The organism is Glaciecola sp. MF2-115 (assembly GCF_047250385.1).
Lineage (GTDB): Bacteria > Pseudomonadota > Gammaproteobacteria > Enterobacterales > Alteromonadaceae > Glaciecola.
Genome location: NZ_JBLBVM010000042.1, coordinates 1 through 57,671 on the forward strand (window position 1 = coordinate 1; position 57,671 = coordinate 57,671).

Consider the following 57,671-nt stretch of genomic DNA (forward strand, 5'->3'; position numbering starts at 1 on the left):
AATCTCCTGCTTTGGCTTACCGCTTTATTATACTAAATACCATGGTGAACTTGGATCGGCTGCTAAGACTGTTTGATCATAAGAACAGCCTACTTAGTTCAAAAGGTGATCAAAACGGAGTTTTCACACAGGCTGGGCTCATTGCTGTCTGTCAAGCTTGATGAAGCTCTGTTCATCCTGATTGTCAGGGAGAATAATGACTAGCATTCATTGTTAATTTAAACTCTATTTTCCACGAGCGTAAATGTAGTGTCTGCCTCACCGTTTAATAGCACTGAACAGTCTCCCCAAGATTCTGGAATAGTCCATGTGTTGTTCGGTTTGAACTTATACACTGTCGTTTCAAGGTCGCAGCGAAGTTGTAGCTCATCGATATCACCTTTCACCTCAATGATGGAGAAAGTATTGTAAGTCAGCTTGTGATACCAAAAGTAGTTGTCTCGAATATAACCGGGTCTTGCGAGAGCCGCACCATCTTCCAGTAAACTTGTGACTTGCACCGCCACGACTTGCAGATCAGCAACTAAGGCTTCATCGGTCGAAGTATCCTTTGCTTTCTCAAACACTCTCAATGCACTTTTATATTGCTTAGTGTTGATATATAACTTAAACATACGCTCGAAAGCATAAGAACGGCGCTTTTCTTCCTGCCAATCGTTGCTCAAGAATGAATATGCATATCTAAACGAACGGGCTTCCAACAAGCTATCACCAATGGCAGCAGCATAGTCAGCCTCCAACATAGAGAAGTAAAAAGACTCATTGCGATTACGCTGCCCTTTCTGGTCAATTTCAGCAATTAGCTCTTTAACTTTTAGCAGGTCACCTTCATCAAGTGCTTTTTGCGCTTCGGTCAGGCGTTTTTTGAAACTTCGAGTTACTCCATTATTCCTATTGTCATCCAAACGAAAATCGAGTTGTATCCGATAATTCCCAGAATCAACTGGCTCTCCATTGCTGGTCGCTGGTACATACTTCCAACGCTTTAAAGCGATTTTACCTTCAAGTTCAAAGGCTCTTAAGCCGCTAGAATCTACCAGTTCAATGTCTTTTACACTTCCTTCACTGTCTACCGAAAAACTATAGGAAGCCCAACCTTCGTAGCCTTTGCGAGCGGCAGAGATTGGATATTTAGGTGGTACCTTGGTTTTTACTTCTGCTTCTTTATAAGAACTGAGTTGTTTTGAGAGCTCAGTACTCTTGATATTTACGGCCTGAGTAAGCGCATCTGTACCTGATTCTTGAGCGTTTAATAGGGTGGGTGACAGGAAAATAAAGGAACCGCAGACCAAAACTTTTTTATTGCTTCGCAAAGTACCGCGTGAAAGTCGTGTATTATTGGGCATATTACCATCCTTGATATTATTAATTTTGTAGCGTAAATCAGGGGTGCTTGTATAGATTTATAATATAATCAATACAATACAACGTTAAGAGTATAAGGAGAAATAACGCTATATGCTACCCATGTAACAGCTGTTTTTTTGACCAGGCTAGTTTGATTAAATGTCGAATTGTTGAAGTTTTGTGTGACGTGTTAGTCTTCAACATCATGCGCAGATAGGTCATTGCTATAGCAGTTTTCCCGTAAAGGTCCGCTTCCAAGAACAACAACTCAAAACTTCGAAATAACCGATTCTCTCTCTAAGGAGACCACCGCCTACGCGGTGGTGACGGGCAAGGGACTATGGAGACCACCGCCTACGCGGTGGTGATGGGCAAGGGACTAAGGAGACCACCGCCTGCGCGGTGGTGACGGGTAAGGGACTAAGGAGACCATTGCCTGCACGGTGGCGACGGGCAAGAGTCTGCCTAAAGAGACCACTCCAACCCAAAAATCACTCAACCGTAACCGACTTCGCCAAATTCCTAGGCTGATCAACATCCGTACCTTTGATTACTGCCACATAGTACGACAATAACTGTAAAGGTAAGGTATACACGATTGGTGCTATTGGTGCTTCACAATGCGGAACGTTGATAACGCGCATGGTTTCGTCACTTGCAAACTGAGCGTCTTTATCAGCAAACACATACATAATGCCACCGCGAGCACGCACTTCTTCAACATTCGATTTAAGCTTTTCAAGCAACTCGTTGTTTGGTGCAACTACAATTACTGGCATCTCATCGTCTATCAAAGCTAATGGACCATGCTTCAACTCGCCAGAGGCATAGGCTTCAGCGTGAATATAAGAAATTTCTTTTAGCTTCAATGCACCTTCCATTGCAATGGGGTATTGATCGCCGCGACCTAAGAATAAGCTGTGATTTTTATCTGCAAATTCTTCTGCTAAGTCTTCAATGCCTTTCGTTAGCGTTAATGTTTCTTCTAACTTACTTGGCAGGCTATGCAGGCCGTCGATAATGGCTTTTTTGTCTTCTGCAGAAATGCCGTTGTACTTACCTAATGCTAGGGTCAACATTAAGAAACCGGTTAACTGCGTAGTGAAAGCTTTGGTTGAAGCCACACCAATTTCAGCGCCAGCTAATGTCATGAACGCCATGTCTGATTCACGCACCAGTGATGAACCAGGCACGTTACAGATGGTTAAACTTGATTTGTAACCGTTCGCTTTAGCTAAACGAAGTGCCGCAAGCGTGTCAGCAGTCTCGCCCGACTGTGAAATGGTCACCAACAAACTGTTTGGATGAACGACTGATTTACGGTATCTAAATTCTGACGCAATTTCGACATTGCACGAAACGTTGGCATATTGCTCCAACCAATAACGTGCAGTCATGCCTGAATGGTAACTTGTTCCACATGCGATAATTTGCACGTGTTTTATGTCTTTAAGAATATCTTCTGAACCTGCGCCAAAGATGCCTTCCACAAGATCATGTTCACCTAAGCGATCTTGCAAAGTATTGCGCACAACACTTGGCTGTTCGTGAATTTCTTTAAGCATGTAGTGGCGGTAGCCGCCTTTATCGCCAGCGTCATGTTCTAATTCAGAATCAAACACTTCACGCTCAACTGCATCGCCATTGAGATCGTAAATAGAAACGGTAGTACGCGTAATTTCTGCGACATCGCCTTCTTCAAGGAAAATAAAGCGACGTGTAACGGGTAAAAGCGCCATTTGGTCTGAAGCGATGAAGTTTTCGCCTATACCTAAGCCAATCACTAAAGGGCTACCAGAGCGCGCTACAACAACGCGACTAGCATCTTCTTTGTCCATAATAACGGTGCCATAAGCGCCGTGGAATTGTTTAACGGAATCTTGTACTGCTTGCAGTAAGTCTTTCCCTTTTTTCACTTCTTCGTGAACGGTGTGTGCAATGGTTTCTGTATCTGTATCAGAACCGAACACATAACCTTTGGCTTGAAGATCTGCTCGAAGTACTTCGTAGTTTTCAATAATACCATTATGTACCACGGCAATTCTTTCATCTGAAAAGTGTGGATGAGCATTTTTTTGATTTACGCCGCCGTGCGTTGCCCAACGAGTATGTGCAATACCAGTAGATCCTAAAATCGGGTTTTCCACAAGGGCATCACTTAATGCCTTAACTTTACCCACTTGACGCTCGCGTCTTAAATTACCTTCGCCATCAAGTAAAGCAACACCCGCTGAATCATACCCGCGGTATTCAAGTCTGCGTAAACCTTCTAATAATATTTCTACTACGTTACGTTCGGCGATTGCGCCAACAATTCCACACATATTAATTTCCTAATTTGCCGTACACTAATACTCACTAGCTCTTTACGCTGGGGTAAGTTGTGTCATTTTTAATAATAAAGTTAATCAGTTACTTGAGCGCACATTACCGTTACGCCATGTTGTTCAATTTGTTTCTTGGCGTCTTTATCGAGGCCATCATCGGTCACTAATATGGATATTTGCGACCAAGGCAATTCCACATTAGGTATTTTTCTTTCTAATTTTTCTGACTCAGCCAACACAATCACTTGCTTCGACACCTCAGCCATTGTGCGACTCAATGAAGTCAGTTCATTGAATGTCGTTGAACCACGAGCAATATCTAAACCCGCCGCTCCTAAAAATGCTTGGTCAAAATTATAGGCCCGAAGCATGTTTTCTGCCATTTGACCTTGGAAAGAATGTGACTGTGCATCCCAAGTACCGCCAGTCATCAATACTTGAGGTTCATTCTCGCCTTCTAATAGGATGTTGGCGACGTTCAGAGAATTGGTCATTACCACTAAGCCAAGCTTCTTAGGCAAATGCGGCAGTAATGCTGACGTCGTGCTACCACCATCAATAATAATTCGATTGTGGTCTTGGATGAGCGTTGCAGCCAAAGCTGAAATGGCTAACTTTCGACTCGAAAGTTTTTCGCTTGATAATTCGGATGAATCCTTAGGAAGAAGAACGGCACCACCAAACTTGCGCAGAAGTAGCCCGCTGTTTTCAAGTTCAGCTAAGTCTTTGCGAATAGTGACTTCTGACGTTGAAAAGCGTTTAGAAAGCTTATCTACAGCCACTTCACCATGCTCATTCAGTGCTTCAATGATCGCACGACGGCGCTGTTGAGTGTTTCTTTTCTGCAAAATCGAAAGCCCTAAGTTTCAAATCGAAACACATTATATGTTTTTAGTTTCGTTTTGCAAGTTTACGATTATAAATCGTGCAAATTAACGAGACTATTATTCGTTCAAAGATAGCTTAGTTTGCGAAATGAAAGGTACGACATGCTGCAATCAAGTATTACAGCAGATACGAAAAGCCCCCAATAAGATTTTGATATTGAGGGCTTTTATCATGTTGATGAAAACATGAGGGCTTAAGCTTGGACTTTAGCTTGGACTTTAGCTAGCTTTGGCTAGTTAGTCTCAATGCTATTTTTTCTTTGGTCTTTCCCAACCTGCGATAACACGTTGCTTTCCTCTAGCGATAGCTAGCTCTTCCGCATTCACGTCTTTGGTGACCACTGAGCCAGCGCCAATCGTCGCATTCTCACCGATACTAACAGGGGCAACTAGCGAGCTATTGCTGCCAACAAACACGCCATCACCAATAATGGTTTTGAATTTGTTCACACCGTCATAGTTACAAGTGATCGTGCCTGCACCAACGTTAACGCCTTTACCAATTTGAGCATCGCCAACATAGGTAAGGTGATTTACTTTCGAGCCTTCACCAATAACCGATTTCTTCACTTCACAGAAATTGCCGACTTTTGCGCCATTATGTAATTCAGCGCCTGGACGCAATCTTGCGTATGGACCAACATTACAATTTTCAGCAACAACTGAATCTTCGACCAACGAGAACGCCTCAATTCGGCTACCTTTGCCAATTTTACAATTCTTTAAAACACAGTTAGGACCAATAACAACGTTGTCCGCTATTTCAACATCACCCTCAAAAATGGCGTTGATATCAATACTCACATCTTGCCCAACAGTCAGATTGCCGCGCACATCAATACGACGAGGATCAGCTAAACTCACACCTGCTGTCATCAAGGCTTCAGCATTACGGAATTGATAAGCAGATTCTAAAGACGACAATTGAACCCGGTTATTTACGCCCTCTACTTCACGCTCCCAAACTGGATGCGCAGCACGAATGCTTTTGCCTTCTTTGGCTGCCATTTCAATCACATCAGTCAGGTAATATTCACCTTGAGCATTGTCGTTTGATAAATCGCCCAACCAACGCTTCAAGTCTTTGCCAGACATCAACATCATGCCAGTGTTAATTTCAGTAATTTCACGTTGTGCATCGGTGGCATCTTTGTGTTCGACAATCGCTGTTATGTTGTCGCCGTCACGAATGATTCGCCCCATGCCAGTCGGATCATCTAAATGCACTGTTAATAAGGCCAAGTCGGCTTGCGCTTTTGCATCGACTAAGCGGCGCAGAGTCTCGCTGCTGATAAGAGGCGCATCACCCACAAGGATCATGACATCGTCGTTATCTTGAATATGATCTGCAGCCTGTTGAACTGCATGGCCTGTGCCTAGTTGTTCTGCTTGTAAACACCAATTTACTTTGTGATGTCCAAGCGCTTTTTCGAGTAAGTCAGCTCCATGTCCATAGACCAAGTTAATGCTGCCACAATCGAGCTGTTTCGCCGCATCAATAATATGTTCGACCATCGGTTTACCAGCAATTGGGTGCAATACTTTGGGTAACGATGATTTCATTCTTGTTCCCTTGCCCGCAGCAAGGATGATAACGCTCAGTGACATAGATTTTTCCTTTCTAATTTGTTGCGTAGTGTAACTAACTGAAAACCGCTTGTCAGTAGACTTTGCTCATTAATTACCCTATCATTGCAAGCAAATAACAGGATGTTGAATAACGCTATAATAATGAATATTTTTCGAACACTTCACCGCAGTATCTTAGTTTTGTTTGCTATTGTGGTTGTCTCAATTGTCACGCTAATTCATTTCAGTATGACTAAAATAGTTGCCGAACAAAGTCGCTCTCATCAAGCGTCTCTCTCGCCAGCTGTCAAACTCGTTGTCGATCAAGTAATTGAACCCCTACATATTGCTGAAACGCTAAGTAAATCCAAAGAGCTAAACGAAATCATGCAATTGTCGTCCGCGAATGATGGCAGGTTTGATGAATCACAGATATTTGCCACACTCAGTCGCTTAGAACAAGAGTTTCAAATGGGCTTCTTCGTTGCTTTAGAAAAGCAGCGCATGCAATACAATTCCGATGGAACAACAATTCGATTACTTGAAGATGAAGTAAACTGGTACTTTAAGTATCGTGATACTCCAGAGAAATCGGTTGGCGATATCGGTAAATGGGAAGACACTCATTTCTACATTGATATAAAAATATATGACCGAAACGGAGACTTTATCGGCTTCTTTGGTGTCGCAAAAAGTTTAGCTGAGTTCATTAAAGTCTTTGAAACACATAAAGCCACCTATGGGCATGATTTCATTTTTGTTGACCCTACCGGCACGATAATGCTGAGTTCCGATCCTGCGCTGAATGCTAGCAAGTCGAACTTTAATAACCTGAAAGATCTCGCTTGGTATCAAAGCGCCACAAAGGAAGTTGGACTTGATGCAGATGAGGCTTTATCAGCTCAAGCACCTGTCGCGGAAATTAATAACCAGTTAGTCAATATCAATGAACAAGACATTCTAATTGCTCAGGTCAACCTTGATCTGTTCAATTGGACAATGTTGCTTATGTCACCACTAAACGAGCAACAAACTGAAATTAGTAGTGCTTTCATGTTTTCTGCTATTACCGTACTCGTGGTCATATTTCTTCTGTTCTTAATCATTTATAACTTGCTCTACTATTTCCGCAAAGACATGCAACATGAAGGTATCGTTTTACCCTATTGTAAAATGCAGTCGGATGAGAAAATTAAGTATATCGTCGATACTGGAGCCTATAGAAACGATGCGTTTTTAGTACTTGTTCAGTTGAACGACTTTTATAAAAGGCCAGTTTCCGAGAAAAACCTTCCCCTATTGGCAAGCTTAGGAACAAAAATATCCGAATATTTATTAGAGTCCGTTGGGAAATTCACGACAGACGGTGAGTTTGGAAAGGTGAATGAAAGTCAGTGGTTGATTTTAGTGCAAGGAACAAATTCAGACGATGCCACTCAATTTATGGAAAATATTCGTCATGGTTTAGCCACCATCCAGACAGATTGTAGAAAGCATCAGGCGCTTCTTAAATTTTCTATGTGCAAAGTGAAACTAGGTGAGCAAGATAGTTTTGTATCTGCCATTATGCGTTTGAAACCTGCATTAGACAATTTGACTACATCCGATATCGAGCGCAAGGTCGTCGACTTTTAAGAGTGTTTAAAGCGAGCTATACGCTCGCTTTAAATCGTCGACGCTTTAAAATGCCCGTAGTTATCATCAAACCAACAATGATCATACTTCCACCGACAATGGCATAGGTTGATAACACTTCGCCTAGTACGATCATTCCCCACAAAATTCCGAACAACGGCACTAAGTAACCAACCGTCATTGCGTATGATGCCCCCACTTTGGAAATGAGGTCAAAGTACATAATGTAAGCCACGCCAGTACAAACCACTGCGAGCACTAATGCGGCACCCCAAGTCGCAGCATCAGGGTTCACACTTGGCCATGTATATAGCGCGAATGGAAATAACAACAAAGATGCGAACACCTGACTGCCTGCTGCAATCGCAAATGGCTTTACGCCACTTAGGTGTTTTTTCATGAAGCAAGCGGCTATGCCGTAACAGCAAGTTGCCCCTAATGCCGTTAGCACTGGCAGCAGCGTGACCGGGCTAACGGAATGGGTATCTTGACTAATGACCACCACACCTAAAAAGCCCAAAAAGATACCGATAACGCCATGAACACCAATACGCTCTTGCAAATAGAAATAAGCAATCAGAGCTCCAAACATCGGCGCGGTAGCATTTAATATTGAGGTTAAGCCCGCATCTAGATGCAAGCTAGTGTATGAAAACAGTGAGAATGGAATAGCCGTATTAATTGCTCCTACAAACAGAAGCTTCAGCCAATTTGCCGATAGATCCGCCCATTGACGAGTAAAATAAACTACCGGCAGCAAACATACCGCCGCCAAGAAAGTTCTTACTTCAACCAGTGCGAATACGCCAAAGGCAGGCACAGCCTGTTTCATCAGCATGAAAGATGCGCCCCAAATTGCCCCCAAAAATAGTAATTCAATTAAGTGAGAAGTTTTCAATATCGTCCTTTGCTTCAAGCGCTAATAAATAAGTTTTACGTGGTAAACCACCTGCGTAGCCAGTAAGTTTTCCTGTGCTTCCAATAATACGATGGCAAGGAATAACAATTGGAATTGGGTTTTTTCCATTCGCTGCTCCAACCGCTCTACATGCTTTTCTGTTCCCAAGCGCGATAGCAATATCTAAGTAACTAGCGGTTTCTCCGTATGGGATCTTAGTAAGTGCTTTCCATACGTTTTGCTGAAAATCAGTGCCATCTGGCTGTAGAGGCAAATCGAAGCTATCTCGCTGCCGTGCAATGTATTCCGATAATTGCTTCGCTGCAAGTTTTGATATCTTATTTTCGTTGGGGCTTGGATGTGTATCAGTAAAATCAATAGCTTTCACTGCTTCATCCGTTGCAAATACTGTAAGAAACCCATGCTCCGTGGCAACAACACTTTTAAACAAATGTTGATACTGCGGATAACGCGTCGATTCTATATTCATACTAGTCGTCCTTTTTCACGATAAATAACATCCTAAGTTCTCATGCTCATAACTTATATAATGGCATTGGTTTAAGTCCATTAGATAAATTCCATAAGCTCAGTGTTAAGTAGCTTCGCCAAGGTGCGGCGAGTTCATCGTTTATGTGTATTTGTTCATCTGCTAATTTCTTCACTTGGTTTTTCACTACCAAATCTGTCGCTAAAAAAATGTCTGGCGAATCGCTGTTGCGCATATTCACATAATTGACTGTCCAAGCACCAATCCCTTTAATTTGTAACCACTCCTCTACCGACACATTTGGATTCGATAACATGAATTGTGCAAAGGCCTTAAGCGTTGCTTTGCGGGCATTTGGCATTTTTAGAAACGATAGATCGGCTTCTGCCACTTGCTTGGGCCTTACAAATGGGCTGAGTAGTAGTTCGTTGTTTAGTAGGTCGTTGTTTAGTGGTCCATTCTTTAATGGTTCATTTTCCAGAGGTTCACCGCTAAGCGTCTCTTGCAATAAATTCAGCTGTCCAATCGCTGCTTTCACTGTCACTTGCTGACCGACTATTGCTCGACACCCGGCCTCAAACCGATCGACAATCCCTGGCAGTCGCAAACCGTTCAAGATATGGGAGGACGGCATGCCCGCTTCTTGTAGTGATTCATAAATTGCTAAAGGCTCACAATTCAAATCCAGCATTTTTTGAACCGACGCTATACTGTCTTTTAATAAGTTTAAATTACTGAGTATAAAAGTAACTTCAAATCGATGCTTCTCTGCTTGATGCCTTGCTTGAAAGAAAACTGTATCGCCACCTAAACGAAGCACTTTGCTGATACTGTCTTCTTCCACCTTTTCATTCGATTGAATTTCTCGTAGTTTGAAAAAGTCACGAATGTGCTGCCATTGATAAGGTGGTCGATACGATAAATAGACTTTCACACTGCTGCCCTCAATCGCTGTCGTCGTTTTATTTGCACGGCGAATCTGACTGGGTGTTAGCCCTGTATTCAACTTCATGTGGTGTTGTAATGGTTTTGCCGCACTGAAGCCACAAGCTTGCGCCACATGCTCTATAGGAAGGTTTGATTCATGCAGTAATTGCTTGGCGAAAAGTAGACGGCAGAGTAACTGGTAGCGTTTCGGTGAAACCTGTAAATGCTGCTCGAATAATTTCGTAAAATAACGCGTGCTGATACCCAGCTTCTCGGCAATTTCAGCGATACTCAATGAAAGGTTGGCACCGAGTAGCTTTATGCCACGCTCTACTGTCGTTTCAACACCCTTCCATGCACATGAGCCTGGCGCACTATCAGGTCGGCACATTAAACAAGGTCGAAAGCCTTCACTCATCGCTTTCACTGCACTCTCATAATAAGTGACGTTCTTCTCTATAGGCATGCGTGCTTTGCAAATTGGGCGACAAAATATTCCGGTGCTTTTTACGCCGACAAAAAATAAACCATCGAAACGAGGATCTCGAGTGGCTCTAGCTTTTTGAACGGTTGAAAGCGATAAGTTTAGCATTGTGTTGATGGCCTGTAATAATAAGAATGAAGCGTTTTACATTAAATAATCTGATCGTAGTTTAAACCTTATTTAAATATAAACACGTTGTTTTCGGAACAAGTCATTAGATGTGAGAAGCTAAAAGTTCAAAAACTGAACTTTAGTTGAATTGTCGTGGCCATTTAGCAGATAATAGCCATTCAATAATAAGAAAAGTGGTCTATTTTGCAATTCATGAAAGCGCCAGTTTGCGCAGCTGTTTTACTTTTTCTTGTCAGTCCTATGCTTCTAGCTGAAACATGGGTTGATGACTTTACGAAAGAAATCAAAGCGGCGGCAAAGAAGAAAAATGTTCCGGGGCTCGCCTTTATAAGGGTGGCACCCAATCAAGAAACTCGTTTTGAATTCTTTGGTAAAACAGAAAAGTCTGGCACAGCAATCGACAAAGAGACTGTTTTTCGTTTAGCTTCGGTATCGAAAACCTTTACAGCCGTTTTTATGGCCCAGCAAGTACGTGATAAAAAGCTAACATGGCAGAATTCACTGCAAGAACTTGTACCTGATTACAAATTCGATAACTTCAGCGATACTCCTATTTTATTGCAACACCTTATTGGGCAATCGACGGGTTTTATTCCCAATGCTTATGACAATTTAATTGAGGCAAATTACAAGCTGCCACGTGTTCTAAAACACCTAGAGAAACTCGATTCATTATGTAAGCCCGGTATTTGTTATACGTATCAGAATACTTTTTTTGGTGTTCTTGAAGAATACTACCGCCTGCAAAAAACGACCTTCGCGAAAGAAATCACCGATAATATTATTACCCCCTTGAATATGCCAACTGCCAGTGTTGGAAGAAAAGCACTGATGGCATCTAAGAAGTGGGCCAAACCTCATGCCGCAATCGATAAAGACAAATGGGTAAGCGTTCGCGTCAAAGATAACTATTACAAGTATTCCCCTGCGGCTGGTGTGAATGCAAGCGCCGCTGATATGGAAATTTGGTTAAAAGCGATGCTCTTAGAATACCCTGAAGTGATTGATCAGAGCATGCTCGATACACTGACTGAAACACGAGTAAAAACTAAACGAGAGTTGTATCGCAGAGAGTGGCGTAAGCAGCTTAAAGATGCCCATTATGGCCTAGGTTGGCGCATATACAATATCGATGATATTGAGATTATTTACCATGGTGGATGGGTGCAAGGTTATCGTGCTGATGTGGCATTTTCGCCGGAACTAGGTGTCGGTTACGCACTTTTAATGAACGCAGAGTCTAATCTGATAAATGAAATAACTGCAAAGTTTTGGAAGAAGCAAATTGAAGCTTATCAGGTGGCTCAATTAGCTACATTGAAATAACAAAAAAGTGCCTTCTGAAATGAAATAAGCCCCGAAAGTTAGATAATACCTTCGGGGCTTTTTTATGATTAAATCGAAATACTCTCACCTCTTTAAAAGAAGATTAGCAAAGCTTCGACTACGAAGATTTAACTAAGCCGCACTCATTGAGCAATTCCGGCTGAGCAGCTCCAACTAAGCAGTTTCAACTAAGAAGTTTTAAGGTAAGTATAACCTTTCAAACAACTCTCATAGAAATCGGTCCATTTCACGCCTTCACGAGGCTTTATTTGACCATTAGCTACTTCTTTATCTATCTGACGTTTTACATCAATTGCCATTGCACTTGGATGGTATTGCATAATCGAAAGAACATCTTGTACTGACGAACCGGCAACAAACTCTTCAATGTAAAAATCCTCTGGATCATCATCATCACTGAAAATATGCACTTCATTTACTCGTCCAAACAAGTTGTGCATATCACCCATTACATCTTGGTAAGCACCTGTTAGAAACAAACCTAAGTGTGCTTTCTGTCCTGGCTCAAGTGAGCGAATAGGAAAGATGTTTTGTAGCTGGCGGTCAACGATGAACTGGTCAATCTTGCCATCACTGTCACAGGTAATATCAACTAACGAACAGTTAATATCAGGCTCTTTATCCATTCCCGTTAGTGGCACAACAGGTAATAATTGATCAATTGCCCATGTATCTGCCGCAGATTGGAAAATCGAGAAATTACATAAGTATTGCGACGACAAGCTAAAGTCCAGATGCTGTAGACCTTCTGGTACAAACTCTTCATCACGATAGGCAACTTGCAAACGACGCATAATTTCCCAATACAGAGTTTCGATTTTGCCTAATTCTTCTAAAGACACGACGCGTAATTTGAAAGCGCTAACAGCCTTCTCTTTCCATTCCGAGGCGTCATTGTATACTTCCTGAAGGTTAACCTCAGGACTCCAATATTCAATAATTTCACGCATATTCTTCAATAGTACGTGTTCATTCTCTACTTTTGAAGTATCAAGCGAAGCGCCATCAGCTTTGATTTCACCAACAATCTCTGTCACGACGCAGCTATGATGCGCAGTAATCGCGCGGCCACTTTCTGTTACTAAATTTGGGTGTGGTACGCCTTCAAGATCACAAACTTCTCGCATGCCGTAAACAACGTCAGCGACATACTCATTCAAGCTATAGTTGCGTGAGGAATCATTAGTCGACTTACTGCCGTCATAATCGATACCCAAACCACCGCCAACGTCCACGTATTCTAATGCGAAGCCCATTTTATGCAGTTCAGCATAAATACGCGCGCCTTCGTTCACCGCATCTTTAATTGCGCGAATATCTGTTAACTGAGAGCCGATATGGAAATGCAGTAATTTTAATGTGTGCCCCATGTCTTCTTTCTCAAGAAGCCTAGCTGCATTAATAATTTCAGGGATAGTAAGTCCAAACTTAGCTCTATCTCCACTGGAACCCTGCCACTTACCTTTACCTAGAGCGCTCATTTTAGAACGTAAGCCGATTATAGGTTCAATGTTAAGTTCTTTAGAAATCTTAATAAGCAAAGTTAGTTCTGAGAATTTCTCAATAACCACCACTACTTTTCTACCTAGCTTTCTGCCAAGTAGGGATAAACGAATAAACTCTTCATCTTTGTAACCATTCAAAATGGTCAAGGAATTTGGATTTGTGTTGTATGCAAGCACCGCTAAAAGTTCAGATTTTGAGCCTGCTTCAAGCCCATAGTCATAGGGTGCCCCAGCATCGACAATTTCTTCAACCACTTCGCGCATTTGGTTTACTTTAATTGGATACACACCATTATACTGACCTTGGTACTTTGCTTGTTCGATAACTTGATTAAAACATTCATTAATACCCACAACTTGTGAGCGCAGAATGTCATGAAAACGAATAACAACCGGGAACTGAATTCCTTCTTGTGTGATCTCATCAACCACTGACTTAAAGTCAATGCGCATATTATCGTTTTTGGGATCTGGAGAAACGTGGATGTTGCCGTTCTCGCCAATCTTAAAATAGCCGCCACCCCAACTAGACACGCCATAGATGCGCTCAGCTTCTTCAATAGACCATTCAACTTTATTTGTTGTCATACCAGCGTCCCCGCATCAAACCCACAATAAACACTAAGAAATTCCGAACCCTAAATTGAGTAGGGCGCGTATTATAGTCAAGTTTTGCTGGGTTACTAATTGTTTTGTATTTTTTCAGCTTTTTTTGTTAGTGTAATCTCACTAATAGATATTAACAAAATTGCAACAAAAACATAAATATTGCCAACATACCGTAATAGTAAAGGGTCCGTTTTGCAAAATGCACCTTTTAGTCGTCATTACTTAACCTAACTATTTAATTTTTTTGGTTTGAGTATTTATATATGGGTAGCGCATTACATCAAGAAGACAAGGACGAATCGGGAAGCTTTAGGGTACTCGTAGTTGACGAAAACCAATTGGACATGAAACTCTATGAGAGTGGTTTAGGAGACAATTTTGACGTGTCCTTTTCACAAGATGTTCATACCGCTTGGGAATTGCTTAATAGTGCCCCGCTGCCCGATGCGATAATTGTGGACGTCATTAAGCAAGATGAAGACGGCTTAGAACTGTGTAACCGCATGAAAGAAACTCAATTTATTCAGGACGTACCCATCATTTTCGTTGCGGCATCAAAAAGTAACTCGGTGAGATCGAGAGCCTTTGACCTTGGCGGCGCAGACTTCATCGAAAAGCCTTTACTAATGAATGAACTTGTCGCCCGATTACGACGACACATAGCGCTTTATCGTAAAACTAAAAAGCTCGAATCGTTGATTTATATCGATCCACTCACCCATCTGCCAAACGCCGCCAAGTTTCAGGAGGTGTTGAAAATTGAATGGGCTCGCTGTGCAAGATATTGGCATCATTTAACTTTGCTAGTAATCCGTATTGATAATCTTGATTTCATTAGAGATCTCGGTGGCAGTGACAAGTATTTTTCGACGATTGCAGGAATAGCAGAAGGTCTAACATCCGCTGGCAATCGCCCAGGTGATTTAGTTGCTACCTTAACCAACGACAAGTTTGCTGTTCTGCTATCGGATTGTGGGCATGAAGGAGCAAAACTGAAAGCTAAGCAAATTATGGCCAAATTCGATAATGACGAGTTAGGCAGCTCTGGTATTCATCTAAACAGCACCGTTGGCTATGCTGTGGCAGCACCCGCTGGCGGTGGTACGCCTGATGCACTCTATCGTGAAGTTGATAATTTGATGCTTGAAGCACAGAAATGTGGCGAAATCTATGCGGTAAAAGGCATTATCGGTGTTGACGAATAGTTTCGCCAAATAGCTGAAAGTACCTACTTTTGAGTAGCATTTTACCTACTCAGTGCTATACACAAATTGCAGGTCTTCGCGTAAATTAGTGAACATCATTTTCTTCCATTTAGGTTTATAAAGCATGATTTCAATGTTCAGTGATTTGCTCGAAATGTCGGGTGAGCAACCCGATCCACAGCGACTGCTTTTTCTGTTTGCTGCAGCGGACCCAACCAACAAAAGCGCGAAAAGAGAAGACAAGAAAGGTACTATTGAACCAACAATGGTTGTAGATAAGCTACCTAGCGAAGTGCCAAGTTTTGAAGCCCTCATAAAAGAGGCCGATAGCATCAACAAGAAGTGGGACTTTGTTTTCATCGCTAGCCTTTCTGGTCAAAATAAACAGCCACCTTCGAGCGAAGATGCAGAACCGTTCTTAGATCAAATGACGGACGATGTTATGACAGGTAAAAATATTCGTCGTTACGTGGTGTTTGACCGCAAAGAAAACCCAATCGAATTGCTAGCCAGCTAATTCGTCGAATAGAGCAGTCAAATGTCCTTTAACTGCTCTAATTCCTCTAATTCCTCTAATTCCTCTACAAGACAAGTATTCAACTCTTGGTAGAGAATAACACCACCACTATAATCAACATGAAAATCCAGAACGCCGACATAAGCTGCCAGAACATTAAGCCTTTACTGTTTTGAATAACGGGATCATCTTGCAAGAACTCAGGATTAGGCGCAGTAACATCCCTTACAAATTCAGATAATTGACGATAGCGATTAGGTAAGTGCAATGAAACACCTTTCTCAATTGCCCTATCGAACCAAAGCGGAATAATTGGGTTATAAGTGGATGCCGGAATATATCTCAATTTGTCAAAATCGCCACTTGTAACACATTGTTCTATTTTTTCGCTATAGGGTAACTTCCCAGTAAACAATTCATAAGTAATGGTAGCGAGCGCGTAGATGTCGCCCTGAACGCCCGTATTCTTACCCTGTAAATAATAAGGGTCGGAATAGGTGGCTGTGCCTAAAGCGCCTAAATGCTCGATAGGCGTAAATATCTCCGCAATGCCCGCAACAAACACTGAACCAAAATCAATTACCTTAATATTCAAGTTCTCATCGATCATAATATTGGCGGGCTTTAGATCTTGATGAATAGTTTCCGAAGCATGAAAAGCTGCTAAAGCTTTCGCGACTTGCTTAACGATACCAATCGCCTTTTTCGGTGTTGGTAATGGGTTTTGTAACATCCATTTGTCGAGTGAAATACCGGGCACGAGCTCCATGAGGTAATACAAAAAAGTTCGAGGCCTGTTCTGCGTCACAATATTCACCGTGAACTCACTTTTTATGCGCTTGCCAATCCATTCTTCTTGAATAAAGCGGTCGATGTAATGCACGTCATCCTGAAAGTTAATCGAGGGCGTTTTCATGACCAAATTTTTGCCCGATTCCTTATCATTCACTAAATACACTTGGCTACGGCTGCTAGCAAAGAGCTCTTTTACAACCTCAAATCCGTCAATCTTCATACCAGGTTCAAGATCGGGCGGAAAAGGCAGGCGAGTTAATTTAGAATTGAAGTCGTCGCGATTCTCCTGAGGGAGTTCATTAATTTTGCACAGCAAACAAGTGATGTTGTCGTCGCTTTTGTTTGCCGTTGCGTGTTCGACAAGTTGCTCACAGGCATCTTGTACTGAAGGGCTGGTATTCACTATTTGGAGAATTTCATCATCACTCATGAAATCGTGAATACCATCGGTTGTTAGCAGTAATATATCATCCTGATTTAGGCTTATTTTGCCAAAATCGATTTGCAGTATATTGTCCATACCAACCGCTCTGGACAAAATATTCTTTCCGCCGCCGATATTCACCGCATGATCACGAGTTACCTGTTTTATTTGTATTTTCTGCTCTTCATTCTTGAAGATATGATAAATTCTCGAATCGCCCGCATGGAAAAAATAGGCGGTTCTCGACTTAATGACAACACCGCTAAATGTGCACAAATAGCCTTTTTCTTGTTGCAGAAACTCATGGCTCTTTTTAAATAAATTGAGATTGATTGATGAAAGTGTTTTTTGACCAGCCTGCTTAACAGACCACGTATCTGGCGTTTTAAAGTATTCTTCTATAAATTGCGTAACGGCATAATGGCTTGCTTCTTTTCCCGCTTCAGCACTGCTCACTCCGTCGGCGATCATTAAACCAATGCCTTTGTTAATAAGAGCGTGATTATGTTGAGGAACAAAAGCATGCACCGCATCTTCATTCACCGCTTTTTTTCCTGCGATGGAATGCTGCGCGATATCTACTGTGATTGAAGCAGCAGTTGTCTCTATCGTTAATTCAGAGTTTGTGGACAAAGGGCTTACCTCATTTGCAAAAACAAAAGTGGATCACCAGACTGATGACCCACTTCCCAAACCAAGATGATGAACTTAGCTTACATCAATCATATGCACACTGCCATCAGCCGCAACTTCAGCGATTTGACCTTTAGGTTCTTCCAAAAACCAAACTGCACAGAATATCAGTAAGGCTGATGCTGAAATAACTAGGAAGAAAGTGCTATAGCTAACAAATGAAAGTACAGTGAGATAAGTGACCGCACCCACGTTGCCGTAAGCACCCGCCATACCAGCAATTTGGCCAGTCATTCTGCGTTTAACTAGAGGTACAATCGCAAAGACCGCCCCTTCGCCTGCTTGCACGAAGAATGAGCAACACATTGTGGCAATAACAGCAAGTGCTATCATCCAAGTACCGTTTATTTGACCTAGCACAAAGTAACCGACAGACAAACCGCCAATCAGAATCATGAGACTTTTACGGCGTCCAAAAGTATCAGAGAACCAACCACCTGTAGGACGCGCGACTAGGTTCATGAAAGCGAAACCAGATGCCAGTAAACCAGCTTTTACGGGGTCCAAACCATCAAAGGTATCTAAGAAGAACAGTGGCAACATTGATACAACTGCGAGTTCAGAGCCAAAAGTAACGAAGTAAGCAACACTTAGAATCGCCACCTGCTTGAATTTGTATTTCTCTAGTTCCGGAACGCCGTGTTCTAAATTCTCCTTGTTCACTTTATGGATTTGCTGAGTTTGTACGGCGAATAAAATAACCAATGCGGCCCATAGTCCATACATCACATTAAACGTGAAAAGGTTAACGCCATCTGGAGAAAGTTTCCAAGCAAGGACGCCAAGTGCAGCATACATTGGTACATTAGTAATTAAGTAGAAGTAAAAATCGCGCTTGCTAGTCACTTCTAAACCGCCAGACTTTTTGGGCTTAAAGTAAGTAGAACCTTTTGGTGTATTACGTGCTTGGAAGTAGTAAAAGACACCGTAAACGAGAGTAAGCACACCTGTTGTGGCGAGTGCATATCTCCAACCATCGTCACCCCCATAGAACATAGCTAAGGTTGGTAAGGTCATGGCACCAGCTGCCGAACCAAAGTTACCCCAGCCGCCATAAATACCTTCTGCAATTCCAACTTGTTTCGCTGGGAACCACTCACCTACCATACGAATACCAATGACGAAGCCTGCACCGACAAAACCAAGTAAGAATCTGAACAAGGCCAACTGGGCGTAACTGTCGGATAACGCAAAGCCAAAGCAAACGAATGAAGAGCTAATTAATAAGCCGCTGAATACATGCCTGGGCCCAAACTTATCGACTAAAATTCCTACGGCTATGCGAGCGGGAATGGTTAGGGCAACGTTCAAGATAAGTAAAGCTTTCACCTGTGCTGTGGTTAAGTCAAAGGCCTCTTTTATGAAAACCATCAAAGGCGCGTGACTAAACCAAACCACAAAGGTTAGAAAAAAAGCAAACCACGTTATGTGAAGTGTTTTTATTTTAGGATCACTCAATTTAAACAGGTTGAGTTTGCTGTCTGTCGACATTCTATGCTCCTCAAGTGTGAATACCACACTCATTAATATTGTTAACTGCAAGCATAATGGCACGCTTTTCAACAATGTTTTAGTGATCCAGATCGGCTTTTAGGCTTCATCGAAAAAGCCTTAGCTCTTTGGTGGTAGTGTGCTTACAAGCTACATATGGCATGGATTGTGGGACTTATACCACTTAATGAGTAGACGAAGTACCCGACTAAAAATTTACTGACTAGTTAGGGTTATAGCAAAGTAAGTTTCATCGCTCTATAGTGTCAGCATGACGTGAACTTTGCGGCCTAGTAATTTTGAATACGGCAATAAAACAACGAAAATCGACCATCGCGCTAATAATGGCCACTATAGTGTTTGCCGTTAATTTTTCAGTGTGGACCTTGTATTCTGTTATTGGAATTGAACTAAAGGCCGTCTTGTCCCTTTCTAGCACTGAACTTGGCTTGTTATTTTCAGCGCCAATATTAACTGGAGCACTTCTTCGATTGCCAGTTGGCATAATGTGCGAACGCTATTCACCTAAAATGCTCTTTGTTATACAAATGCTGATCCTCGTTCCGCCATTGTACTTCTTACCGGCAATTGAAAGTTTTCTCGGCTACTTAGCGATTGGACTCGTCATTGGTATATCAGGTGTGTCCTTTACTATTGGAATACGCTATCTAACAGATTGGTTCGATTCTGACGAACAAGGCACTGCTATGGGCGTGTTTGGTGCCGGAAATGCCGGTGCCGCTTTAAGTTTAATTATCGTACCTTATATCCGCGATATCTGGGGTTGGGACTATATCGGCTTGTTCTATTGCGTCATGGTGCTAATTGCTTGCCTTTGCTTCTGGTTGTTTGCACCTTCAACACCTGAATATTTGAACAATAAACCAAAACAATCACTCGCCTTTTTTATAAAGCCTTTTAAGCACGCAAAAGTATGGCGTTTTGGCTTGTATTACTACTTTGTGTTTGGCAGCTTCCTAGCGTTGCTCCTTTGGCTGCCACAATACTACGTAAACGCATACCAACTAAGCTTTAACCAATCAATGGGACTAACTCTTCTATTCGTAACAAGTTCTAGTATGGCCCGCGCTGCCGGAGGTTGGTTTGCTGATCGATTTGGTGCACGAAATATCAACTGGGGCGTATTTTGGATCTGTCTCATTTGCTTATTTTTCTTAAGTTATCCACCTACTACTATGACAATTCATGGTGTATCGAAAGATGTTGTACTAAACATCGAATTGAATGTTTGGATATTCACCTTACTGCTTCTTATCATTGGTTTAGCACAGGGCTTTGGCCGCGCCAGCGTGTATAAGTTAATCAACGATTATTATCCTGAACAGATGGGAAGCGTTGGCGGCTTAGTGGCCATGCTAGGCGCACTTGGAGGCTGCACATTACCGATCTTATTCGGAGCAGCCGTCGATCTTATTGGCGTACATAGCGCCTGCTTCATGATTCTGTATGGTGTATTGGCAGTGTGCATGCTGTTGATGCATTTTGCTATTAAGCGTGAACGTTACAATGCGCGTGTTAAGCACGCCAATCAGCACAATTTTTTGGAAATGGATTAACAATGATCAACATCACTGATTTAAAGAAAGAAGAGCAACTGTTGCCACTTTTGAGACTTGGCTTTAGACCTTTCTTTTTGTTTGGCAGCATCTTCGCATTTTTTGCTATTGCCGTTTGGACACTGACACTAGCTGGAGTTTTTTCACCCACGCCCTTAAATGGTACGTTTTGGTGGCACAGCCATGAAATGCTATTTGGCTTCGTTCCGGCGATAATTGCCGGCTTTTTACTTACGGCCGTGCAAACATGGACGGGCATACCCAGTGTGAAAGGCAATAAGCTACTATTCTTAGTGATTGTTTGGGTCGCGGCACGCTTTCTTATTCTTGCAAATATCGATATCTCGATTTATGTCGTCATGCTAATTGATTTGTCGTTTCTACCTTTAACGGGTTTGTTTTTAGGGCTTCCACTTTTCAAGATAAAACAATACAGGAACATGGTGTTCCTACCTGTTCTTGCACTAATGGCTTTCGCTAATTTACTCAGCTACCTTCCACACTTTGAATATAATAGCGAATTAAGTACTAGAGGTTTCCACGCTATGGTAATACTGACAACAGTCATGGTTGCCTTGCTTGGCGGCCGAGTAATCCCCATGTTCACTGCAAATGGCACGGGAACGCAAAAAGTACAGCCTGTTAAATGGTTAGAATTGTCTTCTATGACAAGCTTATTCGTGATTCTGGGCTTTTTCATGACAGGACAAACTCAGTTCACACTGGCATTGAGTATTGTTTGTTTCATTAGCGGATGTTTGCATCTCTTTCGTATTCTTCGTTGGCGCGTATGGCTTACTTTCGCGGTTCCATTAGTCTGGGTTTTACACTTAACCATCATATTCATACCCATTGGCCTATTTATGTTGGCTGCTCACTTTGCTTTCGGTACTATTATGTTGAGCACTGCACTGCATGCTTTAACTGTCGGCGTTATTGGTGGAATGATTATCGCAATGATGTCTCGGGTGTCACTAGGTCATACTGGCCGAATGCTGAAGGCATCCCCAATTATTGTGTTCGGCTTCGTTAGTATTTTATTAGCAGCCTTCGTAAGAAGCATACTGACTGTGTTTATACCTGAATACATCACTCAAATATGGTTAGTATCTGGTGCGCTTTGGTGCGTCACCTTTGCATGTTTTATTTGGGTGTATTTGCCTATATTGAGCGCACCGAGGGTTGATGGGCGTCCTGGATAATTAATCACGATGCTAACTCCGTAGCGACACCAGAGAATTGGAAAGAAGGCGATGAAGTTATAGTACCTCCACCATATACTGTTGAAGATGCTATCGGTCGAAAAGATAAAGGTTATAACTACGTCGATTGGTATTTCAGCAAAAAATCCCTGTAAGTTAGCCCGACTGAGTCCGAGTTATTTCGGACTCATTTTTTTCAACAACAGTTTTAAGCAAATAATCTCCGTACTTCTACCCATTTTTCTTTTCATCGATCAATACCGACAGCATTTTCTCAATATTTTGGACGCTTTGAGTCAGTCCTGCTAGGTCACCGGTAGAAGAGGCATCTTCAATAACAGCGGGTTTATCGCCAGACAGTTTGTCTTTTTGCTCAAGAATAGCCTCTCTAAATGCATCTGCTTCGTTAATACCGACTAATGATACTAGTGCACCGGTACCCGATTGACCCGCAGTTTCAAAGCTAAGTTGATACAAACCAAAAAGACGCATAATTGGGCCTTGGATTAGCGCGACGTCGGTAATTTTTTCAAGTGGAATCGATTTTTCGACAACAAACACAATGCCTCGTTTTACCACTAACTTGCGTTCAAGTAGTCTGGCCGACATTGCATCAAGCATCTTGCCTGAAATCATCCAAACAATGATTGCTACAATTGGAATAAAGGCAATACCCACAATAGTCAACGCACTTACAAACACCCACGATAAGACCCAGTAACTTTTAACTTTTGGATTAAAGCTAGCTTGAAGTAAGCATTTTTCTTCCATGATCTTTCCTTATCTGCTCAGTGAATTTAAAGGTGAAGAATGTATGTTCATCATATCATTTATTATACAAGATGCACTCACTTAGTACATGCATGATATATGAAAAGTGAGGGCTACTAAGCGGGTATAATAAGAGCTTCAAGAACACTACTTTAGTTGCATAGAGTCGGCATATAGTTTATTTTGCCTTCATTCATACCAACAATAAATAAGAATATATGAAACGATTATTTTGTTCCTTTGCCTTAGCAATTTTAAGTTTTTCAAGCGCTGCTGAGATCAATCCTCAGTGGATTAGCTACCCAGCGATTTCACCCGATGGCAGTAGTATTGCATTTACTTATAAAGGCGACATTTATTCCGTACCTGCAAACGGCGGGCAAGCAAATCGCTTAACTTTTCACAAAGCGCATGACTACCGACCCGTTTGGAGTAGCGATAGCAAAAACATCGCATTCGCCTCCGATCGCTACGGTAATTTTGATGTCTATTTAATGAGTGCGCTAGGCGGGACAGCAACAAGACTTACCTATCATTCAAGTGACGAGGAACCTTACACATTTAACGTCGATAATACGGCTATTTTATTCAAAGGGCGCAGAATGGATAGTGCGCAAAATCGCCAATATCCGACTTCCCGTTTACCAGAACTTTATTCCATCCCAACTAAAGGTGGTAGAGTTGAGCAAGTGTTGACAGTCCCTGCTGAGAGTGTTCAGTTTAATAAGAAAGGCGACCAGTTTGTTTATCAAGATGCAGGTGCTGATAACTATTGGCGTAAACACCATCTTAGTGCGGCCACTCGCGATATTTGGACTTACGATACGAAAAGCGGCAGACACACACAAATCACGCGTTTTATTGGTGAAGACCGCAATCCAATTTATTCCGATAACGATCAAAGCATTTATTATTTAAGTGAACAAAGCGGCACTTTCAACGTGCACAAGTTGAGTTTAAATAAGCCAGAGAAGACAGAGCAAATTACTGACTTTGACTTGCACCCAGTTCGCTTCTTATCAAAAGCAAAAAACACGCTAGCTTTCAGCTACCATGGTGAATTATTCACGATGAAGGAAGGTGCTAAACCTCAAAAGCTCAAAGTGAGTATTCGTACCCAAGATATTCAAAACAGTGAAGACTTACTTGCCATTAATGGTGAAATTTCCGATATGGCAATATCACCCAATGGTAAAGAGATCGCGTTTATTTCGAGAGGTGAAGTATTTGTTACTTCTGACGATGGCAGCTTTACTAAGCAAATAACGCACACTGCGGCAAAAGAGGCGTCGGTTAGTTTCTCACCTAAGGGGGATTACCTTATATATGCATCAGAGCGTGGTGGTAAATGGAGTATATTCAAAGCCAATAAAGTAAGAGAACAGGAACCCTTCTTTTACGCCGCTACCCTAATTGAAGAATCTGCAGTATTAGACAATCAAAAAGACAATTATCAACCTAAGATATCGCCCGATGGTAAGCTCCTTGCCTTCGTTGAGGACCGTCGCACAATCAAAGTGATGGATTTTGAAACGACAAAAAGCGTGACTGTACTAACACCTGAGGACAGCATTCATTGGAGTGATGGCGATCAAGTATTCAGCTGGAGCCCCGACAGTCAGTGGATTATGTATCAACTTAGCAAATATATGCAGAATGCAGATATCGCGCTGCTAAGTGCAAGTGGCGATCAAGATAAGCGTATGTTGATTGAGAGTGGCTACTACGATTCTTCACCCAAATGGGTAAATGATGGCAAGCAGATTATATGGTTTAGTAACCGTGAAGGTTTGAAGAGTTATGCCACCAGCGGTCGCAGCCAAAGCGATGTCTATACTCTGTTCTTTACGCAGGAAGAATGGGATAAATTCAACTTAAGTAAGGAAGATTTTGCTCTTTTAGAGGCGATAGAAGACGCACAAAAAGAAGCTGAAAAATCAGATGACGATAAGAAGGACGAGGACAAAAAAGACGATAAAGATAAAAAAGATGACGAGAAAAAAGAAATCGCTAAGCTGGAAGTTGATTGGAAAGGCTTAGACCGACGCGTTAAACGTTTAACTATTCACTCATCTAACCTATCCGATGCAGTCCTTAATAAAGAAGCGGACAAGTTATATTACTTGTCGCAGTTTGAAGATAAATACGATTTGTGGGAAACCGATCTTCGCACGCAAGACACGAAGAAAACATTGTCACTTGGCGCATCGAACGGCAGCTTAATGTGGGATCCTAAAATGGAAAACCTGTATTTGCTCAGCAGGGGCTCTATCGCAAAAATTGATTTGAAAGCCGGTAAAAAAGAAGGGATCAGCATTAGTGAAAAAATGCTAGTGGATCAAAATGAGATCCGCCAAAACGAATTTGATCATGTCTGGTTAAGAACTTCAAAAATATTCTATGAACCGACTTTCCACGGTATCGATTGGGAGCTAATGCGCAAAGAATATAAACCTAAGGTTGCTCACGTTGCTACTCCAAATGAATTCGCTCACTTACTAAGTGAAATGCTAGGTGAATTGAATGTCTCTCATTCTGGCTCGGGCGCTCGCTCATCTTCAGCTAATGCAGACAGCACAGCTGCATTGGGTGTTTTCTATGACTTTGCGTATAAGGGCGACGGTATAAAAATAACTGAAGTGATCACCGATGGTCCTTTAGATAAAGCTAAATTCAATGTAAAAGCTGGTGATATCATTACCAAGATAGACAACCAAGCTATTACGCAAGACATTGATTGGCCAATTCTATTGAATCGCAAAGAAGGTAAGTTTGTGCTTCTTGAGCTTTATGATGAAGCGAGCAAAAGCACATCTCAAATAACCGTCAAACCAATTAGTTTAGGCGACGAAGGCCGCTTGCTGTATCAACGCTATTTGAAAGTGAACGAAGACGAAGTGCTTGCTCGAAGCAATGGCCAACTTGGTTATGTGCATCTACCAAGTATGTCTGACGCTCCATATCGCAGTATATACGACGACATGATGGGCCGCTTCTTTAACAAAAAAGCGATGGTTGTTGATGCGCGCAATAATGGTGGTGGCGACTTAGTTGCAGACTTAGCGATGTTCTTTACTGGCGAATCCTTCCTGACATATGCAACGGCAGACAGAGTAATGGGTGGTGAGCCCACCTCTCGTTATACCAAACCGGTCATTTCTCTATTTAATGAATCGATGTATAGCGACGGGCATTGTTATGCAAGCGGATATACCGATTTAAAAATAGGTAAGTCGGTAGGCATGCCAGTACCAGGCACTTGCAGCTTTGCAGGTTGGGAGCGCCTCTCGGATGGTGTCTATTGGGGCGTAGTGCCGATTAGCGCGAAAAACAAAGCGGGTGAATGGCTAGAGAACAATCAAACCTCACCCGATATCATCATTAAAAACCTTCCAGGTATCGTTGATAAAGGCCGTGATCAGCAGTTAGAGCGTGCCATTGACGAAATGCTGAAGGATCTGAAATAAGCAACAAGATGAAGGCGTGAATACCTTGGCCAATTTGGTCTTTGGAGTTCACGCTTTCTTTTTGATTTTAAGCCTTGCCACATATGAAACACAAAGTTAGAGTTAAGGGCCTGCAATCAATTAACTTGCCTAATCTCAATGAAACACTTCTATCCATGAAACACTTCAACTACATATTGCTCATTATTGCGATTTCACTCTCGACAAAGTCATTCGCAGACAATATATCCGAGCTATCCGACAAGCAATTGCACACTATCGGTCAAAAAATTTACCACAATGAAACCGGTAGCAATCCTGAGTATTTAATTGCTTGGAACAAAGGCGAAGCTTTTGCTAGCTTAGGCTTAGGACACTTCATTTGGTTTCCAGAGGGTACGGACAGTCGATTCACGGAAACATTCCCAAGCTTATTGCATTATATGCAGTCAAAAGGCGTGGACATTCCTGCGTGGTTACAAAAGCAAAAACACTGTCCTTGGCAAACTAAAGAAGATTTCATAAAAGCAAAGAATAGTAAGCAAATGCAAGATTTACGGCATTTACTCATATCTACATTTGAACATCAGCTTAGGTTTATTCAGCAACGCATGCGCCAATCTTTGCCACTGATGTTAGCCACTCTGGATAGCCCTGAATCTAAAATACGCGTCGCGGGGCGTTTCGAAGCGCTTACTGCAAACGACTTAGGCATGTATTCATTGATTGATTACGTGAACTTTAAAGGAGAAGGCACTTCAGAGACCGAAAAGTATAACAATCAAGGTTGGGGCTTATTGCAGGTACTTCTCAATATGCAAGATGATGCAGATAACCCGCATATGGCTTTCTCTCGCTCCTGCGATGCCATGCTCACTCGCAGAGTAGAAAACTCCCCACAACGAGACGTTGAACAAAACTGGCTTGCTGGCTGGCGTAGACGCTGTGCTACTTATAATGATGTGAATACATTGGAATAGCCCTAGATATTTTAAAGCTTTAAGCATTCTCTTTCATTCAGTGCACTTTTTTTACGCTTTTGAAGAACAGGTTTTGCAATCTGGCAAAGGATTGACTTTAAAGTTCTCCCAACTCGAATTCATCGCATCAAATACTTGCAGTTTGTTGACTGCTGGCTCGCCAAATTCAGTCAAAATTTTAATTGCCTCATTTGCTTGCGTAGCGCCCACAATGCCTACAACCGGCGACATTACCCCCGACTCCACGCAACTTAAATTCTGCTCACCAAAAAAATGGCTAACACAGCGATAACAAGCCGTTTTACGCTCAGGAATAACACAAAACACCTGCCCTTCCATTCTTATCGCAGCGCCCGACACCAGAGGTTTGTTGTTTTGATAACACAGGTCGTTCAACAAATTTCTCGTTTCCAAATTGTCCGTACAATCCAACATAAGATCATGTTCGCTCACAAGTACGTTCAGTTCTTCTGCTGAAAGCCTGCGGTCCACCGTGTTAATGTCGACAAAGTGATTAATGTTACTCAATGTACGCTTTGCTGAATCGACTTTCTTCTCGCCTATGCTGTTCTCAAAATGAAGCACCTGGCGTTGTAAATTGGTTGATTCAACAATATCGTCGTCAACAATGGTGATTTTACCTATACCCGCTGCAACTAAGTACTGTGATGCTGCGCACCCCAAGCCACCGGCACCAATCATCAATATACTGCTGTTAATAAGAATTTCCTGCTTGTCCAAGTCGAAGCCAGAAAGTAGTATCTGACGGCTATATCGTAAAGCTTGTGGTGTAGAGAGTGTTTTGTATTTCATCTAATTTTCTAATCTGTACTCATTATTGACTTGAAGAACATACGTGCATTCAGGTGTGATACTTTTTTCATTTTAATCTAGGTTTTATCCTCTGTGAATTTTGTACCACTAGTGAATTATTATCGCAATGCCTCCTAAGTGGTAGATATATCTATCACGATAATCTCAAATCAAATCAATATTGGTATCCCGTTGTTTTATAAACTATTTTTCAATTTCCTCTTGTATAATAAAGCCAGTTATTTATCTTAGGAAGAATATTATGAAAACACGTTTAGCAATGTTCATCGCCGCTACATTAGGTGCCAGCGCAATGATTTCAGGGCAAGCCTTCGCGGAAGAATCCACTCTAAAGGCTCTACAAGATGCGGTCACAAACGGCAGTACTGATTTATCGATGCGCTATCGCTTTGAACGAGTAGACCAAGACAATATCGATAAAACAGCAAACGCATCCACATTGCTAACTCGCTTGAGCTTTACAAGCGCAGATGTGAAAGGTTTTTACACTGTACTTGAAGTGGATAATATCAGCTCAATTGGTAACGAAAACTATAACAGCACCGTAAATGGCCACACACAATATCCTGTTGTTGCTGACCCAACTTTAACAGAAGTAAATCAAGCCTATGTTGGCTACAAAAATGAAGATTTTGAATTATCTTTTGGTCGCCAACGCATCAATCACAACGATCAACGTTTTGTGGGTGGCGTAGCATGGCGGCAGAACGAACAGACTTTTGATGCATACCGCTTACAATATGGTAGTAAAGATAGCGTTAAAATCGACTACAGCTATGTTTACAATGTGAATCGAATTTTTGGACCTGATAGCGCCAACTCCGATCTAGCAGGTAATCTGCACCTACTCAATGTGACTTACCCTGTAAACAAGGGTCATAAACTTGCTGCTTTCGTTTATGAATTAGATTTTGATACAGCCGCAGGCATTTCTACGCGCACAATGGGTATTAGCTACGACGGTAGTGTTTCCAAAGTGAAAGTACATGCTGCCTTTGCGAATCAGTCCGACACTGGAAATAATCCTACTGACTTTTCCGCACAATATCTGGCCTTAGAATTAGGTACTCAATTAAAAGCGGTCAACCTTGGTATCGGTTACGAATCATTGGGGAGTGATAGCGGCGTTGGATTTAGTACGCCTCTAGCTACTTTGCACAAATTCCAAGGTTTTACTGATAAGTTCCTTGGCACTCCAGCAAACGGGGTCAATGACCTATATGTTAAAGCTTCAGGCAAAGTTGGTAAGTTAGCACTCACTGCAATTTATCATCAACTAGAATCTGATACTGGCTCAATTGACTACGGCACAGAGTTGGATCTTATTGCTAAGTACCCAGTGGCTGATAAAGTTGGGCTTATGGTCAAGTTTGCAAACTACAGCGCTGACGACTTTTCAGTCGATACAAATAAAATATGGGGTATGCTGACATTCAAGTTCTAGGATGAAACCGTTTTAGAACACCAACTCAGTTAGCTTGCAGTACGCGGTTAACTGAGTGCTGCCTCGCAAAGAAATCGTATGAACCGCAAATAAGCTGCATGGATTAGCTATAAAGTATCTACTCCCTAGTGAGTATCCCTTCAGCGCAATAACAAATTACCTTGTTATGGTTCACACTTAACTAATAGCAAAACTCCGAGCTTATTTTCCTAAAGTGTTCATTCATCTCTATGGAACATAAGCCGCAGTAGCTCTCAATAAATTAAGCTTGCTAAACATTCGCAAACGATACCGATATTGATAGTTCACTGCCCGGTTAGCCCGAGAAATCAGCTAGCCGCCCGACGAGTATTATCCTCGACAATTGGAAAGGTGTTTACGTGGAATTACAAGATACATTTGGCAGAAAATTTAAATATCTGCGGCTCTCAATTACTGAATTGTGTAATTTTAGGTGTAACTACTGTCTACCCAACGGGAATGATTGTGACACACCAACAACAGGGCTCAGCCTCCATCAAATTAGTACCTTAGTGAGTGCGTTTGCACGAATGGGGACTACCAAAATTCGCATCACTGGCGGTGAGCCTGCGTTACGAAAAGATTTGTGTGACATTATTGCACTGTGTAAGCAGACCGAAGGCATTGAAAAAGTGGCACTAACAACCAATGCTTTTCGCTTGAATAAAGATGCGCAGAAATATAAAGATGCAGGTTTAGACGCACTTAATGTGAGCGCTGACAGTTTAGATCCTAGAATGTTTGCAGCTATTACCGGCAAGCAAAAACTAGAAGATATATTGGAAGGTGTTGATGCCGCAATTCAGGCTGGTATCCAAACTGTGAAGTTTAATACCGTGATGTTGAAGCAGTTTAATTACAAAGAACTCAACAGCTTTTTCGAGTATTTGAAGCAACATCCCGTCACTTGGCGCTTTATTGAGTTAATGCAAACTGGCGATAACAAATCTTTTTTTGCACACAACCACGTTGCTGGCGAGTCCATTAAAGAATTGCTTCTTGAGAATGGTTGGGAACGCATCATAAGAGGCAAAGATGCTGGGCCGGCACAAGAATTCACGCATAGTGATTACCTTGGCAATATCGGCTTGATCATGCCCTACAGCAAAGATTTTTGTGACACCTGTAATCGCTTAAGAGTGTCATCTCAGGGTAAGTTACATTTGTGTTTGTTTGCCGATGAAGGGCAAGACATTCTGCCTTTACTTGAAAGTGGTGATATTGATGCAACAGTTGAAGCAATTAGTCGCCATGTACAAACGAAGAAAGGCACGCACTTTTTGCAAGACGGCTATACAGGCGCGACTAAGCAATTAGCAATGTTAGGTGGTTAGGCTCAAACTCGTTTTTGAGTTTACTAAAAAAACGGAAGCGTATTATGAACTTGAGTCAGTACGGTATAAAAAACGGTAAAAAAACGATCGGTGTAGTGCTTGCTGGCGGTCGTTCTTCACGTATGGGTAAAGACAAAGCCTTATTGCAAATCGACTCAGATTCGATGATCACTAGAACACGCCGCACTCTTGAGAAGACCTCTACAGCAAAAGTGTTTGTGAGTCGAAACGATGGCAACGAGGAGCATATGGCGGATTTAATTCCTAATAAAGGTCCTTTATCTGGTATTCATAGTATGGCTCATAGATTTCCGAACTGTAATCTGCTTGTCGTTCCCGTCGATTTGCCACTGCTTGACGCTAACACGCTACAACAACTCATTGATAGTGGCGAACAGAATCAGAGCAACGCAAGGTTCGACACCGACAATTTACCTCTTTTTATTAACAACACACCGCACTTTAGACAAGCTCTTGATTATACATTGAAGTTTGCTGAGTGTTTATCCGTTGGAAAGTTTTGCTCCCAACTTCCTTTAGTGGAATTGGAGAACTCAGTCGCATCCAAGATGTTTAATGCCAATACCCCAGAACAGTGGCAATTCGCGATGCAGCAATTTGCAAATAATCCAACAACTAACAAGCCCATTGAGAAAATGTATGAGTCATTCAAATAAAGTTTTTGTCCCCTTGAACATAGCCGTGCTTACCATTTCCGATACTCGTGATTCAAGCACGGACACATCTGGTGAATATTTAGCTTCAAGTGCAAGTGAGCAAGGTCATGCCATTGCAAGGCGCGATATTGTTATCGACGATATTTACCGTATTAGAGCAGTGGTGTCCGACTATATTGCTGATCCCGATATACAAGCTATTCTAATTACAGGCGGCACAGGTTTTACCCATCGTGACTCAACGCCCGAAGCAGTTACTCCATTATTTGATAAAGAAGTTGAGGGCTTTGGTGAATTGTTCAGGTATCTGAGTTTTCAAGAGATTGGTACCTCGACTATTCAATCAAGAGCCGTTTCAGGTTTAGCAAATAACACCGTTATTTTCTGTGTGCCTGGTTCAACTGGCGCATGCAAAACTGCTTGGCAAGGCATTATTAAGGCACAACTTGATGGCGCACAAGGGCCATGTAATTTTGTGCCGCATTTAAAAGCCAATGTTGATCTTTGCGCAAGTCGAACACAATAAAATACTACGAAGTGACATAACGCAGGTGCGAGCCAGACTTTTTATTCAAAGTCATTTGCTATAGCAGTCATTAGGAGAAGGAAGATGATTCATATTAGGTTTTTTGCAAGTTTACGCGAACGTCTAGGCTCTGCGTCAATGAATTTTGAATACGCGGGCGAGCAAACTGTGTCACAATTACTATCAGAGCTATATGAAAAAAGTGATAACTTGCTGATGTTAAAAGAGCAAGATGTCATGGTTGCCGTCAATCAGACGCTATGCGGCCATGAGGCAAGAATTAATGACGGAGACGAAATTGCATTTTTCCCTCCGGTAACTGGTGGCTGACATGATTTCCGTTCAGGAAGAAGATTTCGATCATTGCAACGAGTACAAGTTTTTAAAAGATAATGCTGACAGTGACGGCGCTATTGTCACGTTTACGGGCTTAGTTCGCGACTTCAATGTCGATGGCTCGGTATCCAGTGTATTTATAGAGCACTATCCGGGCATGACAGAAAAATCCTTAATGGATATATGCTCAAAAGCGAAAAAACGCTGGACCTTAGGGCAAATAAGAATCATACATCGCGTGGGTCTTATTGAAGCATCCGAACAGATTGTTTTTGTTGGTGTTACATCAAAACATCGAAACAATGCATTTGAGGCCACTCAGTTTATTATGGATTATCTAAAATCAGATGCGCCATTGTGGAAACAAGAAGGCACTTCAAACGGAATGAAGTGGGTTGAGGCTAAAAAGTCTGATGAAAAAGCGAAGGCACGTTGGTCAGGTGATAATTCAGCGACTTGGGCGAGTCCAAATAAAGACTAGTACACAAAGCATAACGATGACTATTGTGACTTGTATCAGCAAATTTTGTATCTTAAAAAACAAAGGATATGAAACAAGTAAAAGCATCGTTATTGTTGCTACCCACTTCGTCCTTAATTTGATTACCCCGTTTTGCTCCCAATCCTTAATGATCGGCCCCATATACTTGTTCGCCATCAACTTGCGATGAATAAGTGGTGAGCTTTTGGAAAAGCAAAAGGCGGCAAGCAGCACAAATGGAGTTGTTGGAAGTAAAGGCAGCACAATACCAATAAGTCCCAAAAGCAGTGAAAGCCAGCCTAAGGCTATTAATGTGTAACGTTCAATCACTGGCTTCATAGGTGTAATATTCGCGCCTGATAACTAAACAGAACTAATTATGTTAGTAAATGGGAGTATGTGTACAATTTCACCTTCATTCACTTTACCCCTCTCATTTTCAAGCACGGCATAACAGTTACTCTGCCTAAAACAGGAGAGGACGCCCGAACTTTGTGAACCAGTAGTTTCAACGTTTAATTCACCGTTTTCGTTAACAAAGTAAAATGCTCGTTGATAGTCAGTTCTTCCCGGTCTCTTTCGAAAAGGGGTAGCAGCAATCGCTGGAAGAAGGTCCACTTTCTTAGTTTTACAACCAGCTAAATAAGCCAATGCTGGCGCAGCAATTTGATCGAAGGTCACAGCAGAAGAAACTGGATTGCCAGGCAATCCGAAGAAGATACTGTTTGGTAAGCTGCCAAACGCGAGCGGTTTTCCCGGTTTTATTGCGAGCTTCCAAAAATCGATGCTGCCATATTCTTCCAATATCTCTCGTGTATAATCGGCTTCACCTACCGACACCCCCCCGCTAGTTACTACGCAATCAGCGAGTGCATTCGCTTGTTCAAATGCGGCTCTAATTTGATCTTTACTATCAGGGATGATGCCCAAGTCGAACACTTCTGCGCCTAACTTAGATAACATCGCTACTAGCATTGGACGGTTTGTATCAAATATTCTATCGTCACGAGGGGTATTTCCGACAGCAAGCAGTTCATCGCCCGTGGAAAATACTGCGACTTTCAATTGACGAAAAACAGGAACGCTAGCAAAGCCTAGTGAAGCGAGTAAGCCAATATCAATGGGTGATATTCTTGCACCCGCTTGAAGCACTACCGCACCTTTTTTAATGTCGTCACCCGCGGGACGGATGGCGTCACCCATACTCGCCTTCAGAAAGGTGATCTCTAGTTCGTTAGCACTGGTGTTCTCTTGCATAACCACTGTGTCAGCGCCTGTAGGAATTTCGGCTCCCGTCATGATGCGTACACATTCGCCCGCCTTAATTTCCCCTTCAAAACTGTTGCCAGCCAAGCTCTTACCGACTTGCTTTAAGGTTTTTGATTGCAAAAAATCAGCATACCTAAGGGCATAGCCGTCCATTGCTGAATTGTCATATGCAGGCACATTAATAGGGGAAATGATGTCTTGAGCAATCACGCGATCGAGTGCGTCACTCAATGGGCATTGTGTTACTTCGGAAATAGGGCTTATGGTGTCCCTAATCATTTCCATCGCATGCTCTATCGGCATCAACCCTGGTGCATCACAAGCGCAATTCATAGCTTAGTTTCCGTTTTGATGATTAACCATCCACACCGCAGCTTCCACGCGTGAACGAAGGTTAAGTTTTTTCAAGAAGTGTTTAACATGTACTTTGACCGTGCCGTCGGAGATGTCGAGTTCGCGCGCAATGAGTTTATTGCTCATACCTTTGGCGATAAGTTTGAGTATTTCCAATTCTCGGCTAGTTAAACTGGCTAATGCGCGGCTACCCGCTCTTTCTGGTTTTCTTAATGCAGTGGCGAGAATTTCGGTCAGTTTTGCACTCATCACCATTTTACCCAAAGCAGCTTCACGTAATTTAATGATGAGCTCATCTGGGTCCATGTCTTTCAGTAAATAGCCATCTGCGCCAGAGCGAATAGCTTCTACAACATCTTCATCGTTATCCGATACGGTTAACATGATGATGCGAGAGTCCACACCCTTGTCGCGCATTATCTTAAGTGTTTCTAAACCGTCCATACCTTGCATGTTCAAATCAAGCGTAATTAGGTCGGGTTGTAATTCAAGCGCGAGTGCAATAGCTTCTTGGCCTGAACTCGCCTCACCTACTACATTTAGATCGTCCTCAAAAGATAATAATTGATTCAAACCTTTTCGCAGAAGTGGGTGATCATCTACCATCATGATAGTGGCGGGTTGGTCTTGAAACATCTGGGATTCTCCATACATTAATTTTGTTTGTGGTTTATCGCATTCGCCACCTTATATGCACAACTATACACGAAGATTCTTGCAAACTATAAATTACTAAGAGGTAAGTAAATTACCCCTTAAGTGGTAGTTGCATTGCTTTGCGTTAACGCCTTTATTCTCATGCTTTACAAGCACATGCACAAGCCTTAATGATTACTAACTATAGTGTTTTCACGCTGTTCGCGTTGCCTACAATGTCTTTAATTTATACCCATTGATGCAGATTGTTTGTAACGACTAGCTAGACCATAGTGTAAGTAGATTATGCACATTATTTTAATTGGAGAAAGCGTATGTCCGATCTACATAAGTGGGATCCCGAAGACAATGACTTCTGGGAAAAAGAAGGGAAGAAAATCGCTAATCGAAATCTCTGGATATCGATTCCTAGCCTACTTGCCGGTTTTGCTGTTTGGTTATACTGGGGCGTTATAACGGTACAAATGCTGAATTTAGGTTTTCCTTTTGAGAAGGCAGAGCTATTCACATTAATGGCAATATCGGGTTTAACCGGCGCAACACTTCGTATACCTAGTAGCTTCTTTATCCGACTATGCGGTGGGCGTAATACGATATTCTTTACTACCGCACTATTGATGCTACCCGCCGTTGGGACTGGCTTTGCGTTACAAAGCCCAGATACACCACTTTGGCAATTTCAATTATTAGCACTTTTATCTGGCTTCGGCGGCGGTAACTTCGCCTCGTCTATGTCAAATATCAGCTTCTTCTTTCCGAAAAGCCAACAGGGTTTAGCATTAGGCTTAAACGCCGGTTTAGGTAATTTCGGTGTTACCACTATGCAAATCGTTGTGCCATTGTTTATGACATTCGCAGCCTTTGGTGCCTTAAGCGGCGATCCAATGATACTCATTAATGCGTCAGGTACCTTGATCGGCAAAATACCAGTAGGTACAGAGAGTTTCATCTCAAACGCTGGTTTTGTTTGGATGCTATTACTCGTTCCGCTTTTCTTTCTGACCTGGTTTGGAATGAATAACATCCGTACAGAAGAAGTATCACCAAACATCGGCAATCCGCTAACCTCTTTTGCACTGATTACAGTAATGTTATTAATTGGTCTAGTTATCGCGGCATTTGGCTTGTGGTTAATGCTACCCGAATCAGCAAATGGTTCTGGTTTTGGTGTGCCAAAAGAAGTCGTGCTAGTTATGGTAATAGCAGCGACTGTCGTTATTTTGAAAATACTACCTGGTGCTATAGGAACGAGTCTTACTCGCCAATACAAAATATTTAACAACAAGCATACTTGGGCAATGAGTGTTATCTACACCATGACATTTGGTTCATTTATTGGTTTTGCCGCATCGTTCCCACTCGCGATAAAAGTCATCTTTGGTTACAGCCACATAATGGTTGATGGCACCATGACGCATAACACTATAAATGCGAATGGCCCAAGTGCGCTGATGTATGCTTGGATGGGCCCATTCATTGGAGCACTCATTCGTCCAGTAGGTGGTTGGGTTGCTGATAAGTTGGGTGGCGCTTTTGTAACGCAAATATGCTCTGTCGTGATGATAGGAAGTGCGCTTGGTGTTGCTTATTACATGAAGCTAGCTTATCAGTCTGCGACACCTGAAGAGTATTTCATTCCATTCTTCGTCTTGTTCCTCTTGCTCTTCGCAGCGACTGGTATTGGTAATGGCTCTACTTTCAGAACAATCGCAATGGTGTTCCCTAAAGAACAAGCGGGTCCGGTATTAGGTTGGACTTCAGCAGTAGCAGCATACGGTGCATTCTACATTCCTAAAGTACTAGGAGAACAAATTAAAGCCACTACACCTGAAGTTGCACTCATTGGATTTGCGGTCTTCTATGGCGTGTGTATTTTGCTTAACTACTGGTTTTACTTGCGCAAAGATGGTGAGTTTTATAATCCATAATTATGGGCTTAATGCTCCAACTTAAACCGGAAAAAAGGAAGCGCTAGAGATAGCGCTTTCTGTAGCTTGACAAAAAAGTATCACACTTTGTAGGCGTTTCGACTAACTGGATTGCCCAGGTTTCTTGCTCGTCACCACCGCGTATGCGGTGGTCTCCTTAGGGGCATGATCCGGACGGATTGAATACCTTTATATCTCATACACCCTAGGTCATTCCCACGAAAGTGGGAACCCCCCAAAACAGCATAGATAATTCAAAAAAAGAAAGTTATTTCAATAACATAAAATCTGTTGTTATCGAAACATTTCTCTAAATAGTTGGAGGTCACCGCCTTCGCGGTGATGACGGTGGGAAGTTTCAAATAACGTGTTGGATGTATCGGCTATGACCGTTTTTGGATGACACTTGCCGGTCAACCATCATTTATACGACTCGTAAAAATATGATACTTTTTTGTCAATCTACACTTCCTTTCTATTTTCTACTTCACTCTCCACTGCTTGTGTAACAGCTCGCTTGCGCTTGTTCACTCTCAAGGCCAAGTACAAATCTGAACGAATATAGATCCCCTCTTTTCCTGATTTAATCCCGGCCTTGTCAAACCAAGCCCTCAGTTGACGCTTTCTACCTGCTAACTCTAGCCTTACTCCACGCTTTCTGAATATCTGATCCAAGTCAGCTAGCATTGCCATCACACTAAGATCTAAGTGAGTAAAACAAGGAACCGCATCGATGATGACACACTCAATATCGTCTTTTTGTCTTGCGTATTGCTCTAATAGGCGGCGCTTGAAGTAACTGGAATTAAAGTAAGTTAATGGCGAGTTGAAACGATAGATGAAAATACCTTCAACGGCTTTCGCTTTATCTGTGGTATCTAAACTGCGAACAACACCATTTATATCAACACCTAATATATGGTCGCTTGGACGCATCACGATACGAATGAATTGAAACAAGCCCAACAATACGGCTAGCGTGATACCTGGAATAACCCCAATGAAGAGAACGGCAAACAATGTCGCGCTTGCCAAGTAGAATGCTTGGCGATCTTTATTTTTAAGCTGCCATACCGCCTTCAAATCTAACAAATGTATGGAAGCAATAATCAATACCACACCCAAAGCGGCACTTGGGATAAACTCAAGAGGCGCCGTCAGGAATACCGCAATAATGCCAATAATCACCGCTGCGATAATCGACACTAACTGCGTTTTACCACCGTTTGCATCGTTCACAGCGGTGCGAGAATCTGCCCCACTCACCGCAAAACCCTGAGATAAAGCAGATGCGAAGTTGGCTATGCCTAGAGCTCTGAACTCTTTATCTGCATCAATATCATACCCATTTTTTGTTGCGAAGCTGCGAGCCGTTAGCATCATGCTCACGAAACTCACAATAGATAAGTTGAGGGCAGGCATCACTAACTCACGGATTATACCGATGCTAAACTCAGGAGCTTGAAATAAGGGTAAACCACCGGTAACTGTACCAATAGTTTTTACCTCGAACTGCCCTAGATTAAACAGCCACACTAAGATAGCGCCGAAAGCGATAGCAAACATAGACGACGGCCATGCCGGTTTTAAGCGCTTCATGCCAAAGTAAATACCCACCGTTAATATGGCCATCAGCAAAGTAGGAACATGTGTTTGTGATAAATAAGTGGGAACACCGCCTAAGCGTTCAAGCAAATACTTTTCATCAAAAGTAAAACCAAAAACCTTCGAGAATTGACCAACAATAATGGTAATTGCGACACCATTCAGCAAGCCCATGAGAATAGGCTTAGACAGAAAGTCAGCGAGTACGCCTAGCTTAAATTTGCTAGCAATGAGGCACCAAAAGCCAGTCATAGCTGTCATGGTAACGACTAGTTGCCAATGTTTGAAACTGTCCCCCGCCGCCAGCGGAGTCACAACAGCAGCAATAACGGCGCAGGTCGCGGCATCAGGGCCCACGATCAACTGTTTGGATGTGCCAAATAACGCATATACTAGCATTGGCAGCACACAGGAATATAAGCCCACCGCGGCATTGACACCGGTAAGTTGTGCATATGCAATGGCCACGGGCAAGGCTACCGCAGCAACAGATAATGCGGCTTTTAGATCGTCCGCAAACCACTTACGTTCATAATGCAACAAGGTATGTAAACCCGGCATTAAATCAAACAAACGTGACAACATACCCCATTCCTTGCTAATTGAGCGAATGCAGTAATATTACGTTTATTATTTAAGTAAATACAGATCGCTAGGTATTGATTTCACAATACCTAGCGCAGTTAAGATAGTTTTTGCATCCTTGCAATAAAGGGAAAAGCCCAATTATCAGCTGGCGACAGCGTGTCGTTCTGGTTTATTTGGCGTTTTGTGGTAGTGTCGCAAACCATGCTCTACTCGGCGTCCTTGGCTGAAAGACGACACTCTTTTTAAATACCCTATTACGCGTGTACCGTGATCAATATTGGTAGATTCGCAAGAAGAACACTTATATAGCGTGCGTTTATCTATGTGCTCACACTCATTGCAAATTGTAATTTTCACATTAATACAAAAGTAGTTGCACCCCGTTTTAGCAGCAATATTGAGAATTTTTAGCGCGTTCTCTGTCGTCAGTTTCTCTTCCAGATTTAAATGTAGTGCCGACCCGCCATCAAGATACTGCGTCATTTCCTCGCCATGCATCAGGAACTTATCGATGTGATTAACTTCTTCACCCTCTACAATGTAAAAGTATGAGTTATAACAGTCGCGACGCACCCAGTAGCCATCTTCTTTGTCCCACTTTGCATTCTTTACACCTAAATTTTCAGCAGGTACAAACTCTGTGTTAAAGCGATAACCATACTTTTTCAATGCGCGTTTATTAGCATCGAAAATCACCTTTAAGTTATCCGAGACAAAATTTTTGTAGTCAGCATTGTTATCTATTTTGATGCCCAAGAACTCCGCGGCCTCGGGTAAGCCATTAATTCCTATGGTCAAAAATTGCTTGTTCATATCAATGAAGCCTGCAGAGTAGACTGGCAGTGCGTTCAAATCCAAATAGTCCTGCATTAAGCTTCGGTAAGCCACTTGGTATTTATGAATTTTATCGATTTCTTTTTCTAGGTTCCGTCCGTCCTGTATCAAACGATTCATGTTCACTGTAATAACGTTCACGGATCCTGTTGAAACACCACCTGCACCAAGACTATATGAGAAGGTGTTGTCCACTATTTCGTTACGCAAGCGACAACAGGAAGCGAGTGAATCTGGACTGTCCGATTGATACACGAAAAATGAACCGCCACTACTCATGGATTGAGCACACATGCTCGCAAATTCCTGATCTTTTACTTTCTGATCTTCCGTCAACATCGCTGCAGTCACAACGGGGAATGTTAATATTGCCTTATCTCTCTCGGCGGTGAACCATTCCAAGAAGAATGATTGTATTGCTTTAATATTCTCCCACTCCGGTTTATCCATATTTGGAAAAACAAAGTCTCCAAACATTGAATCAAAGTAGCATTTGTCGTACAAAGAAATATTCCAAAATACGCTTTGATATCCTCTAGCCGCGGCAGGCTGATTGATTGCATAAACAACGTGCTGGAGGTGATTCTGAATTTGTTTAGTGTGCGTCGTTAAATACGCTTCACCAAACTCTCGGCGCGCAAAGTGATCAAAGTAAATAAGAAATTCGACCGTGGCAATCGCACCTGCGAATTGAGCACTAATCGCAAAAACCAAATTAACAAAACTTCCACAGAAAGATTCTAAATGCTGAGGGGCTTTTGACTCTCCACCTAATTTTGTTAGTCCATCGAGTAAAAATGGATACATCGTAATTGAAGCGCAATAGGGCTTTAAGCTTGTTTCATCGTGCACATATATTTCATGATTCTCAATTTGACGAACATACTCTTTTGCCAATGGTGCACCAAATAGTTTTTTAATTCGTTTTTGAACCTGAGCTCTATTTACTTGAATGAAATAATCTTTCATTAGCTCAGCTTCTAGAGTTGCTATGTTCTTTTGCGTTACGTTTGCATTCGCATCTAAGCGAGCGCCATCTGCGGCATTTTGAGCTTGCATGTAATGGTCTATAAAATCGAGCTTTTGTGCGATGTGTTCTTTAGGTAGTTTCAACATGTCAGTGTGTCTCCTGGAATTTATGATTTAGGATGCGATTGCTCGACACTTCTATAAATTTTTGATTCGTCGTTGCTTGGTCTAATCCACCTAGCTCCCTAATCCACGGACCAGTTTTAAGAAATGTGAGTCGCTTTATTATTTTTTCTGGCACTTGATTTAAACCCGTATACAAACAAGTCTTGAGTTTAAAATCATGACTGATATCCAACATTTCTATTAACTTTTCAGCTTGCCATTCACCGCCAAAAAATATTACGCAGGATATATAGTCGACATATTGCTTTAGGTAGGTTCTAAATATTTCTGCAGTTAACGGGCTGCCACCATCTTCAGACCAAGTATCGGTACTATGGCAGCCTTTGCATCTAAGCTGACAGCCCATCACCGTAAAGCCTAAACTGACTTCATCAGGAACTTCTTGAAATAGAATTTGAGGGGCAAGCGTATTAAACATTCCAATCTCTCTAAAGCACAATATGTTGTGTATTTATAATTCATAAACACAACATATGGGCGATCTAGATCAATATTTAGTAACTTTGACGAGCGAATAAAATGTCATTTTCAACATGAATATGCATGTTTATATCACTGATAAATTCCTGTAAGCCCAAGTATAGAGCCGTCCAAGTATTGCAGGCACCTGGATGCAAGGTGACGTCGTTAGTTAACTTATAAATTGTTTCAATATCTTGCATGTGATCTAAGTGCTCCTCTTTCATTACACTAATTGGCCCCTGCACAGTGGGCGCGAATTCTTGCATCAAAATGGGAAATAATATGTTTTCTTCTTTTTGCATATGCTGCTCTAAATCTGTTTGCATTTGAGAAAGGTGTTTTGCGAGTCCCAAAGGACATTGGGGTTTTTCAAAATGTACTAATTCTACTCTTGCAGCCAATCGAATAAGTTCAGCTAATTGAACACGATGAACCTCATGATAGCGCCTTAGGATATGTTCAATGAGTTCAGCATTGCTCATACTGTTGTAGTCAATTTTGTCAGCATCTCTTGTGACTAAGTTTGCCAATTGAGTATTAATTAAATTTTCATCGAGCTGTTTGCGTTTGATTACTTCTGTTAGCGATCTAGGTCCATCACCACAAAAATTAATTTTATGCTCGAAAAGAACGCCTGTTGCGCCCGGAACTTGTGTGGCGATATCACCAATTGACCAATCTAAATAAGACATAAATGCTTCCTTCTAAAAGCAGATTAAAAATAAAAAACATGGTTTGAGTTTAGCGTTTAATTTAAAGATGTAAATAATATGCATGTTTAAAGATTAAGGTTTTAAGAGGTAACACTTATGGGGTACAAGTCAGAATGGGTGTAAGTTTGAATGAATCTGTTTAATGGCTCTATCTACAAATTCTGATGCAATCACAGTGAAGGTTTATTAAGTGCTTTATAAAAATACTTATTAGATGTATCTTATTTTTTGTAATCCAAAGGAAATAATTAAAGAGCATTTATGCAACTCACGCGACACACCGATTATGGGATGAGAATACTCATTTTCTTAGCCTTATTACCAAAAGGCGAGCGGGCTAACATTGATATGTTAAGCAAAGCCTACGATATATCGCGCAATAACATTAATAAAATAGTCCATCAACTTGGGCAGGCTAAGATAATTGAGACTAAAAGAGGCAAAGGTGGTGGCTTCTATCTTGCCAAAGAGGCGCGTGATATTAACGTAGGTGAGATGGTCACTATGATGGAAAACTCACTAGAGATCATAGACTGCGAGAAACAAAAGTGCGTTATTTTACCTGCATGCAGGCTAAAGCAAGCCTTCAATTTAGCTACGACAGCTTTTTTAGATACCTTAAAGCAATTCACGCTTGCAGATCTATTGGAAGATAAACAAAACGCATTATTACATTTCCTTAAACTGGACGAATGACGTGCTTGTTAGGCTTGCTGCAGCTTCTCAGTAATTTCCTTGGCATATTCCGGAATAAAGCTGAATTTGACTTCTGTGCCGCCAGTTTCAACCCGCTCAATGCTCAAGCTTCCTTCCAAGTTACGGCTTCTTTCTTTCATAATTGCTAAACCATAATGGTTAAGCTTATTTGGATCGCCGGGAATACCCACGCCGTTATCTCGCACCGACAAAGTCACTTCCGAGAGATTATTGCTTTCTATCGCGATAACAATTTTAGATCCTTGGGAATGATAAAACGCATTCTGTGTTGCTTCTCGAGCAATTTGCAATAAGTGAATTTCTTCTTGCGGCGTAAACGGAATGTTGCTGACCTGATAATCTAATTCAAACTCTATCGTTTCAGAGCGAGTTTTTAATTGTTCAATGGTTTGCTCAAGTGCTGCTTTAATACCTTGACCATCAAGTTTAAGCCTAAAGGTGGTCAGTAGCTCTCTAAGCTCGCTATATGCCGCGGCTAAGCCACCTTTTAATTCATCAACCACTTCTTCAATTTGTGCTTGTGCATTCTCTTTTTTCTGCAGCTTTTGCAGCATAGCTACCTGCATTTTCAAATACGATAAGGCTTGCGCAAGAGAATCATGTAATTCCCGGGCTATAACAGTTCTCTCGTTCATCAACGCCATACGACGGCTCTGTTCGAGTTGATGCTTCATACTTAAACCTGATGATATTTGTTCAGCCACAGCCTCAAATAATTGATGTTGCCAATCTTCTAAGGGTTTTCCTTGAGGTGGGTTGACACTAAAAACGCCATAATTTTCGCCATTATGGGTAAGTTGGTAGCGTAAATTGTTGCCAACATTTGGAAAAATTTCGTTGTGTTCAGTGCAATCGCCACACTGATGCTGAATACACTTTTCTGGTAAGTCCTTGCTAGCGCTAACAAGGTGTTCATAAGGACCATCACCCTGCACTGTCATTATACAGAGATCCAGATCTTCAATACCTGTCACGGTAGCGAGTTGTTCTAATACAGGCTGATAGTCTATTTTTGCAGGGTCTGAATTATTGAGTTTATTAGATATTTTATAGAGTAAATCTAAAGATTGATTGGAGCGCTGTAATCTTTGTGTTTTACGCTGCACTTGCCCCTCTAACTGACTTTGCGAACGATAAATAGAATCACTCATTTTATTAAATGTTTTAGCTAGAACTGCAAGTTCATCTTTACCACTATCATCAGCTCGCATCGTAAAGTCGCCACGGCTAATTTGATTAGCCACCATTATTAAACGAGACAGAGGGCGCTCAATGTGTCGATTTACGATAAGCATCGCAAAACCAATTAACATTAAGGTAGAAAATAATGCCACGCTTTGTATTAGTCGAATTGTTGCGATATTTGCTTCTGCATGCTTTTGATAACTTAACACTAGCTCGTTTAAGGTTGTAACAAAGGCTTCAATTTGTCGATTTAACTCAACTTGTTCGTTTGGGTTTAAATTTGAGTTTGATGTTATCAAGGGCTTAATTTTAGTTTGCCATTGCGCGTTTATGATTTTAAGCAGTTCATCAGATTCTTCACCTGCCATTAATGCCTGTTTGTTAATCAGTACACCTGTCGTTAAATCATTTTCAAACTTTTCAATCATTTCCTGCAAGCGGGCAATATCTTCGTTAGATTTGCTTTCTGTTTGGGCATAGCTTGCCATTCGAAAACTTTGCATACGCAAAGAACCCGCAGTGTTGATGGACGCCGCATCATTTTGTGCACCATCACTGATAAATACAGAACTGAACATACTCGCAATTGCCATAAAACTCACAAGGAACATGAGGCCTGCAATTTTGAACACGGTAGAATGAAAGAAATTCTTTATCATTTATTACCCATCGTTGTTTATTCCCGAATCTAAAGTGATACCTACAAAGAATAACAAGCTTATTTTAAAATCACCTTTTTGATTCTCATCAGTCTATACCCCTTTAAACCAAAGGAAAAGTCATAAAACCCAGTCTACCTCTTTGGTGGTACTCCGTGTTGAGAGCACCATTTTGACCCTCTTGTTTACCACATAAATATCGACTTTAATCCAGCTATAGCTTGAATTTGCGGCAATTTACCACCCGGGAAAATTGCTGTAATCATATTAACCAAGGAGTCTGGCGTGAGTCACTTTTTAGACAGATTGCAGTTTTTTAAACGCAAAGAAGAATCGTTTTCTGATGGTCATGGCGTAACAACTGAAGAAAACCGAGATTGGGAAGATGGTTATCGCCGTCGCTGGCAGCACGATAAAGTTGTGCGCTCAACTCATGGTGTTAACTGTACTGGATCTTGCAGTTGGAAGATCTATGTGAAGGATGGTTTAGTTACGTGGGAAACTCAGCAGACTGATTACCCTCGCACACGTCCAGACTTGCCTAATCATGAGCCTCGTGGCTGTCCTCGTGGCGCTAGCTACTCGTGGTATATTTATAGCGCGAACCGTTTAAAGCATCCTAAAATTCGTAAGCGCTTAGTCAAACTATGGCGTGCTGCAAAACTTGAACACAAAGACCCCGTTAAAGCATGGGGCTCTATTGTAGAAGATCCAGCCAAAGCAAAAGAATATAAACAACAACGCGGTTTAGGCGGATTTGTTCGTGCTAACTGGAAAGAAGTAAACGAAATCATTGCTGCTTCAAACGTTTATACAACAAAAACTTATGGACCAGATCGTATCGCAGGCTTTTCTCCTATTCCTGCAATGTCCATGGTGTCATATGCAGCAGGCGCGCGTTACTTATCACTCATTGGCGGTAACTGTTTAAGTTTCTACGACTGGTATTGCGATCTTCCACCCGCTTCGCCACAAGTTTGGGGTGAGCAAACTGATGTCCCGGAATCAGCTGATTGGTATAACTCAAACTACATAATTTGCTGGGGCTCTAACGTTCCGCAAACAAGAACACCAGATGCGCATTTCCTAACAGAAGTACGCTATAAAGGCACAAAAGTAATCGGTATCACACCAGATTACTCTGAAGTAGCTAAATTGACAGATCAATGGCTAGCACCGAAACAAGGTACTGATGCTGCTCTCGCAATGGCCTTCGGACATGTTATTTTAAAAGAGTTCCATCTAGAAAACCCTTCTGAGTATTTCACAGACTATGTGAAACGTTACACTGACTTCCCGGTATTGGTAATGTTAGACAAAGCAGAAGATGGCAGCCTATACCAAGGTCGTTTCTTACGCGCTTCAGACTTACAACAAAATCTTGGCCAAGAAAACAATCCCGAATGGAAAACCATTTCCATCAATGACGTGGATGGTGAGTTAGTTTCGCCAACGGGTTCTGTTGGTTACCGCTGGGGTGAAAAAGGCAAGTGGAACATTACGCAAACCGATGGTAAATCGGGTGACAAGCTTGATTTACGCGTTAGTCTGAAAGGCTCACATGACGAGTTAGTGAATGTCTCCTTCCCTTACTTTGGTGGTGCAGAGCACGAATTTGGTTATTTCCAAAACACCGAACATGACGACATTTTGCCACGTAAAGTACCGGCTAAGAAACTGACACTTGCTGATGGATCAGAAGTGTATGTTGCAACAGTGTTTGACTTAACGCTTGCTAACTATGGCGTTGATAACGGCTATGATGATGCGAATGTTGCTTCAAGCTACGATGACGACATTCCATACACACCAGCATGGCAGGAACAAATCACTGGCGTACCTCGTTCAGAAGTCATCAAAATCGCTCGTGAATTTGCTGACAACGCAAACAAAACACGCGGTCGCTCCATGATTATCGTGGGTGCTGGTATGAACCACTGGTATCACATGGATATGAACTATCGTGGTTTGATTAACATGCTAATGATGTGCGGTTGTGTTGGTCAAAGTGGTGGCGGTTGGGCTCACTATGTGGGTCAAGAAAAACTGCGTCCTCAAACAGGTTGGCAGCCATTAGCATTTGGTACTGATTGGCAGCGTCCGCCTCGCCACATGAACGGTACTTCATTCTTCTATAACCATTCTAGCCAATGGCGTTACGAAAAATTAGAAATGACGGAAGTTATTTCCCCCATGGCAAACAAAGAGAAATGGGCTGGCTCTATTATTGACTTCAATTCCAGAGCAGAACGCATGGGTTGGTTACCTTCAGCGCCTGCATTCGGTATGAACCCATTACAACTTTGTAAAGATGCTGAAGCTGCTGGTAAATCACCAAAAGATTATGCTGTTGAGCAGCTTAAATCTGGCGATTTGAACTTTGCATGCATTGAGCCTGAGAACCCTAAAAACTTCCCTCGCAACATGTTTATCTGGCGTTCAAACTTGCTTGGCTCATCGGGTAAAGGTCATGAATACATGCTTCGCCATTTACTAGGCACCAAGCATGGTTTGCTAGGTAAAGATCTGGGTGAGCAAGGCGGTAAAATGCCTGAAGATGTGAAATGGGTAGACGAAGCGGCGGAGGGTAAAGTGGACTTGTTAGTCACTCTCGACTTTAGAATGTCCACCACCTGCTTGTACTCAGATATTGTTCTTCCTACCGCGACTTGGTATGAAAAAGACGATTTGAATACATCTGATATGCATCCGTTTATTCACCCATTAAGTGCCGCGGTAGATCCAGTTTGGGAATCTCGCTCTGATTGGGAAATTTTCAAAGGCATCGCCAAAGCATTTTCGGATATGACTGAAGGTCACCTAGGTGTTGAAAAAGACTTAGTGTCTGTTCCAATTCTGCATGATACGCCTGCTGAAATAGCGCAACCATTTGGCGTAAAAGCTTGGTGGAAAGGCGAATGCGACCTCATTCCTGGTGTAACAGCACCGAATTTTGTGGAAGTCGAGCGTGATTATCCAAATACTTATGCTCGCTTCACTTCGGTTGGCCCATTGTTGGAAAAACTAGGTAATGGTGGCAAAGGCATTAACTGGAACACCGACAATGAAGTCAAATTCTTAGGCGAACTCAATCGCACACATACTAAGGAAGGCGCAAATAAAGGTCGTCCAAAAATTGAATCTGCAATTGATGCATGTGAAGTGATCTTGTCACTTGCTCCGGAAACAAATGGCCAAGTAGCGGTGAAAGCTTGGGAAGCCCTCGGTGAGTTTACTGGCCTCGACCATACTCACTTAGCAAAAGCCAAAGAAGAGGAAAAAATCCGCTTTCGCGATGTGCAAGCACAACCAAGAAAAATCATCAGTTCGCCAACTTGGTCCGGTCTTGAAGATGAGCATGTCTCTTACAATGCAGGCTATACCAACGTGCACGAGATGATCCCTTGGAGAACCGTCACAGGCCGCCAACAGTTCTATCAAGATCACGAATGGATGCGCGATTTCGGCGAAACAATGTGTGTTTATAAGCCACCCATTAATTTGAAAACCGTTAAACCGATAATGAACTCGGATCCAAACGGAAACAAAGAAATTGCACTTAACTTTTTAACACCACACCAGAAATGGGGGATTCACAGTACCTATTCTGACAACTTACTCATGCTTACGCTGTCACGAGGCGGCCCCATCGTTTGGATTTCTGAAGCAGATGCTAAACGTGCTGATATTGTTGATAACGACTGGATTGAAGTGTTCAACGTCAACGGTGCTATCGCTGCTCGTGCGGTTGTTTCACAACGTGTGCCTGAAGGCGTCAGCATGATGTATCACGCACAAGAACGCATTGTTAACATACCTGGCTCACAAATGACCAAGACGCGTGGTGGTATTCATAACTCGGTAACGCGTTGTGTCATGAAACCGACTCACATGATAGGTGGTTATGCTCAGCAATCTTACGGCTTTAACTACTACGGCACAGTCGGCTGTAACCGCGATGAATTCGTTGTAGTACGTAAAATGGCGAAAGTCGATTGGCTTGACGAAGACAGTGTCGATCAAGGTAGCGATGAATTTAACAGTGCTGTTAATAATACTCTTAATACTGTTCCTAATAATTCCAAGGCGGAGAGCTAATCATGAAAGTAAGAGCTCAAATCGGCATGGTGCTTAACCTAGATAAATGCATAGGTTGTCACACTTGCTCAGTTACTTGTAAAAATGTTTGGACCTCGCGCGAAGGTGTTGAATATGCGTGGTTTAATAACGTTGAAACCAAACCAGGTATTGGCTACCCGAAAGAATGGGAAAACCAAGAGAAATGGAACGGAGGCTGGAAACGTCAAGCAGACGGTAAATTAACACCGAAACAAGGTGGTAAGTTACGTATTCTCGCTAACATTTTTGCCAACCCAGATTTGCCCGGTATTGATGATTACTACGAACCCTTTGATTTTGATTATCAGCACTTGCACAAAGCAGGCGAAAGCAAGCATCAACCCGTTGCTAGACCACGCTCACTTATTACAGGTAAGCGCATGGAAAAAATTGAATGGGGTCCTAACTGGGAAGAAATTCTAGGAACGGAGTTTTCAAAACGCCGTGCCGATTCCAACTTCAATCAAATACAAGCTGATATGTATGGTGAGTTTGAAAAGACCTTCATGATGTATTTGCCACGTTTGTGTGAACATTGCATCAACCCAGCGTGTGTTGCTTCATGCCCATCTGGCGCAATTTATAAGCGTGAAGAAGACGGTATTGTATTAATCGACCAAGACAAATGTCGCGGTTGGAGAATGTGTGTTAGCGGTTGCCCTTACAAAAAGATCTACTACAACTGGAAAACCGGAAAATCTGAGAAATGTATTTTCTGCTACCCAAGAATAGAAGCGGGTCAACCTACTATTTGTTCAGAAACATGCGTAGGCCGTATTCGTTACTTAGGTGTCATGCTTTATGACGCAGATCGTGTTCAAGAAGCAGCATCTGTTGCAAACGACAAAGATCTGTATCAAGCACAATGCGACATTTTCTTAGACCCATTTGATGAAGCTGTTCAAGAAGCTGCACGTAAAGAAGGGATACCTGATGCATGGTTGAAATCAGCTCAAGAATCTCCGGTTTACAAAATGGCAATGGACTGGAAAGTGGCTTTACCACTACACCCAGAGTACAGAACGTTGCCGATGGTTTGGTATGTACCGCCACTAAGCCCAATTCAAAATGCAGTTGCGGCGAATAAAGTGCCGATGAAGGGCGTTTTCCCTGACCTGAAGTCTTTACGTATACCAATGAAATACCTTGCGAACATGTTAACTGCAGGTGATGAAGCGCCGGTTGAACGTGCACTAGAACGCATGATGGCTATGCGCATATTTAAACGTTCTCAACAAGTGGATGGCGAAGTGAACCTTGAGGCACTTGAGCAAGCTGGTATCACTGAGGATCAAGTTGAAGAGATGTATCGTTACATGGCCTTAGCGAATTACGAAGATCGTTTCGTCATTCCAACTAGCCACAAAGCTTATGCAGAAGATGCCTATGACATGAAATCAGGTTGTGGTTTCACCTTCGGTAACGGATGTAGCAGCGGTGATAGCGAGTCAGATTTGTTCGGTAGTAAAAAGCAAACCGTTCGCCAAGTTATTCCAGTTGAGGTACAAGACTAATGAAAATACTCAGTATTTTGTCCCGACTCATCGACTACCCGAGCGATGTTTTATATGCGCATGGCAAGGAGATTTCAGATCTCATTGCCAATGATAATAATCTAAATGAATCTGACAAAACCGCCCTACTTGCTTTTGTAGAGCAACGTTTTGGTGACAGTTTGTTAGATTGGCAATCTGATTACGACGGCTTGTTTGAGCGCGGCCGTTCGCTCTCTTTGCTCATTTATGAACATATTCATGGTGAGTCTAGGGATCGTGGTCAAGCCATGGTCGATTTGCTAGAGCAATACAAAGCCGCAGGCTTGGATATTGGTGTTAGAGAATTACCTGATTACATCCCTTTGTTCTTAGAGTTTGTTAGCACCCAGGGTGACGACAACGCCAAAGGTTGGTTGCAGGACATCGCACCTATCTTAGCCCTTCTAACAGTTCGACTAGAGAAACGTGAATGTAATTACAGTGCCATCTTCAATTCACTCGTTAATTTAAGTGAAATGGAAGTTGACTTGGATGCTTTGCGTGAACAAGTCAAAGATGAGAAGCGCGACGACACCAAAAAAGCCCTCGATAAAGTGTGGGAAGAAGAAGCAGTTACCTTTGGTGGCGATGCCGTCAACGGTGGATGCCCAAGCAACACATCGAAGCCGTCTGAAACGCAACGTCGCGATCAAGATGTGCCCATCCAGTTTATAGACGCAGCCAACAAGCTGAACAACGAAAGTGTAAGGAGCTAGTCATGGAATTTATCAATACCTTATTTTTTGGGATCTACCCATACGTAGCTCTTGGTGTTTTCCTGCTGGGCAGCTTGGTTAGATATGACCGAGAGCAATACACTTGGAAGACAGGCTCTAGTCAAATGCTCAGCAGTAAGAACTTCCGTATAGCGAGCATATTGTTTCATGTGGGTATCATTATGATACTGATGGGCCACTTCGCTGGCTTAGTATTACCTTATGAGCTGTGGCATGCGCTTGGTATTACTATGGCGGCTAAGCAAATCATAGCGATGGGTGTGGGTGGTTTCTTTGGTGTCCTGTGTTTTATCGGTTTGACAATGTTAGTTTATCGCCGCTTATTCGACCCTAGAATAAAAGCGACAAGCAGTAAAATGGATACCTCAATTCTATTACTCATATACCTGCAGTTAATCATTGGTATGTTTACGATATTTATCTCTGCAGGTCATATGGATGGCTCAGTGATGTACAACCTAATGAGCTGGTCAAGATATTTACTAACCCTGCGTCCAGTTGAAGCTGTTGAATATATTTCTAGCGTACATTGGCTATACAAAATGCACGTTACTTTGGGTATTACATTGTTTGTTTTATTCCCATTTAGTCGACTTGTGCATATCTGGAGTGTTCCAGTGCAGTACATACGCAGAAACTACCAAATCGTTCGTCAGAAAAGTTAATAGAGAGTCATTGAGAGCCAAGGAAAATAAAGGTGTGAAAATGGGCAAGGACGCCAACTTTCTATCTCGTTCATTATTCGTGTTTAAGGAATCATAATGTCACTTACAAATACCCCTGACATTCTCGTAAACGGCAATGCAATACCTGCCTCAGCTATTGATGCTGAAGTTCAATATCATCCAGCTGAATCTCGTCGTCAAGCCATGGTTCAAGCGGCACAGTCACTCATTATTGCAGAGTTGATCGCGCAGAAAGCGCAAGAAAAAGGATTAACTGAGCAGGTTGATAGAGAACTTCTTGAAAAAGATCCTGCGCTTATCGATTCATTATTCGATCAAGAAATATATGCGCCAGAAGCCACAGAGCATGAGTGCAAACGCTACTTTGAGGCAAATCCAGAGCAGTTTACGTCGTCCCCCTTAGTTGAAACCAATCATATTTTACTCGCAGCAGATCCTAAAGATTTAGAGCACCGAGCGGAAATGCTAGCAATTGCTGAGCAATTAATAGAGCAGCTAAAGACGCGTGAAATCGGCTTTACAGAAGCTGCGCGAAAGTACTCAGTATGTCCATCAAAAGAGCAAGGTGGTAGCTTAGGACAATTGTCTACCGGTCAAACTGTGAGTGAGTTTGAACGCCAAGTGTTTGCTGCAGACTTAGGTTTGATGAGTACTCCTGTTGAATCAAGATTTGGTTATCACATTGTTGAAGTGATCAGAAAAATTGAAGGTAAGCCATTAACTTACGATTTAGTTGAAGACAAAATTCAAAAGTATTTGAACGATAAAGTGCACAGAAAGGCCATATCACAATACTTACATCGTTTAGTTAGTGAAGCCGAAATCAAAGGTTTTGAGTTTAATATTGATGAGTCAATGTTAATGCAATAACACGCCAACACAACTAGGCATTTGCCGTCAAATGCCTAGTTTGCATTCCATTATAAACGCAAATAAACAGACAATAGCAGAGCTGTATGCACGACTTACCCCACCAAGAAAATCCATTTGAAGCGAGTTGGTCCGCGAAGGGCAACACCTTATGTTTAGGTCATTGGATAATAAAGTATGAAGGCCGCCTGCTAATATTACCGAGTCCCCTAGCTGACAATCATATGGATACGTTTGGCATATACAGTTGGTTATTTCCCGATGATGAAGACTATGCCGAAGGGCTTGAGCTAGAAGAGTGGATTAACCAAAAAGCCGACTGGTTAATCGAGTTATTCGATCAACAAGATATTCCATTTAATGAACAAACGGTAGAATGGTTTTACGAGGCGGTTAACCGAAGTGACTGGCGCTGCGGTAGCTGTGGCGGCTGCCTTTAACATGATAATAAATATAAAAACTATTCTTATAACTCAAGCATAATGGCGCTTTCTAGCGTTTGTTATAAATTTTGATTGCATCAAGCTCTACTGTCCGCCTTATTCATATAATTTTCATAAATCGATACATTTTTTTTATAAATACAATAAATTTGGTCGATAACAATGAATAACACGTATATATTGTTATAAGTAGGCATTAATTTGTTTACTGAATTGATTGGTCTAACAGGGTAAGAATGATTTATAAAGAGCAGTATGTAATTAATGTTATCAGTCTTTTTCGTTTTTTCTTTCTCAACTAAAATGGATGAAATCAGATTAGCGATATTTTAGCCCGCACAAATATTATTAATGACGCTATTCATCAGTTATTCGATGCAGTAGGAGCTATCTCTGTTCAAGGCTACGATGAGGAACGCAAAGTAGTCTATTGGAATGAAGGAAGCGAAGCACTCTACGGATACAGCCAAGCTGAGGCACTTGGCCAAAGAATAGAAGATCTCATTATTCCTAAGCCAATGCGGGATATCGTGGTGTCTGCGCACACTGATTGGTTGAACAAAGGGATAGAGATCCCTGCGGCCGAACTTACCTTACGCAGTAAAAATAACGATGATGTGCATGTTTTCTCAAGCCACGTCATGTTTACAAATCAAAACAATGAAAAAGAAATGTATTGTATTGATATTAATCTAGCGGACCTTAAAGACGCTCAAGCTCAAGCCGTATTCAAAGAAAGTATGCTTGACGTGGTTCTCAAAGCAACACCTGACATATTTTTCCTTTTGGCCGACGATGGTCTTATTCTCGATTACTATGCAAGTAATAAAACGAAACTCTACTTGCCGCCAAATGAAATTATAGGCAAAAACATGGTGGGGATCCTCCCTCCAGACGTCGATAAAAAATTTCGTTTGAACATTGCAAAAACAGTACAAAATGGTGGCGTAACCAGCTTTGAGTATGAACTAGATTTACCAAATGGCTTAACTCATTTCGAAGCCAGAATTAGCCATCTTAGTGCTTACAATCAACTTGTAATTATCGTTCGGGACATTACTGAACAACATAAATCAGCAGAACTGATTCGTCAGCATGCATACTTTGACGCCTTAACATCGCTTCCTAACCGCTTCTTATCACTCGATCGTTTGTCACAAATGTTAAAGGATGCTGAAAGAAATACCGAAAAAACAGCGGTTCTTTTCTTGGATTTAGATGATTTCAAAAAAGTGAATGATTCCTTAGGGCACGAAGCAGGTGATAAGTTATTAATTGAAGCCGCGAGACGATTGAACTTAGCAGTGCGCAAACAAGATACGGTTGGGCGCTTAGGTGGTGATGAATTTATTGTTTTGCTGAGAACTCTTAACGAAGATTACAACGCCTTAGATGTCGCTGAAAATCTGCTCACTCTTTTTCGAGAGCCTTTCAAAATTGATAATCGAGAGTTAATTTTAACGCTTAGTATTGGTATCGCTATATCCCCAGAAAATGGCACTGGCGCATCTGATTTATTGCGCAATGCCGATACGGCAATGTATCAAGCAAAAGAGATGGGCCGCAACACCTACTCCTTCTATACCAAAGAAATGAATATCATCATGCTGCGTCGTTTTGAAATTGAAGAACAAATGCATGGCGCGCTTGAACGCAGTGAATTCGAAGTATATTTTCAGCCTCAGCTTGACGTTAAAAGCGGTCGAGTGACGGGTGCAGAAGCTCTGCTTCGTTGGCACAGTCCTGTGTTAGGCAATATCCGCCCTGATGAGTTTATTCCTATTGCAGAGCAAACCGGCATCATCGTCCCCATTGGTGAGTTTGTTATTCAGCAAGCATTGCAATTCTTGAAGCTATGGGAGAATGAGCATAAAGGGAATTACAACATGGCGGTAAACGTTTCGCCACGTCAATTTAGAGATAACAATTTAGTTTCGTTTATTAAAGAATCGCTACATAAAGAGGGAATAAGCGCGAGTAGATTAGAGTTTGAAATTACGGAAGGGGTTTTGATGACGGGGAGTTCCTACATCGATGCCACTTTAACTGAATTGCATGATCTCGGTATAAAATTATCAATGGATGACTTCGGTACAGGTTATTCATCGCTTAGTTACTTGCGCCAATACGCATTTGATGTACTCAAAATTGATCGTAGCTTTATCAACGGCATTACCTTGAATAAAGAGGATTGTGACTTAGTGAAAGCAACGATTGCCATGGCTCATAGCCTAGGCTTAACCGTTGTAGCCGAGGGCGTTGAACAGGAGGAGCAGCTAACCTTACTGAATAAATTAGATTGTGATTATGTGCAAGGCTTCTTCTTTAGCAAACCCATACCTGCAAATGAGATGATAAAATTTAAGTGAACTAAGAAATAAGCCAAAAATTCTTCGAATTGAGTTTAATTAAGTACTTTACGTGAGAATTCACCGCGTTTTAACAGCACTGCTATGAACATAATAGCCACACCAACAGTCAGTGTATAACTATGCTCACCACCTATTAAAAACCCAATAGCATAAGCGGGAGTGCACAAGCCCAACAACCAAAAAAGAGTTGATTTTGATTTTCCGAACACAAGGTAAAGTGGGAAAACCAAGCTGTAGAAAAATAAAAAGCCTTTATAAATTGTTTCTTCCAGCGGCAAGTTAAATAGAGGAATAGAGCTTCCTTTCACATATGACAATAAACTTACAAAAAGCAAGGATACAAGTCCAATAGCGCTGGCGAGTAGTGAGGGTTTTATATATTTTTGAGTACTTAATTCACTGCAATGAGCGGCAATTGTGAATGCGGTTTGCAAAACTAAAAAGCCAATAATCGGATAAAGAATTGCAGATGGTAAGGCTTGTTTGAAAAATACTTCACCCAGGCTTCCCGCGTAACAAAACACCAAGACAAGCAAACTTAGAAACAAGACACCAAAACCAATAGAAAAACTTAGTTTCGGGTTCTTACTTTCCCTATAAGCTCGATGGAACGTGATGTCCAAATAAGGTGAAAAGATAAACCCAATAGCGAGTGGTAATACTGCATGCGGCCAATATTGCTTGGCGTTAAAGTTGATGGTTGGCCACTCGTAACCCAAAAAGCTTACAAATAAACCAATCGCAAGCAGATAAAAAGCTAAAGCCCAGTAGTTTATAAAACCTTTACTCAAATAAATCACAAAGCCAATTGCCAGCATACTTGGCATTAACAGGGGTTGATCAATCATTGCACCCAGCCAGCTAATAAAGAATAACTGGTAGGCAATTGTGACGTAAGAAAATGTCGCAATGGCAGGCTTATATTCACGCTCAAAAGATTGTTGCTGTTGAGGCTTTTTAAAATAAAAGCCCATCGCAATTGCACCGCCTATATTAAAAATAGTGAACGCAGCTAACGCTGGCCATCCGTAGTCTCTGTTGAGTATAAGAGGAAAAAAACCGCCTAGACACCAGAGCCATGAGCAAGCCAAATAAAACGCATTGTGTAAAGTATTAGACAAGCTTAGTTACCCACAGGCCACATATGAAAACTGATCGTGCCAGAGCCAATACGTCGTGTTGATTTATTCTTTTCTTTATTGGTTCTGAATACTTTTATCGTCATATCAATGTTGAATTTACCACCCGCTTTTAATTTTTCTGCTAACTCTTCTAAGTCAACATACGCTTTGTACATGATTGCATCGAGTGATGGTAATAAAAATCGGTAGTTTAGGTGAGTGCAAATCATTCGATATTCACCTTTCGTTAGCATGAACAAATAAGACCCTGCCGCTAATTCTGAGTTACCTAAAATTGCACCACCGGCCATAGTTCCATACCAATTTACGTTCATCCGCCTTTTTGGCAGGATCGCGTAATAGTCGTCTTCAACAAAGTTCATTTTCAGGCCACTTTTGAAAACAAAAGGCATGAAAAAGAAACTAAGCAGCCTATTAAAAAAGCGGCTTTTTATAGACAAACGATTAAAGTATTTTTCTAACTTTGGTGTTAATGGGATTGCCATGGATAACCTAAAAACGTAACAGTAATATTAACGATATAAATCGCACTAATAAAATATGGCGACATCTTAACACTAGTCGACGTAGATCGTGAACACTTCCGCTTTGCAAATCCCTAGAGTTGTTTGTAAAGCCCACGCATACCCATGATTCATCAGCAAATGTCGTCTAACTTCTCACATAGCGACATATCACCCTATCAACGTTTATTGTATGAATTTTCGCATATCTTTGATGAGATCTTTGA

Annotated in this window: 47 protein-coding genes and 1 riboswitch (1 of these 48 running past the window's edge); of the genes, 24 read left to right on the top strand and 23 right to left on the bottom strand. The window is 41.8% G+C overall.

Annotation, left to right across the window (positions count from 1 at the left end; all coding sequences use genetic code 11):
- Positions 1-218: 218 nt before the first annotated feature.
- The 4 genes from ACKLNX_RS04570 to glmU form a co-directional block, all read right to left on the bottom strand.
- Positions 219-1,346 carry an energy transducer TonB gene (locus ACKLNX_RS04570; RefSeq protein WP_412971401.1) on the bottom strand — a complete coding sequence of 376 codons (1,128 nt, stop codon included), beginning with the start codon at positions 1,344-1,346 and terminating at the stop codon, positions 219-221.
- A 492-nt stretch (positions 1,347-1,838) separates the two neighbouring features.
- Complete coding sequence (glmS, locus tag ACKLNX_RS04575; RefSeq protein WP_412971402.1) at positions 1,839-3,671, bottom strand: glutamine--fructose-6-phosphate transaminase (isomerizing); 1,833 nt, start codon at positions 3,669-3,671, stop codon at positions 1,839-1,841.
- Positions 3,672-3,751: 80 nt separating this feature from the next.
- Positions 3,752-4,522: a DeoR/GlpR family DNA-binding transcription regulator gene (locus ACKLNX_RS04580; protein ID WP_411694367.1), complete on the bottom strand. Its 771-nt coding sequence runs from the start codon at positions 4,520-4,522 to the stop codon at positions 3,752-3,754.
- Between the two features lie 288 nt (positions 4,523-4,810).
- Entirely contained in the window at positions 4,811-6,169 is a 1,359-nt protein-coding gene (gene glmU, locus ACKLNX_RS04585) for a bifunctional UDP-N-acetylglucosamine diphosphorylase/glucosamine-1-phosphate N-acetyltransferase GlmU (RefSeq protein WP_411694366.1), read from the bottom strand.
- 123 nt (positions 6,170-6,292) lie between these two features.
- Here glmU and ACKLNX_RS04590 point away from each other — a divergent pair, with 123 nt between their 5' ends.
- Positions 6,293-7,765 carry a diguanylate cyclase gene (locus tag ACKLNX_RS04590; RefSeq protein WP_412971403.1) on the top strand — a complete coding sequence of 491 codons (1,473 nt, stop codon included), beginning with the start codon at positions 6,293-6,295 and terminating at the stop codon, positions 7,763-7,765.
- Between the two features lie 16 nt (positions 7,766-7,781).
- On the opposite strand, the gene ACKLNX_RS04595 is transcribed toward ACKLNX_RS04590, so the two are convergent.
- The 3 genes from ACKLNX_RS04595 to ACKLNX_RS04605 are packed head-to-tail and all read right to left on the bottom strand — an operon-like array spanning position 7,782 to position 10,672.
- Positions 7,782-8,663, bottom strand: coding sequence for a DMT family transporter (locus tag ACKLNX_RS04595; RefSeq protein WP_412971404.1), 882 nt, complete (start codon positions 8,661-8,663; stop codon positions 7,782-7,784).
- A complete protein-coding gene (locus tag ACKLNX_RS04600; protein WP_412971405.1) occupies positions 8,641-9,153 on the bottom strand; it encodes a methylated-DNA--[protein]-cysteine S-methyltransferase in 513 nt (170 codons plus the stop codon). Before ACKLNX_RS04600 ends, ACKLNX_RS04595 begins: the two co-directional genes overlap by 23 nt.
- 46 nt (positions 9,154-9,199) lie before the next feature.
- Complete coding sequence (locus ACKLNX_RS04605) at positions 9,200-10,672, bottom strand: Ada metal-binding domain-containing protein (RefSeq protein ID WP_412971406.1); 1,473 nt, start codon at positions 10,670-10,672, stop codon at positions 9,200-9,202.
- Positions 10,673-10,888: 216 nt separating this feature from the next.
- On the opposite strand from ACKLNX_RS04605, the gene ACKLNX_RS04610 reads away from it, so the two are divergent.
- Positions 10,889-12,022, top strand: coding sequence for a serine hydrolase domain-containing protein (locus tag ACKLNX_RS04610; RefSeq protein ID WP_412971469.1), 1,134 nt, complete (start codon positions 10,889-10,891; stop codon positions 12,020-12,022).
- 188 nt (positions 12,023-12,210) lie between these two features.
- Here ACKLNX_RS04610 and speA read toward each other — a convergent pair whose 3' ends face one another.
- Entirely contained in the window at positions 12,211-14,136 is a 1,926-nt protein-coding gene (speA, locus tag ACKLNX_RS04615; protein WP_411694361.1) for a biosynthetic arginine decarboxylase, read from the bottom strand.
- Positions 14,137-14,420: 284 nt separating this feature from the next.
- Between speA and ACKLNX_RS04620 the strand changes: the two genes are divergently transcribed.
- Both ACKLNX_RS04620 and ACKLNX_RS04625 read left to right on the top strand, forming a co-directional pair.
- Positions 14,421-15,362, top strand: a complete 942-nt coding sequence (locus tag ACKLNX_RS04620; RefSeq protein ID WP_412971407.1) for a diguanylate cyclase domain-containing protein — start codon at positions 14,421-14,423, stop codon at positions 15,360-15,362.
- Between the two features lie 124 nt (positions 15,363-15,486).
- Complete coding sequence (locus tag ACKLNX_RS04625) at positions 15,487-15,879, top strand: ribonucleotide reductase subunit alpha (RefSeq protein WP_412971408.1); 393 nt, start codon at positions 15,487-15,489, stop codon at positions 15,877-15,879.
- Positions 15,880-15,958: 79 nt separating this feature from the next.
- On the opposite strand, the gene ACKLNX_RS04630 is transcribed toward ACKLNX_RS04625, so the two are convergent.
- Together ACKLNX_RS04630 and ACKLNX_RS04635 are read right to left on the bottom strand one after the other, a co-directional pair.
- Positions 15,959-17,731, bottom strand: coding sequence for a protein kinase domain-containing protein (locus tag ACKLNX_RS04630; RefSeq protein WP_412971409.1), 1,773 nt, complete (start codon positions 17,729-17,731; stop codon positions 15,959-15,961).
- A 75-nt stretch (positions 17,732-17,806) separates the two neighbouring features.
- On the bottom strand, positions 17,807-19,282 hold the full coding sequence (locus tag ACKLNX_RS04635; protein WP_411694357.1) for a NarK family nitrate/nitrite MFS transporter: 1,476 nt from the start codon (positions 19,280-19,282) through the stop codon (positions 17,807-17,809).
- Positions 19,283-19,626: 344 nt separating this feature from the next.
- Between ACKLNX_RS04635 and ACKLNX_RS04640 the strand changes: the two genes are divergently transcribed.
- From ACKLNX_RS04640 to ACKLNX_RS04650, 3 genes are read left to right on the top strand one after another with little or no spacing between them, the layout of a single operon-like run.
- Positions 19,627-20,859, top strand: a complete 1,233-nt coding sequence (locus ACKLNX_RS04640; protein ID WP_412971410.1) for an MFS transporter — start codon at positions 19,627-19,629, stop codon at positions 20,857-20,859.
- 2 nt (positions 20,860-20,861) lie between these two features.
- Positions 20,862-22,061, top strand: a complete 1,200-nt coding sequence (locus ACKLNX_RS04645) for an NnrS family protein (RefSeq protein ID WP_412971411.1) — start codon at positions 20,862-20,864, stop codon at positions 22,059-22,061.
- On the top strand, positions 22,061-22,216 hold the full coding sequence (locus ACKLNX_RS04650) for a hypothetical protein (RefSeq protein ID WP_412971470.1): 156 nt from the start codon (positions 22,061-22,063) through the stop codon (positions 22,214-22,216). Before ACKLNX_RS04645 ends, ACKLNX_RS04650 begins: the two co-directional genes overlap by 1 nt.
- Before the next feature lie 76 nt (positions 22,217-22,292).
- Here ACKLNX_RS04650 and ACKLNX_RS04655 read toward each other — a convergent pair whose 3' ends face one another.
- Positions 22,293-22,832, bottom strand: a complete 540-nt coding sequence (locus ACKLNX_RS04655) for a PH domain-containing protein (protein ID WP_412971412.1) — start codon at positions 22,830-22,832, stop codon at positions 22,293-22,295.
- Between the two features lie 218 nt (positions 22,833-23,050).
- Between ACKLNX_RS04655 and ACKLNX_RS04660 the strand changes: the two genes are divergently transcribed.
- Both ACKLNX_RS04660 and ACKLNX_RS04665 read left to right on the top strand, forming a co-directional pair.
- Entirely contained in the window at positions 23,051-26,299 is a 3,249-nt protein-coding gene (locus ACKLNX_RS04660) for a S41 family peptidase (protein ID WP_412971413.1), read from the top strand.
- A gap of 83 nt (positions 26,300-26,382) precedes the next feature.
- Entirely contained in the window at positions 26,383-27,258 is an 876-nt protein-coding gene (locus ACKLNX_RS04665) for a hypothetical protein (RefSeq protein WP_412971414.1), read from the top strand.
- Positions 27,259-27,309: 51 nt separating this feature from the next.
- Here ACKLNX_RS04665 and moeB read toward each other — a convergent pair whose 3' ends face one another.
- Positions 27,310-28,071 carry a molybdopterin-synthase adenylyltransferase MoeB gene (gene moeB, locus ACKLNX_RS04670; protein WP_412971415.1) on the bottom strand — a complete coding sequence of 254 codons (762 nt, stop codon included), beginning with the start codon at positions 28,069-28,071 and terminating at the stop codon, positions 27,310-27,312.
- 262 nt (positions 28,072-28,333) lie between these two features.
- Here moeB and ACKLNX_RS04675 point away from each other — a divergent pair, with 262 nt between their 5' ends.
- The 6 genes from ACKLNX_RS04675 to moaE all read left to right on the top strand — a co-directional run bounded on the left by ACKLNX_RS04675 (position 28,334) and on the right by moaE (position 32,911).
- Positions 28,334-29,536: an alginate export family protein gene (locus tag ACKLNX_RS04675; protein WP_412971416.1), complete on the top strand. Its 1,203-nt coding sequence runs from the start codon at positions 28,334-28,336 to the stop codon at positions 29,534-29,536.
- 181 nt (positions 29,537-29,717) lie between these two features.
- A riboswitch (molybdenum cofactor riboswitch) is annotated at positions 29,718-29,927 on the top strand.
- Entirely contained in the window at positions 29,917-30,891 is a 975-nt protein-coding gene (gene moaA / locus ACKLNX_RS04680) for a GTP 3',8-cyclase MoaA (RefSeq protein WP_412971417.1), read from the top strand. It overlaps the preceding riboswitch by 11 nt.
- Before the next feature lie 44 nt (positions 30,892-30,935).
- Positions 30,936-31,568, top strand: coding sequence for a molybdenum cofactor guanylyltransferase (locus tag ACKLNX_RS04685; protein WP_412971418.1), 633 nt, complete (start codon positions 30,936-30,938; stop codon positions 31,566-31,568).
- Positions 31,552-32,094 carry a molybdenum cofactor biosynthesis protein B gene (moaB, locus tag ACKLNX_RS04690; RefSeq protein WP_412971419.1) on the top strand — a complete coding sequence of 181 codons (543 nt, stop codon included), beginning with the start codon at positions 31,552-31,554 and terminating at the stop codon, positions 32,092-32,094. Before ACKLNX_RS04685 ends, moaB begins: the two co-directional genes overlap by 17 nt.
- A gap of 84 nt (positions 32,095-32,178) precedes the next feature.
- On the top strand, positions 32,179-32,424 hold the full coding sequence (moaD, locus tag ACKLNX_RS04695) for a molybdopterin converting factor subunit 1 (RefSeq protein ID WP_412971420.1): 246 nt from the start codon (positions 32,179-32,181) through the stop codon (positions 32,422-32,424).
- A gap of 1 nt (position 32,425) precedes the next feature.
- Positions 32,426-32,911: a molybdopterin synthase catalytic subunit MoaE gene (gene moaE / locus ACKLNX_RS04700; protein WP_411694344.1), complete on the top strand. Its 486-nt coding sequence runs from the start codon at positions 32,426-32,428 to the stop codon at positions 32,909-32,911.
- On the opposite strand, the gene ACKLNX_RS04705 is transcribed toward moaE, so the two are convergent.
- From ACKLNX_RS04705 to narL, 3 genes are read right to left on the bottom strand one after another with little or no spacing between them, the layout of a single operon-like run.
- Positions 32,879-33,250 (bottom strand): YbaN family protein, encoded by a 372-nt coding sequence (locus ACKLNX_RS04705; protein ID WP_412971421.1) that lies wholly within the window; start codon positions 33,248-33,250, stop codon positions 32,879-32,881. The genes moaE and ACKLNX_RS04705 overlap by 33 nt on opposite strands.
- Positions 33,251-33,274: 24 nt before the next feature.
- The gene (gene glp / locus ACKLNX_RS04710; protein ID WP_412971422.1) at positions 33,275-34,513 is read right to left on the bottom strand and encodes a gephyrin-like molybdotransferase Glp; all 1,239 of its coding nucleotides are present in this window, start codon (positions 34,511-34,513) and stop codon (positions 33,275-33,277) included.
- A gap of 3 nt (positions 34,514-34,516) precedes the next feature.
- Entirely contained in the window at positions 34,517-35,170 is a 654-nt protein-coding gene (narL, locus tag ACKLNX_RS04715; protein ID WP_411694342.1) for a two-component system response regulator NarL, read from the bottom strand.
- Positions 35,171-35,505: 335 nt separating this feature from the next.
- Between narL and ACKLNX_RS04720 the strand changes: the two genes are divergently transcribed.
- Complete coding sequence (locus ACKLNX_RS04720; protein ID WP_412971423.1) at positions 35,506-37,119, top strand: antiporter; 1,614 nt, start codon at positions 35,506-35,508, stop codon at positions 37,117-37,119.
- A gap of 462 nt (positions 37,120-37,581) precedes the next feature.
- Here ACKLNX_RS04720 and ACKLNX_RS04725 read toward each other — a convergent pair whose 3' ends face one another.
- The 4 genes from ACKLNX_RS04725 to ytfE all read right to left on the bottom strand — a co-directional run bounded on the left by ACKLNX_RS04725 (position 37,582) and on the right by ytfE (position 42,455).
- Entirely contained in the window at positions 37,582-39,309 is a 1,728-nt protein-coding gene (locus ACKLNX_RS04725; protein WP_412971424.1) for a SulP family inorganic anion transporter, read from the bottom strand.
- Between the two features lie 144 nt (positions 39,310-39,453).
- Positions 39,454-41,262: an anaerobic ribonucleoside-triphosphate reductase gene (gene nrdD / locus ACKLNX_RS04730; protein WP_412971425.1), complete on the bottom strand. Its 1,809-nt coding sequence runs from the start codon at positions 41,260-41,262 to the stop codon at positions 39,454-39,456.
- A 1-nt stretch (position 41,263) separates the two neighbouring features.
- On the bottom strand, positions 41,264-41,719 hold the full coding sequence (gene nrdG, locus ACKLNX_RS04735) for an anaerobic ribonucleoside-triphosphate reductase activating protein (RefSeq protein WP_411694337.1): 456 nt from the start codon (positions 41,717-41,719) through the stop codon (positions 41,264-41,266).
- 76 nt (positions 41,720-41,795) lie between these two features.
- The gene (gene ytfE / locus ACKLNX_RS04740; protein WP_412971426.1) at positions 41,796-42,455 is read right to left on the bottom strand and encodes an iron-sulfur cluster repair protein YtfE; all 660 of its coding nucleotides are present in this window, start codon (positions 42,453-42,455) and stop codon (positions 41,796-41,798) included.
- Between the two features lie 282 nt (positions 42,456-42,737).
- Between ytfE and ACKLNX_RS04745 the strand changes: the two genes are divergently transcribed.
- Positions 42,738-43,172, top strand: coding sequence for an Rrf2 family transcriptional regulator (locus ACKLNX_RS04745; protein WP_412971427.1), 435 nt, complete (start codon positions 42,738-42,740; stop codon positions 43,170-43,172).
- Positions 43,173-43,180: 8 nt separating this feature from the next.
- Here ACKLNX_RS04745 and ACKLNX_RS04750 read toward each other — a convergent pair whose 3' ends face one another.
- Positions 43,181-45,037 carry a histidine kinase gene (locus tag ACKLNX_RS04750; RefSeq protein WP_412971428.1) on the bottom strand — a complete coding sequence of 619 codons (1,857 nt, stop codon included), beginning with the start codon at positions 45,035-45,037 and terminating at the stop codon, positions 43,181-43,183.
- A gap of 285 nt (positions 45,038-45,322) precedes the next feature.
- On the opposite strand from ACKLNX_RS04750, the gene ACKLNX_RS04755 reads away from it, so the two are divergent.
- From ACKLNX_RS04755 to ACKLNX_RS04785, 7 genes are all read left to right on the top strand, one after another.
- Entirely contained in the window at positions 45,323-49,135 is a 3,813-nt protein-coding gene (locus ACKLNX_RS04755) for a nitrate reductase subunit alpha (protein ID WP_412971429.1), read from the top strand.
- Positions 49,136-49,137: 2 nt separating this feature from the next.
- The gene (narH, locus tag ACKLNX_RS04760; RefSeq protein ID WP_412971430.1) at positions 49,138-50,670 is read left to right on the top strand and encodes a nitrate reductase subunit beta; all 1,533 of its coding nucleotides are present in this window, start codon (positions 49,138-49,140) and stop codon (positions 50,668-50,670) included.
- A complete protein-coding gene (narJ, locus tag ACKLNX_RS04765; protein ID WP_412971431.1) occupies positions 50,670-51,407 on the top strand; it encodes a nitrate reductase molybdenum cofactor assembly chaperone in 738 nt (245 codons plus the stop codon). Before narH ends, narJ begins: the two co-directional genes overlap by 1 nt.
- 2 nt (positions 51,408-51,409) lie before the next feature.
- On the top strand, positions 51,410-52,093 hold the full coding sequence (gene narI, locus ACKLNX_RS04770; protein ID WP_412971432.1) for a respiratory nitrate reductase subunit gamma: 684 nt from the start codon (positions 51,410-51,412) through the stop codon (positions 52,091-52,093).
- A gap of 96 nt (positions 52,094-52,189) precedes the next feature.
- The gene (locus ACKLNX_RS04775) at positions 52,190-52,984 is read left to right on the top strand and encodes a peptidylprolyl isomerase (RefSeq protein ID WP_412971433.1); all 795 of its coding nucleotides are present in this window, start codon (positions 52,190-52,192) and stop codon (positions 52,982-52,984) included.
- A gap of 86 nt (positions 52,985-53,070) precedes the next feature.
- Positions 53,071-53,424 carry a hypothetical protein gene (locus ACKLNX_RS04780; RefSeq protein WP_411694328.1) on the top strand — a complete coding sequence of 118 codons (354 nt, stop codon included), beginning with the start codon at positions 53,071-53,073 and terminating at the stop codon, positions 53,422-53,424.
- Positions 53,425-53,753: 329 nt separating this feature from the next.
- Positions 53,754-55,796: an EAL domain-containing protein gene (locus ACKLNX_RS04785; protein ID WP_412971471.1), complete on the top strand. Its 2,043-nt coding sequence runs from the start codon at positions 53,754-53,756 to the stop codon at positions 55,794-55,796.
- A gap of 35 nt (positions 55,797-55,831) precedes the next feature.
- On the opposite strand, the gene ACKLNX_RS04790 is transcribed toward ACKLNX_RS04785, so the two are convergent.
- From ACKLNX_RS04790 to ACKLNX_RS04800, 3 genes are all read right to left on the bottom strand, one after another.
- On the bottom strand, positions 55,832-56,920 hold the full coding sequence (locus tag ACKLNX_RS04790; protein WP_412971434.1) for a hypothetical protein: 1,089 nt from the start codon (positions 56,918-56,920) through the stop codon (positions 55,832-55,834).
- A gap of 2 nt (positions 56,921-56,922) precedes the next feature.
- Complete coding sequence (locus ACKLNX_RS04795) at positions 56,923-57,426, bottom strand: hypothetical protein (protein WP_412971435.1); 504 nt, start codon at positions 57,424-57,426, stop codon at positions 56,923-56,925.
- A 204-nt stretch (positions 57,427-57,630) separates the two neighbouring features.
- Positions 57,631-57,671: the final stretch of a S10 family peptidase gene (locus ACKLNX_RS04800; protein ID WP_412971436.1), read on the bottom strand. It continues 1,486 nt past the right edge of the window; the window shows 41 of its 1,527 coding nt (coding positions 1,487-1,527); its start codon lies beyond the right edge, outside the window; it ends in the stop codon at positions 57,631-57,633.

Coding starts and splice junctions, on each gene's coding strand:
- ACKLNX_RS04570 (WP_412971401.1), bottom strand. CDS start 1,346: ATGCCCAATAATACACGACTTTCACGCGGTACTTTGCGAAGCAATAAA.
- glmS (WP_412971402.1), bottom strand. CDS start 3,671: ATGTGTGGAATTGTTGGCGCAATCGCCGAACGTAACGTAGTAGAAATA.
- glmU (WP_411694366.1), bottom strand. CDS start 6,169: ATGTCACTGAGCGTTATCATCCTTGCTGCGGGCAAGGGAACAAGAATG.
- ACKLNX_RS04590 (WP_412971403.1), top strand. CDS start 6,293: ATGAATATTTTTCGAACACTTCACCGCAGTATCTTAGTTTTGTTTGCT.
- ACKLNX_RS04600 (WP_412971405.1), bottom strand. CDS start 9,153: ATGAATATAGAATCGACGCGTTATCCGCAGTATCAACATTTGTTTAAA.
- ACKLNX_RS04605 (WP_412971406.1), bottom strand. CDS start 10,672: ATGCTAAACTTATCGCTTTCAACCGTTCAAAAAGCTAGAGCCACTCGA.
- ACKLNX_RS04610 (WP_412971469.1), top strand. CDS start 10,889: ATGAAAGCGCCAGTTTGCGCAGCTGTTTTACTTTTTCTTGTCAGTCCT.
- speA (WP_411694361.1), bottom strand. CDS start 14,136: ATGACAACAAATAAAGTTGAATGGTCTATTGAAGAAGCTGAGCGCATC.
- ACKLNX_RS04620 (WP_412971407.1), top strand. CDS start 14,421: ATGGGTAGCGCATTACATCAAGAAGACAAGGACGAATCGGGAAGCTTT.
- ACKLNX_RS04625 (WP_412971408.1), top strand. CDS start 15,487: ATGATTTCAATGTTCAGTGATTTGCTCGAAATGTCGGGTGAGCAACCC.
- ACKLNX_RS04635 (WP_411694357.1), bottom strand. CDS start 19,282: ATGTCGACAGACAGCAAACTCAACCTGTTTAAATTGAGTGATCCTAAA.
- ACKLNX_RS04640 (WP_412971410.1), top strand. CDS start 19,627: ATGGCCACTATAGTGTTTGCCGTTAATTTTTCAGTGTGGACCTTGTAT.
- ACKLNX_RS04645 (WP_412971411.1), top strand. CDS start 20,862: ATGATCAACATCACTGATTTAAAGAAAGAAGAGCAACTGTTGCCACTT.
- ACKLNX_RS04655 (WP_412971412.1), bottom strand. CDS start 22,832: ATGGAAGAAAAATGCTTACTTCAAGCTAGCTTTAATCCAAAAGTTAAA.
- ACKLNX_RS04660 (WP_412971413.1), top strand. CDS start 23,051: ATGAAACGATTATTTTGTTCCTTTGCCTTAGCAATTTTAAGTTTTTCA.
- ACKLNX_RS04665 (WP_412971414.1), top strand. CDS start 26,383: ATGAAACACAAAGTTAGAGTTAAGGGCCTGCAATCAATTAACTTGCCT.
- moeB (WP_412971415.1), bottom strand. CDS start 28,071: ATGAAATACAAAACACTCTCTACACCACAAGCTTTACGATATAGCCGT.
- ACKLNX_RS04675 (WP_412971416.1), top strand. CDS start 28,334: ATGAAAACACGTTTAGCAATGTTCATCGCCGCTACATTAGGTGCCAGC.
- ACKLNX_RS04685 (WP_412971418.1), top strand. CDS start 30,936: ATGAACTTGAGTCAGTACGGTATAAAAAACGGTAAAAAAACGATCGGT.
- moaB (WP_412971419.1), top strand. CDS start 31,552: ATGAGTCATTCAAATAAAGTTTTTGTCCCCTTGAACATAGCCGTGCTT.
- moaD (WP_412971420.1), top strand. CDS start 32,179: ATGATTCATATTAGGTTTTTTGCAAGTTTACGCGAACGTCTAGGCTCT.
- moaE (WP_411694344.1), top strand. CDS start 32,426: ATGATTTCCGTTCAGGAAGAAGATTTCGATCATTGCAACGAGTACAAG.
- ACKLNX_RS04705 (WP_412971421.1), bottom strand. CDS start 33,250: ATGAAGCCAGTGATTGAACGTTACACATTAATAGCCTTAGGCTGGCTT.
- glp (WP_412971422.1), bottom strand. CDS start 34,513: ATGAATTGCGCTTGTGATGCACCAGGGTTGATGCCGATAGAGCATGCG.
- narL (WP_411694342.1), bottom strand. CDS start 35,170: ATGTTTCAAGACCAACCCGCCACTATCATGATGGTAGATGATCACCCA.
- ACKLNX_RS04720 (WP_412971423.1), top strand. CDS start 35,506: ATGTCCGATCTACATAAGTGGGATCCCGAAGACAATGACTTCTGGGAA.
- ACKLNX_RS04725 (WP_412971424.1), bottom strand. CDS start 39,309: ATGTTGTCACGTTTGTTTGATTTAATGCCGGGTTTACATACCTTGTTG.
- nrdD (WP_412971425.1), bottom strand. CDS start 41,262: ATGTTGAAACTACCTAAAGAACACATCGCACAAAAGCTCGATTTTATA.
- nrdG (WP_411694337.1), bottom strand. CDS start 41,719: ATGTTTAATACGCTTGCCCCTCAAATTCTATTTCAAGAAGTTCCTGAT.
- ytfE (WP_412971426.1), bottom strand. CDS start 42,455: ATGTCTTATTTAGATTGGTCAATTGGTGATATCGCCACACAAGTTCCG.
- ACKLNX_RS04745 (WP_412971427.1), top strand. CDS start 42,738: ATGCAACTCACGCGACACACCGATTATGGGATGAGAATACTCATTTTC.
- ACKLNX_RS04750 (WP_412971428.1), bottom strand. CDS start 45,037: ATGATAAAGAATTTCTTTCATTCTACCGTGTTCAAAATTGCAGGCCTC.
- narH (WP_412971430.1), top strand. CDS start 49,138: ATGAAAGTAAGAGCTCAAATCGGCATGGTGCTTAACCTAGATAAATGC.
- narJ (WP_412971431.1), top strand. CDS start 50,670: ATGAAAATACTCAGTATTTTGTCCCGACTCATCGACTACCCGAGCGAT.
- narI (WP_412971432.1), top strand. CDS start 51,410: ATGGAATTTATCAATACCTTATTTTTTGGGATCTACCCATACGTAGCT.
- ACKLNX_RS04775 (WP_412971433.1), top strand. CDS start 52,190: ATGTCACTTACAAATACCCCTGACATTCTCGTAAACGGCAATGCAATA.
- ACKLNX_RS04780 (WP_411694328.1), top strand. CDS start 53,071: ATGCACGACTTACCCCACCAAGAAAATCCATTTGAAGCGAGTTGGTCC.
- ACKLNX_RS04795 (WP_412971435.1), bottom strand. CDS start 57,426: ATGGCAATCCCATTAACACCAAAGTTAGAAAAATACTTTAATCGTTTG.